Annotated in this window: 42 protein-coding genes and 1 pseudogene (1 of these 43 running past the window's edge); 10 read left to right on the forward strand and 33 right to left on the reverse strand. The window is 71.3% G+C overall.

The window, feature by feature from the left end; all coding sequences use genetic code 11:
• The first annotated feature begins 595 nt into the window (after positions 1 to 595).
• On the forward strand, positions 596 to 1,198 hold the full coding sequence (locus ACZ4SW_RS30115) for a YceI family protein (protein WP_468251854.1): 603 nt from the start codon (positions 596 to 598) through the stop codon (positions 1,196 to 1,198).
• A gap of 129 nt (positions 1,199 to 1,327) precedes the next feature.
• Here the strand turns inward: ACZ4SW_RS30115 and ACZ4SW_RS30120 are convergent, their stop codons facing one another.
• Both ACZ4SW_RS30120 and ACZ4SW_RS30125 read right to left on the reverse strand, forming a co-directional pair.
• Positions 1,328 to 2,695, reverse strand: coding sequence for a hypothetical protein (locus tag ACZ4SW_RS30120; protein WP_468251856.1), 1,368 nt, complete (start codon positions 2,693 to 2,695; stop codon positions 1,328 to 1,330).
• 86 nt (positions 2,696 to 2,781) lie between these two features.
• Complete coding sequence (locus ACZ4SW_RS30125) at positions 2,782 to 5,808, reverse strand: glycoside hydrolase family 3 protein (RefSeq protein ID WP_468251857.1); 3,027 nt, start codon at positions 5,806 to 5,808, stop codon at positions 2,782 to 2,784.
• 249 nt (positions 5,809 to 6,057) lie between these two features.
• Here ACZ4SW_RS30125 and ACZ4SW_RS30130 point away from each other — a divergent pair, with 249 nt between their 5' ends.
• A complete protein-coding gene (locus ACZ4SW_RS30130) occupies positions 6,058 to 7,920 on the forward strand; it encodes a ricin-type beta-trefoil lectin domain protein (RefSeq protein WP_468251858.1) in 1,863 nt (620 codons plus the stop codon).
• Between the two features lie 60 nt (positions 7,921 to 7,980).
• Here the strand turns inward: ACZ4SW_RS30130 and cimA are convergent, their stop codons facing one another.
• From cimA to ACZ4SW_RS30165, 7 genes are all read right to left on the reverse strand, one after another.
• Positions 7,981 to 9,591 carry a citramalate synthase gene (cimA, locus tag ACZ4SW_RS30135; protein ID WP_468251860.1) on the reverse strand — a complete coding sequence of 537 codons (1,611 nt, stop codon included), beginning with the start codon at positions 9,589 to 9,591 and terminating at the stop codon, positions 7,981 to 7,983.
• Positions 9,592 to 9,872: 281 nt separating this feature from the next.
• Positions 9,873 to 11,174 carry an MFS transporter gene (locus ACZ4SW_RS30140; protein WP_468251861.1) on the reverse strand — a complete coding sequence of 434 codons (1,302 nt, stop codon included), beginning with the start codon at positions 11,172 to 11,174 and terminating at the stop codon, positions 9,873 to 9,875.
• Positions 11,175 to 11,266: 92 nt separating this feature from the next.
• Positions 11,267 to 11,413, reverse strand: a complete 147-nt coding sequence (locus ACZ4SW_RS30145; protein ID WP_468251862.1) for a hypothetical protein — start codon at positions 11,411 to 11,413, stop codon at positions 11,267 to 11,269.
• Positions 11,414 to 11,501: 88 nt separating this feature from the next.
• Positions 11,502 to 12,590, reverse strand: coding sequence for a branched-chain amino acid aminotransferase (locus ACZ4SW_RS30150; protein WP_200422561.1), 1,089 nt, complete (start codon positions 12,588 to 12,590; stop codon positions 11,502 to 11,504).
• Between the two features lie 297 nt (positions 12,591 to 12,887).
• Positions 12,888 to 13,931, reverse strand: coding sequence for a 3-isopropylmalate dehydrogenase (locus ACZ4SW_RS30155; protein ID WP_200422560.1), 1,044 nt, complete (start codon positions 13,929 to 13,931; stop codon positions 12,888 to 12,890).
• Positions 13,932 to 14,135: 204 nt separating this feature from the next.
• Positions 14,136 to 14,267, reverse strand: coding sequence for a hypothetical protein (locus ACZ4SW_RS30160; RefSeq protein WP_103838047.1), 132 nt, complete (start codon positions 14,265 to 14,267; stop codon positions 14,136 to 14,138).
• Positions 14,268 to 14,555: 288 nt separating this feature from the next.
• A complete protein-coding gene (locus ACZ4SW_RS30165) occupies positions 14,556 to 15,095 on the reverse strand; it encodes a GNAT family N-acetyltransferase (RefSeq protein WP_468251864.1) in 540 nt (179 codons plus the stop codon).
• Positions 15,096 to 15,259: 164 nt separating this feature from the next.
• On the opposite strand from ACZ4SW_RS30165, the gene ACZ4SW_RS30170 reads away from it, so the two are divergent.
• Entirely contained in the window at positions 15,260 to 17,173 is a 1,914-nt protein-coding gene (locus ACZ4SW_RS30170) for a glycoside hydrolase family 97 protein (protein WP_468251865.1), read from the forward strand.
• A 63-nt stretch (positions 17,174 to 17,236) separates the two neighbouring features.
• On the opposite strand, the gene pruA is transcribed toward ACZ4SW_RS30170, so the two are convergent.
• Together pruA and ACZ4SW_RS30180 are read right to left on the reverse strand one after the other, a co-directional pair.
• Positions 17,237 to 18,868, reverse strand: coding sequence for an L-glutamate gamma-semialdehyde dehydrogenase (pruA, locus tag ACZ4SW_RS30175; RefSeq protein WP_468251866.1), 1,632 nt, complete (start codon positions 18,866 to 18,868; stop codon positions 17,237 to 17,239).
• A gap of 50 nt (positions 18,869 to 18,918) precedes the next feature.
• The gene (locus tag ACZ4SW_RS30180; protein ID WP_468251867.1) at positions 18,919 to 19,845 is read right to left on the reverse strand and encodes a proline dehydrogenase family protein; all 927 of its coding nucleotides are present in this window, start codon (positions 19,843 to 19,845) and stop codon (positions 18,919 to 18,921) included.
• Between the two features lie 140 nt (positions 19,846 to 19,985).
• Here ACZ4SW_RS30180 and ACZ4SW_RS30185 point away from each other — a divergent pair, with 140 nt between their 5' ends.
• The 3 genes from ACZ4SW_RS30185 to ACZ4SW_RS30195 all read left to right on the forward strand — a co-directional run bounded on the left by ACZ4SW_RS30185 (position 19,986) and on the right by ACZ4SW_RS30195 (position 25,444).
• A complete protein-coding gene (locus tag ACZ4SW_RS30185; RefSeq protein WP_468251869.1) occupies positions 19,986 to 21,215 on the forward strand; it encodes a PucR family transcriptional regulator in 1,230 nt (409 codons plus the stop codon).
• Positions 21,216 to 21,316: 101 nt separating this feature from the next.
• Positions 21,317 to 22,504, forward strand: coding sequence for an FHA domain-containing protein (locus tag ACZ4SW_RS30190; protein ID WP_468251870.1), 1,188 nt, complete (start codon positions 21,317 to 21,319; stop codon positions 22,502 to 22,504).
• Between the two features lie 72 nt (positions 22,505 to 22,576).
• A complete protein-coding gene (locus ACZ4SW_RS30195) occupies positions 22,577 to 25,444 on the forward strand; it encodes a protein kinase domain-containing protein (RefSeq protein ID WP_468251871.1) in 2,868 nt (955 codons plus the stop codon).
• 4 nt (positions 25,445 to 25,448) lie between these two features.
• Here the strand turns inward: ACZ4SW_RS30195 and ACZ4SW_RS30200 are convergent, their stop codons facing one another.
• Positions 25,449 to 26,027: a TetR/AcrR family transcriptional regulator gene (locus ACZ4SW_RS30200; RefSeq protein WP_468251873.1), complete on the reverse strand. Its 579-nt coding sequence runs from the start codon at positions 26,025 to 26,027 to the stop codon at positions 25,449 to 25,451.
• A 97-nt stretch (positions 26,028 to 26,124) separates the two neighbouring features.
• Between ACZ4SW_RS30200 and ACZ4SW_RS30205 the strand changes: the two genes are divergently transcribed.
• Complete coding sequence (locus ACZ4SW_RS30205) at positions 26,125 to 27,657, forward strand: MFS transporter (protein ID WP_468251874.1); 1,533 nt, start codon at positions 26,125 to 26,127, stop codon at positions 27,655 to 27,657.
• 70 nt (positions 27,658 to 27,727) lie between these two features.
• Here the strand turns inward: ACZ4SW_RS30205 and serA are convergent, their stop codons facing one another.
• The 6 genes from serA to ACZ4SW_RS30235 all read right to left on the reverse strand — a co-directional run bounded on the left by serA (position 27,728) and on the right by ACZ4SW_RS30235 (position 37,913).
• Complete coding sequence (gene serA / locus ACZ4SW_RS30210; RefSeq protein ID WP_468251876.1) at positions 27,728 to 29,317, reverse strand: phosphoglycerate dehydrogenase; 1,590 nt, start codon at positions 29,315 to 29,317, stop codon at positions 27,728 to 27,730.
• Positions 29,318 to 29,557: 240 nt separating this feature from the next.
• Entirely contained in the window at positions 29,558 to 30,556 is a 999-nt protein-coding gene (gene ilvC / locus ACZ4SW_RS30215) for a ketol-acid reductoisomerase (RefSeq protein WP_468251877.1), read from the reverse strand.
• Positions 30,557 to 30,674: 118 nt separating this feature from the next.
• Entirely contained in the window at positions 30,675 to 31,202 is a 528-nt protein-coding gene (gene ilvN / locus ACZ4SW_RS30220; protein WP_468251878.1) for an acetolactate synthase small subunit, read from the reverse strand.
• 21 nt (positions 31,203 to 31,223) lie between these two features.
• The gene (locus tag ACZ4SW_RS30225) at positions 31,224 to 33,071 is read right to left on the reverse strand and encodes an acetolactate synthase large subunit (RefSeq protein ID WP_468251880.1); all 1,848 of its coding nucleotides are present in this window, start codon (positions 33,069 to 33,071) and stop codon (positions 31,224 to 31,226) included.
• 341 nt (positions 33,072 to 33,412) lie between these two features.
• Positions 33,413 to 36,436 (reverse strand): EAL domain-containing protein, encoded by a 3,024-nt coding sequence (locus tag ACZ4SW_RS30230; RefSeq protein ID WP_468251881.1) that lies wholly within the window; start codon positions 36,434 to 36,436, stop codon positions 33,413 to 33,415.
• A gap of 538 nt (positions 36,437 to 36,974) precedes the next feature.
• Positions 36,975 to 37,913, reverse strand: a complete 939-nt coding sequence (locus tag ACZ4SW_RS30235; RefSeq protein WP_468251882.1) for a 2-hydroxyacid dehydrogenase — start codon at positions 37,911 to 37,913, stop codon at positions 36,975 to 36,977.
• 74 nt (positions 37,914 to 37,987) lie between these two features.
• On the opposite strand from ACZ4SW_RS30235, the gene ACZ4SW_RS30240 reads away from it, so the two are divergent.
• Together ACZ4SW_RS30240 and ACZ4SW_RS30245 are read left to right on the forward strand one after the other, a co-directional pair.
• Positions 37,988 to 38,986 carry an aldo/keto reductase gene (locus ACZ4SW_RS30240; RefSeq protein WP_468251884.1) on the forward strand — a complete coding sequence of 333 codons (999 nt, stop codon included), beginning with the start codon at positions 37,988 to 37,990 and terminating at the stop codon, positions 38,984 to 38,986.
• A 122-nt stretch (positions 38,987 to 39,108) separates the two neighbouring features.
• Positions 39,109 to 40,266: a PQQ-dependent sugar dehydrogenase gene (locus tag ACZ4SW_RS30245; protein WP_468251885.1), complete on the forward strand. Its 1,158-nt coding sequence runs from the start codon at positions 39,109 to 39,111 to the stop codon at positions 40,264 to 40,266.
• A 14-nt stretch (positions 40,267 to 40,280) separates the two neighbouring features.
• On the opposite strand, the gene ACZ4SW_RS30250 is transcribed toward ACZ4SW_RS30245, so the two are convergent.
• From ACZ4SW_RS30250 to ACZ4SW_RS30305, 12 genes and pseudogenes are all read right to left on the reverse strand, one after another.
• Positions 40,281 to 40,481, reverse strand: coding sequence for a DUF6191 domain-containing protein (locus ACZ4SW_RS30250; protein ID WP_468251886.1), 201 nt, complete (start codon positions 40,479 to 40,481; stop codon positions 40,281 to 40,283).
• Between the two features lie 36 nt (positions 40,482 to 40,517).
• Positions 40,518 to 43,562, reverse strand: a complete 3,045-nt coding sequence (locus ACZ4SW_RS30255) for a helix-turn-helix transcriptional regulator (RefSeq protein WP_468251887.1) — start codon at positions 43,560 to 43,562, stop codon at positions 40,518 to 40,520.
• Between the two features lie 158 nt (positions 43,563 to 43,720).
• Complete coding sequence (locus ACZ4SW_RS30260) at positions 43,721 to 43,891, reverse strand: hypothetical protein (RefSeq protein WP_468251888.1); 171 nt, start codon at positions 43,889 to 43,891, stop codon at positions 43,721 to 43,723.
• 192 nt (positions 43,892 to 44,083) lie between these two features.
• Positions 44,084 to 44,629 (reverse strand): hypothetical protein, encoded by a 546-nt coding sequence (locus ACZ4SW_RS30265; RefSeq protein ID WP_468251890.1) that lies wholly within the window; start codon positions 44,627 to 44,629, stop codon positions 44,084 to 44,086.
• 83 nt (positions 44,630 to 44,712) lie between these two features.
• Positions 44,713 to 44,829, reverse strand: a pseudogene (locus ACZ4SW_RS30270) (GNAT family N-acetyltransferase); the annotation flags it as partial.
• Positions 44,830 to 44,849: 20 nt separating this feature from the next.
• Positions 44,850 to 47,114, reverse strand: a complete 2,265-nt coding sequence (locus tag ACZ4SW_RS30275; protein ID WP_468251891.1) for an MMPL family transporter — start codon at positions 47,112 to 47,114, stop codon at positions 44,850 to 44,852.
• A gap of 270 nt (positions 47,115 to 47,384) precedes the next feature.
• Positions 47,385 to 48,899, reverse strand: coding sequence for an Asp-tRNA(Asn)/Glu-tRNA(Gln) amidotransferase subunit GatB (gene gatB / locus ACZ4SW_RS30280; RefSeq protein WP_468251892.1), 1,515 nt, complete (start codon positions 48,897 to 48,899; stop codon positions 47,385 to 47,387).
• 16 nt (positions 48,900 to 48,915) lie between these two features.
• A complete protein-coding gene (locus tag ACZ4SW_RS30285) occupies positions 48,916 to 49,158 on the reverse strand; it encodes a hypothetical protein (RefSeq protein WP_103838024.1) in 243 nt (80 codons plus the stop codon).
• Positions 49,155 to 50,657, reverse strand: coding sequence for an Asp-tRNA(Asn)/Glu-tRNA(Gln) amidotransferase subunit GatA (gene gatA, locus ACZ4SW_RS30290; RefSeq protein ID WP_468251894.1), 1,503 nt, complete (start codon positions 50,655 to 50,657; stop codon positions 49,155 to 49,157). The genes ACZ4SW_RS30285 and gatA overlap by 4 nt, the downstream gene beginning before the upstream one ends.
• 6 nt (positions 50,658 to 50,663) lie before the next feature.
• Positions 50,664 to 50,960, reverse strand: coding sequence for an Asp-tRNA(Asn)/Glu-tRNA(Gln) amidotransferase subunit GatC (gene gatC, locus ACZ4SW_RS30295; RefSeq protein WP_004925108.1), 297 nt, complete (start codon positions 50,958 to 50,960; stop codon positions 50,664 to 50,666).
• A gap of 130 nt (positions 50,961 to 51,090) precedes the next feature.
• Positions 51,091 to 51,585 carry a cupin domain-containing protein gene (locus ACZ4SW_RS30300; protein ID WP_468251895.1) on the reverse strand — a complete coding sequence of 165 codons (495 nt, stop codon included), beginning with the start codon at positions 51,583 to 51,585 and terminating at the stop codon, positions 51,091 to 51,093.
• Between the two features lie 31 nt (positions 51,586 to 51,616).
• A complete protein-coding gene (locus ACZ4SW_RS30305; protein WP_468251896.1) occupies positions 51,617 to 51,988 on the reverse strand; it encodes a DUF4267 domain-containing protein in 372 nt (123 codons plus the stop codon).
• Positions 51,989 to 52,084: 96 nt separating this feature from the next.
• Between ACZ4SW_RS30305 and ACZ4SW_RS30310 the strand changes: the two genes are divergently transcribed.
• Positions 52,085 to 52,669 (forward strand): TetR/AcrR family transcriptional regulator, encoded by a 585-nt coding sequence (locus ACZ4SW_RS30310; protein ID WP_468251898.1) that lies wholly within the window; start codon positions 52,085 to 52,087, stop codon positions 52,667 to 52,669.
• Between the two features lie 18 nt (positions 52,670 to 52,687).
• On the opposite strand, the gene ACZ4SW_RS30315 is transcribed toward ACZ4SW_RS30310, so the two are convergent.
• From ACZ4SW_RS30315 to ACZ4SW_RS30325, 3 genes are all read right to left on the reverse strand, one after another.
• Positions 52,688 to 55,021 (reverse strand): putative bifunctional diguanylate cyclase/phosphodiesterase, encoded by a 2,334-nt coding sequence (locus tag ACZ4SW_RS30315; protein ID WP_468251899.1) that lies wholly within the window; start codon positions 55,019 to 55,021, stop codon positions 52,688 to 52,690.
• 224 nt (positions 55,022 to 55,245) lie between these two features.
• Positions 55,246 to 57,441 carry an NAD-dependent DNA ligase LigA gene (gene ligA / locus ACZ4SW_RS30320; protein ID WP_468251901.1) on the reverse strand — a complete coding sequence of 732 codons (2,196 nt, stop codon included), beginning with the start codon at positions 57,439 to 57,441 and terminating at the stop codon, positions 55,246 to 55,248.
• A gap of 15 nt (positions 57,442 to 57,456) precedes the next feature.
• Positions 57,457 to 57,671 carry the end of a methionine synthase gene (locus ACZ4SW_RS30325; protein ID WP_468251902.1) on the reverse strand. 793 nt of this gene lie beyond the right edge of the window, so 215 of the gene's 1,008 nt are visible here — the last part of the coding sequence; its start codon lies beyond the right edge, outside the window; it ends in the stop codon at positions 57,457 to 57,459.

The following is a 57,671-nucleotide window of genomic DNA, read 5'->3' on the forward strand; positions in this document are numbered from 1 at the left end:
CCCGGGCCGTCAGCTTGCCCTTGGCGTGCTGCGCCTCGGTCGCCTTCTCACTCGGACCCGCAAGGGCCTGCTCGCGGATCTCGTGCAGCTCGGCGACCCGCCCGCGCGCATCGGCGGGCTCGCTCCCGGAATCCACAGCCTCGTCCAAAACGGTCATGTAGCGACCTTACGAAAGCCACCAAGGAAAGCTCGCCGTCGACTCCGTACAGTCTCCGGCCCGTTTTCCTGGTAACCCTTCACAGAAGACGGCCCGAATGCAGCCATTCTGACTGTCCGGAGGGCCTCAGCGTTGTCGAGCCCCGACAAAGCGGTCCACGGAGAGTGATCACACCTTGGGAGCTCGCCCATGCCATCCCCGGAGTGACGGGGGACCTCGAACGGCCGCAGGCGGGATCTCACGGTACCCGTCACCCCGGGCACCCCCGGGAACCCCGTGACCGGTTCCGGGCGCCCTCCGCCGACACGTACGCCAATGATGTTGAAACTCGTACGGAATAGGTCTAGCGTCGGTCTCGTTGTATCAGTTGAATCTTAAACAGACTCCGAGCCGCGGCCTCCCTCCGGGACCGCGATCCCGTCCCCCAAGGAGCACCTCATGAGCATCTTCAGCCGCAAGGACAGCGCCGAGACCGCACCGGCCACCGGCGTGAACCCGGACCTCGCCGCACTGACCGGCGAGTACACGCTCGACCCGGCGCACAGCACCATCGGGTTCGTGGCCCGGCACGCGATGGTCACCAACGTCAAGGGCAGCTTCAAGGACTTCACCGGCACGCTGCACCTGGACGGCTCGGACCCGTCCAGGTCCACGGCGTCCATCGACGTCAAGATGGACAGCGTCGAGACGGGCTCGGCCGACCGCGACAACCACCTCAAGGCCTCCGACTTCTTCAAGGTCGACGAGCACCCGACGATGACGTTCCGCTCCACCCGCGCGGAGGCGCTCGGCGGCGACGAGTACCGGATCACCGGCGACCTCACGATCCTCGGCACGACCAGGCCGCTCACCATCGACCTGGAGTTCAACGGCGCGGCCAAGGACCCGTTCGGCAACGAGCGCGTCGGCTTCGAGGGCAAGGCGGAGATCCTGCGCTCCGACTGGGGCCTGACCTGGAACGCGGCCCTCGAGACGGGCGGCGTGCTGGTCTCCGACAAGATCAAGCTGGTCTTCGACATCTCGGCCATCAAGCAGGCGTAACCCCGCCCGCACCGACGTGAGCGCCTGCCCTCCCGGCCCGGGAGGGCAGGCGTTCGCGTCCTCAGGGAACGTGCACGGGCCGCTCCGGCCCACCACAAGCACGCACCCCGGCACCGGGTGGGGCGGCGGTCAGAACCCTCCGCCGAAGTCGCCGCCGCCTCCGCCGAAGTCCCCGCCGCCGCCGAAGTCCCCTCCCCCGCCGTCGCCGAAGCCGCCGCCGAAGTCCCCGGAGTCGAAGTCGGCACCGGAGACGTCGCCGCCCTGGTATCCGCCGAAGTCGCCGTAGCCGGTGCCGTAGTCGGCGGCGTACGAGGGGGTGGCCATCATGCTGCCGAGCAGTGTGCCGACGAGCAGGCCGGGCAGGAGGCCGCCGCCGTAGTAGCCGCCCGCCCAGGGGCCGTAGGCGGGACCGGCGTCCCAGTAGGGACGGCGGCCGTACTCCGTGTCCACCTCGCGGACCATCGGGTCGCGGCCGTCGGCCAGATGCGCCCCGTCGGCCGCGCAGACCGGGACCTGACGCGGAGTGCCGCCCGGGGGTGTCCAGGTCGCGTCGGCGACGGACGGGCCGTGCCGGGGGTCGAAGAAGCAGGGCGCCCGGCGCTCGGGCAGCGGCCGCCCCTCGCGGCGGGCGGCGAGCGTCGCCAGCGCGAAGCGGCCGTCCTCCAAGGACTGGGTCACCGCCTTCACGTCCTCGGGGCGCCGCGCCGCCGCCATGGCCGACTTCGCCTCCTCGTAGGCGTCCAGCGCGCGTGCGTAGTCCGAGCGCATCGCGTCGTCGGCGCCCGGCTCCCCCGGCTGGAAGTCGAGGCGGTCGAGTTCCTCGCCGAAGGCGGTGATGTCCTCGTCCACCACGACCCGCAGCTTCTCCAGCGCGGCCTGCTGCTCCTCCTCGCGCCGGCGCCGGCTGCGTCGTACGAGCACATAGGCGCCCGTGCCGCCGAGCACCAGGACCACGGCGAGCGTGATCAGCGCGGTGGCCGACACCTGGTGGCGGCTGCCGGAGGTGCCCCAGCTCGACGGGGCGTGGCCGCCGACGTTGGCGAGGGCGCGGTCGGTGAAGTCGTTGAGCTGGGCCTTGGCGGTCTCGCCCTGGACGCTGGTGACCAGGTTCCGCACGGCGCTGTGCCCGAGGACCGAGGAGTCGGCGCGGGCGTCGAAGCGGTCGCCGAGGCGGACGCCGTACAGGCCGGTGACGCCGGTGGCGGTGCGCAGGTCGACGAAGAGGTTCCGGGTCGGGTAGTCGGCGGGGAGGACCACGACGAAGACCGGCTTGTCCGCGTTCTCGATCTTCTTCGCGAGCGCGTCGGCGTCCGCGGCGGAGAGCTGCCCGGAGGCCGCCGGATCGACGTACACGGGCCCGCTGCGGAGCGCCTGTGCGATGGCGGAGACGTCCGTGGCGGCCTGGGCACGGGACGCACCGGCGGACAGTACCGTCAGCGCGGCCATGAGCAGGGCGACCAGCGGGATGACGAGTCCTCGGCGGAGCGCGGCCTTCATACTTCGAACGTACCGGAAGCCGCCCGAACCCGGACGTCGGTCCGGGGCGGGCGGCCCGCACCGCCCGCCCCGGACCGCTGACGGCGTCAGTCCACGGCCCGGTAGGCCTGCGTCAGCTCGGCCACCGCCGCCGCGTAGCTGCCCGTCAGCAGCAGGTGGTCGGCCTCGGCGAACGGTTTCGCGATCGCCGGCGTCATCCCGGAGCCCGCCTTCTGCTGGACGAGCAGCCGGGCCTTGGTGACGATCTCGCGTCCGGCACGGTCGGAGTGCGTCCTGTCGGCCGCGGCGGCGGCGAGCGCGAGCGCCTTCAGGGTCGCGGTGCCCCCCTCCGGGATGCTGGTCAGCGTGGTGAGCCCCCAGCCGTACGGGAACTGCGGGTCGTACGCGGCGTCGCCGACGTTGATCGGCAGTTGGTTCTCGGACCTCGGCCAGGTCACGGGGAGCTGTCCGGTGAAGGGCCGCCTGCCGTAGAGGACGTCCGCCACGCCGTCGCCCTCGGTGCCGGGCAGCCAGGACGCCACCAGCGCGTCGATCTCGCCGAGCCGGTCGCCGACGAGCTGCGGGCGTCCGGAGACGATCAGTACCGCGCACTTCATGGCCTCGCACACCTTGTCGACGGCGGCCTGGTCGGCGGCGGAGAGCCGCAGGTCGTGGCCGTTGCCGACGTCGCCGACGCCCTCCGCGTACGGGGTCTCGCCGACGACGACCACGCCGACGTCGTAGCCGGCCGTCGGCGCCGAGGCGTCCTTGGAGTAGGTGATGGCCGCGTCCGGCGCGGCCTTCCGCATGCCCTGGAGGATGGTCGTGCCCTGGGTGTGGGTGCCGGAGGAGCCCTGCCAGGTGATGGTCCAGCCGCCGGTCTGGTTGCCGAGGTCGTCGGCGTTGGAGCCGGCGACGTACACCTTCTGGTTCTTCTTCAGCGGCAGCACACCGTGCGCGTTCTTCAGCAGCACCTGGGACTCGGCGGCCGCCTGCCGGGCCACGGCGCGGTGCGCGGCGGAGCCGATCCGCGCGGCTCCGGCCGTGTCGGCGTACGGGTGCTCGAAGAGACCCAGCCTGAACTTCTGCGTGAGGATGCGGGAGACGGCGTCGTCGATGCGGCGCTCGCTGACGCGCCCGGCCTTCACCTCCTCGACGAGCGTCGTACGGAAGTCCTTGTACGTGTAGGGGACCATCATCATGTCGACGCCCGCGTTCACCGAGGTGCGGACGTGGGCCGCGTAGTCGCCGGGGAGCTGGTCGATGGCGTTCCAGTCGCTGATCACGAAGCCGTCGAAGCCCATGCGGCCCTTGAGCACACCGTTGATCATGTCGCCGCGCGCGTGCATCTTCACGGGGCCCCGGCCGTCGCCGAGGATGTCGAGCGAGGAGTACGACGGCATGACCGAGCCGATGCCTCGCTCCACCGCCGTCCCGTACGGCGCCAGGTGGATCGCCTCCAGTTGCCGCCGGGTGACCTTGGTGACGCCCTGGTCGATGGTGTACGAGCCGGTGGTGGAGGAGCCGTAGCCGGTGCCGCCGTCGCCGACGAAGTGCTTGGCGGTGGCCAGCACCTTGTCGTTGCGGCTCAGGTCGCGGCCGTCCGCCCGTCCCTGGAGGCCTTGGATGATCGTCTCCATGGACTGCACGAGGGCCGGGTCCTCGCCGAAGGACTCGTACGAGCGGCCCCAGCGTTCGTCACGGCTCACGCACAGGCAGGGCGCGAAGTCCCAGGGGACGCCGGTGGCGCGGACCTCGGAGGCGGTCACCGCACCGGTCTTCTCGGCCAGCCGGGGATCCCTGGTCGCCCCGATGCCGATGTTGTGCGGCATGATTGTGGCGCCGGCCAGGTTGTTGTGACCGTGCACCGCGTCCACGCCGTAGATCAGCGGGATCTGGAAGCGGGTGGCCTGCGCCCGGAGCTGGAAGCCGTCGATCATCCTCGCCCACGCCTCGGGAGTGTTGGGCGTCGGGGTGGAGCCGCCGCCCGAGAGGAGCGAGCCGAGGGCGTAGCCGGCGATGTCGCCCTGGTCGGTGAGGGCGGCGCGCTCCGCCTGGGTCATCTGCCCGGCCTTCTCCTCCAGGCTCATGCGGGAGAGGAGGTCCGCGACGCGCTTCCTGATGGGCAACCTGCTGTCCAGGTACGGCAGTCCGTGGGCGTCGACGACCACCTGGGGTGTCTCGGCCGGGGCCTTGGCTCCGGTGACCGTGAGCTTGACGGGGATGGTCTCGGCGGGCTCGGCGGACCTGTCCTTCAGGGTGGGGACCTGGATGGTCCGGGAGGCGCCGGAGGCCGTGCCCGCGGGGAAGGTGAGGGTGCCGGAGACCGGGGTGTAGTCCTTGCCGGGCTCGGCGCTGCCGCCGCCGGTCTCGTACCGCACGGTCACGGGCTCGTCGATCGGGGCCGATCCGGTGGTGGCGACGGTGACCCTGACGGTCGCCGTTCCGCCCTCCTTCACCGGGTGGACGGGGGCGTCGGTGGTGACGGAGGCGCGCAGCGACTGGTCGGGCCTGCCGTACAGCTCCACGTCGTCCATGGCGAAGTGGCCCTGGACGCCGACCGGGAGGGTGACGGCGTAGCCCCACATCCGTGTCAGGCCGAGGACGTGGTCGATACCGCCGACCGGCTGGTAGTCCGTGCGATAGGTGAAGTCGGTGAAGGGGATCTCGATCTGTTTCCAGCCGGCGAAGTCGTCGGTGAAGGAGGTCGTCCACAGTTCGGAGGCCTCGCCGTTCGCGCCGCCGTCCTTGATCTCGAAGGCGATCTTCTTGCCGTTGTTCTGGCCGTCCCACCAGAAGCGGATCCCCTTGTGGGCGGACCAGTCGTGGGCCGGCCGGTCGGCGGCGAAGTCGTGGGTGAAGCCGCCGTAGCCGCTGATGTCGTAGGTGCCGGAGAGGACCTTGGCGCCCTCGGGGGCGTCGGCGCGGTCGGCCAGTCGGAGCGTGGGCGGGTCGTCGCTGTCGCCGCCCCAGGTGAAGATGCCCTCGGCGGGCTGGCCGGCGAAGGGCACCTCGCCCTCGAAGCGGTCGACGGGTACGGGGGCGGGGGCGGGGTCGTCGGCCGCGCGCGCCGACGCCAGGGGGATCAGAGCGGTGAGCAGGGTGGCGGAGGCGAGCAGGGCGGTTCTTCGCATGGACGGACCTTCCCTCGACTCATCAAGTCGTCCTGTTAACTCATGACTTAGATCACGCCGTGAGTTAACTAGGGGGCGGCAGCGCCGTCAAGACTTCACGTCAGAGCCGGTACAGACGCAACTCACGTCCGGATCTGTGCCGTTGCCGCTTCGGAATCTGAACGCGCACCCCCTTGACGCGTATACGAAGCCGTCATTTACTCACGCCTCGCACGCCCCCATCCCCCACCTCCAGAAGGGCGGCGCTCCATGAGGAGACACAGGCGCACGATCCGGCTGCTGCTCGCCGGGCTGCTCACCACCGCCGGGTTCGCCGCGGCCACGCCCGCGCACGCGGCCGGCGAACAGGTCACCGCCTGGCTCACCACGACCGACGACTCGGGCGGGCGCCATGTGGTGCGCGGTCTGCAGCCGCAGACACCGTTCGCGTTCCAGTCCGGGACGGGTGGCGGCGGCGAGAACATCACCGTCGACGAGAACACGCGGTACCAGACCTTCACCGGCGGCGGAGCGTCCTTCACGGACACCGCGGCCTGGCTGATGAACAGCAGCGGCGCGCTCACGCAGGCGACGCGGGACGCGACGATGCGGAAGCTGTTCTCGCCGACGGACGGGATCGGGCTGTCGTTCCTGCGCAATCCGATGGGCGCTTCCGACCTGGCGCGCTACGGGTACACGTACGACGACGTGCCCGCCGGTCAGACCGACCCGTCACTGGCGAGGTTCTCCATCGCGCACGACCTGGCGGACGTGGTCCCGCTGACCAGGCAGGCGCTCCAGCTCAACCCGCAGCTTACGGTGATGGCCACCCCGTGGACGGCGCCCGCCTGGATGAAGGACAGCGGGCAGCTCAACGGGGGCTGGCTCAAGGCGGAGGACTACGGGGCCTACGCCTCGTACTTCGTGAAGTACCTCCAGGCCTATCGGGACCAGGGCATCCCGGTCTCGTACGTCACGGCCCAGAACGAGCCGACGTGCTGCTCGGGCTATCCGTCGATGAGCTGGAACGCCTCCGGGCTCGCCTACTTCACGAAGAACGAGCTGCTGCCGAAGCTCCAGGCGGCCGGCCTGACGACGAAGGTGCTGGCGCACGACTGGAACTGGGACACGTACGACTCCTACGCCGCCCAGACGGTGGACGACGCGACCGTCCGCTCGCACCCGAACTTCGGCGGGATCGCCTGGCACGGGTACGGCGGTGACGTGACGAAGCAGACGGCCGTCCACAACCAGTACCCGGAGCTGGACGCGTTCGGCACGGAGCACTCGGGCGGCACCTGGATCGCGAACCAGCAGCGCGAGGACATGCTCAACATCGTGGACTACACCCGCAACTGGGCGAAGTCCGTGACGAAGTGGTCGCTGGCCGTCGACCAGAACATGGGGCCGCACAACGGCGGCTGCGGGACCTGCACCGGACTGGTCACGGTCCACAACGGGGACGGGGAGAGCGGGACGGTCGACTACACGATCGAGTACTACACGATGGGGCATCTGACGAAGTTCGTACGGCCGGGCGCGCAGCGCATCGCCTCCACGGCGTCGTCCGCGGTGCCGAACGTGGCGTGGCGGAACCCGGACGGGTCCAAGGCGCTGATCGCGTACAACGACGCCACGTCGGCGAAGACGGTGACGATCGACTGGGGCGGGCAGCACGCGACGTACTCGCTGCCCGGGAAGACGTCCGCGACGTTCACCTGGTCGGGTGCGCAGTCGGGCGGCGGTGACCGGTCGGGGGCGTTCGTGGGCCTCGCGGGCAAGTGCCTGGACGTGGCGGGGGCGTCGAACGCCAACGGGACCGCCGTGCAGCTCTACGACTGCAACGGGACGGCCGCGCAGCAGTGGACGGTGAAGGCGGACGGATCGGTCCAGGCGCTGGGGAAGTGCCTCGACGTGACGTCCGGGTCGACGGCTGACGGGGCGAAGGTGCAGCTCTACGACTGCAACGGGACCGGGGCACAGCAGTGGTCGTACAACGCCTCGACGGGTGACGTGGTCAACCTCGCGGCGGACAAGTGTCTGGACGTGACGGACAACTCGTCGGCGAACGGGGCGCGGGCACAGATCTGGTCGTGCACGGGCGCGGCGAACCAGAAGTGGCGGTTGCAGTAGTGCACCCTCACCGAGGGCTGTGCCCCTGGGGGCGCAGCCCTCGGTGAGGGCCTCGGTCGGCTACTCCGCCGGTTCCACCCCCGCGCGCAGCAGGCCGTACGTGTACGCGTCCTCCAGGGCCTGCCACGACGCCGCGATCACGTTGTCCGCGACGCCCACGGTGGACCATTCGCCCTTGCCGTCCGACGTGGAGATCAGGACGCGGGTCGTGGACTGCGTGCCGTGCTTGCCCTCCAGGATGCGGACCTTGTAGTCGACCAGGTCCAGGGCGGCCAGGTTGGGGTAGATCTTCTCCAGAGCCACACGCAGGGCCCGGTCCAGTGCGTTGACCGGGCCGTTGCCCTCCGCCGTCGCCACGATCCGCTCGCTCTTCGCCCACAGCTTCACCGTGGCCTCGTTGGCGTGCGTGCCGTCCGGGCGGTCCTCGACGATCGCCCGCCAGGACTCCGTGCGGAAGTAGCGCAGCGGCTTGCCCGCCACCTCCTCGCGCAGGAGGAGTTCGAAGCTCGCGTCCGCCGCCTCGTACGTGTAGCCCTTGAGCTCCCGCTCCTTGACGCGCTCGACCACCCGGCCCACCAGCTCGCGGTCGCCGCCCAGGTCGATGCCCAGTTCCTTGCCCTTGAGCTCCACCGAGGCCCGGCCCGCCATGTCGGAGACCAGCATCCGCATGGTGTTGCCGACCAGCTCGGGGTCGATGTGCTGGTACAGGTCCGGGTCCACCTTGATGGCCGAGGCGTGCAGGCCCGCCTTGTGGGCGAAGGCCGAGACGCCCACGTACGGCTGGTGCGTCGACGGCGTGAGGTTCACGACCTCCGCGATCGCGTGGCTGATGCGCGTCATCTCGCGCAGCCGGCCCTGAGGCAGCACCTTCTTGCCGTACTTCAGCTCCAGGGCCGCGACCACCGGGAACAGGTTGGCGTTGCCGACCCGCTCGCCGTACCCGTTCGCCGTGCACTGCACATGCGTGGCGCCCGCGTCCACCGCCGCGAGGGTGTTCGCGACCGCGCAGCCCGTGTCGTCCTGGGCGTGGATGCCGAGCCGGGCACCCGTGTCCGCCAGCACCGTCGAGACCACCGCGTGGACCTGCGCCGGCAGCATGCCGCCGTTGGTGTCGCAGAGGATGACCACGTCCGCGCCCGCCTCGGCCGCCGTACGCACCACCGACTTGGCGTACGCGGCGTTCGCCCGGTAGCCGTCGAAGAAGTGCTCGCAGTCGACGAAGACCCGCCGGCCCTGCTCCCGCAAGTGGGACACCGTGTCGCGGATCATCTCCAGGTTCTCGTCGAGCGTCGTGCGCAGCGCCAGTTCGACATGGCGGTCGTGGGACTTCGCGACCAGTGTGATCACCGGGGCCCCCGAGTCCAGCAGCGCCTTGACCTGCGGGTCGTCCGCGGCCTTGCCGCCCGCCCGGCGCGTCGCGCCGAAGGCCACCAGCCGGGCGTGCCGGAAGTCGATCTCCTGCCGGGCACGCGCGAAGAACTCGGTGTCGCGCGGGTTCGCGCCGGGCCAGCCGCCCTCGATGAAGCCCACACCGAAGTCGTCCAGGTGCCGTGCGATGGCCAGCTTGTCCGCGACCGTGAGGTTGATCCCCTCGCGCTGTGCGCCGTCGCGCAGCGTCGTGTCGAAGACGTGGAACGAGTCGTCGAGCTCGCTGGTTGCCGTCTCGGTCATGGTCTCAAGGCTCCTGTTGTGGATTCGGTCTTCCCGGAATGACCGGTTCCACCGTCCCCCCATACTCCCTCGCGCTGCGCCCCCGGCTGAAGGTGGGCCAGGAAACGAAAAAACCTCTCGCGGGTGCGAGAGGTCTGCGCGCGGGTCGAGGACGACGGTGGCCACCCGTACCTGGTCGTACGTGGCGGTCACTGCGGACCGGCGCGCCTGCTGCCAATAATCGTGGCGAACGAGAGCACGGGGGCAGTCTGGCACAATCCGCCCCCGCGCTCACCGCCGTCTCAGGATGCGGTCGTCACGCGGGCGGACTCCGAGTCCTTCATCCGGGTGAGGTCCAGGTCCCTGGTCTCCCGCATGGTGACGTACACCACGAGCGAGACGGCCGCGCAGGCCGCTACGTACCAGGAGAAGCCGGACTCCACGCCCGCGTCCTTGAACCACAGGGCGACGTATTCCGCCGTTCCGCCGAACAGGGCGTTGGCCACCGCGTAGGGCAGCGCCACGCCCAGCGCGCGGACGCCCGTCGGGAACAGCTCCGCCTTCACACAGGCGTTGATCGAGGTGTAGCCGGTGACCACCACCAGGGCCAGCAGGGACAGGCCGAGCGCCGGCCAGAAGCTGTCCGCGTGCCTCAGCATCGCCATGATCGGGACCGTCAGGAAGGTCGAGCCCACCGCGAAGGTGATCAGCAGCGGGCGGCGGCCGATCCGGTCGGAGAGCCGGCCGGCGAGCGGCTGGAGGCAGGCGAAGACGATCAGCGCGGTGAAGGAGACCAGGGTCGCGGTCTCCTTGGGCAGACCGACGGAGTTCGACAGGTACTTCGTCAGGTACGTGGTGTACGTGTAGTACGCGACCGTGCCTCCCATGGTCAGCGCGATCACCAGGAAGGCCTCACGCTTGTGCCGCCACAGCGCGCGCAGCGTGCCCCGCTCCTCGCCCCCGCTCTCGTCGGCCTCGTAGACGTCCGTCTCCAGCATGTTCCGGCGCAGGTAGAAGACCACTGCCGCGCCGAGGGCGCCCAGCACGAACGGGATGCGCCAGCCGTAGTCGTGCAGCGCGCCGTCGGACAGGGTGCGCTGGAGGACGATCTGCAGGCCGAGCCCGACGATCTGGCCGGCGGTCATCGAGACGTACTGGAAGCTGGAGGCGAAGCCGCGCCGGCGTGGGTCGGACGCCTCGGTGAGGTAGGTGGCGCTCGCCGCGTACTCGCCGCCCACCGACAGCCCCTGCAGCAGCCGGGCGACGAGCAGTACCACCGCGCCGCCGTACCCGGCGACGCCGTACGTCGGCGCGATCGCGATGAGGATCGCAGAGGCGGACATCAGTGTGACCGTGAGGGTCAGCGCGGCCTTGCGGCCCCTGCGGTCACCGACCCGGCCGAGCAGCCAGCCGCCGACGGGGCGCATGAAGAAACCGACCGCGAAGATGCCGGCGGTGTTCATGAGCTGGGCCGTGGGGTTGTCGTCGGGGAAGAACGCCCCCGCGAAGTAGGTGGCGAAGCTGGCGTAGACGAACCAGTCGTACCACTCCACCATGTTCCCGGCCGAGCCGATCCAGATCCTCTTCCAGTGCTCTCGTCCCATGGGCCGTAACGTGCCGGGCGTTCGCGGATGCGACAAGAGCGCCTCGCATTGTGTTCATTGCGTTCATGGCGCACCCGCAGGTCGGCGGCCGGTCAGCGGATGTGGTCGATGAACACGTCCGACACCCCGTTGCTGTCGTCGGGCACCAGGTCGGCGGCCGCACATGCCGGAGCGCGCCGTCGCACGCAGGCGGCGGTGGTGCCGTCGGCCGCCGCGGTGTCGAGCACCGTCGGCTCCACGGACTCCTCCGGTGGACTCCGTACGCGGACGACGAGGGCCGCCCCGGACCCGAGGTCCGAGGCGGCCCCTGCGCAGGTGCGGCGGGTGTCAGCCCAGCTTGTGCATCCAGCCGTGCGTGTCCTCGCGCGTGCCGCGCTGGATGTCCAGCAGTGCCTCGCGAAGCTTGAGGGTGACCTCGCCGGGCTCGCCGCCCGACTGCTTCCACTCGGCGGTGGCGCGCTTGACCGTGCCCACGGGGGTGATGACCGCGGCGGTGCCGCAGGCGAAGACCTCGGTGAGGGTGCCGTTCTCGGAGTCGGCCTGCCACTGGTCGATGGAGATCCGGCCCTCCTCGGCCTCGTAGCCGAGGTCGCGGGCGACCGTCAGCAGGGAGTCACGGGTGACGCCCTCCAGGATGGATCCGGTCAGCTTCGGGGTGACGATCTTGTTGCCGTACACGAAGTACAGGTTCATGCCGCCGAGCTCCTCGACCCACTTGTGCTCCACGGCGTCGAGGTAGCAGACCTGGTCGCAGCCCTTGGCCGCGGCCTCGGCCTGGGCGAGCAGGGAGGCCGCGTAGTTGCCGCCGGTCTTGGCGTCGCCCATGCCGCCGGGGACGGCGCGGACGCGGTCCTCGGACGCCCAGATGGAGACGGGCTTCACGCCGCCCGGGAAGTAGGCGCCGGCCGGGGAGGCGATGACCAGGAAGAGGTACTCGTTGGCGGGCTTGACGCCGAGGCCGACCTCGGTGGCGATCATGAAGGGACGCAGGTAGAGGGACTCCTCGCCGCCGTGCGCCGGCACCCACGCCTTGTCCTGCTGGACGAGGAGGTCACACGCCTCGATGAAGGTCTCCACCGGCAGCTCGGGCATCGCCAGGCGCTTGGCGGAACGCTGGAAGCGCAGCGCGTTCATCTCCGGGCGGAAGGTGGCGACGGAGCCGTCGGGCCGGCGGTAGGCCTTGAGGCCCTCGAAGATCTCCTGCGCGTAGTGCAGCACGTTGGTGGCCGGGTCGAGGGAGATCGGCGCGTACGGGACGAGCTGGCCGTCGTGCCAGCCCCGCCCTTCGGTCCACTTGATCGTCACCATGTGGTCGGTGAAGTGGCGGCCGAACCCGGGGTTGGCCAGGATCGCCTCGCGCTCCGCGTCGGAGAGCGGGTTGGAGGAGGGCTTGAGCTCGATCGTGGGCGTCGTCATGGATGGTTGTCCTTCACCGGTTGTCGTGACGGGCCGCGCTCACGCCCGTTCCGCCAGTGGCGATGGTAGGACGTCCGAGCATTCCCTCAATCCGCGGCTCCGCGTTCGATTATGGCAAGCGGGTGAGGGATGGGGGCACCCCCACGCCTTTCGGGCTGCGGGGGAGGAACGGTGTGAATACGGCCCTCGGGGTGGCACAGGGGTCGGTCGATGGTGACACCCGGCGGGGGCATGGGAAAGCCGCCGGGTGCGATGCGACCCGGCGGCTTTACTCAGGGGTGTGAGCAGGGCGGCGGGTCAGCCGGCTACTCGTACGGCGAGCGCGTCGCCGATCTCGTCGGTCGTGCGGGCGGGCTTGCCCACGCGCTCGGCGAGGTCGGCGGAGACGGCCTCCTCGATGCGGGCGGCCTCGGCCTCGTAGCCGAGGTGACGCAGCAGGAGGGCGACCGACAGGACGGTGGCCGAGGGGTCGGCCTTGCCCTGGCCCGCGATGTCGGGCGCCGAGCCGTGCACGGGCTCGAACATCGACGGGAACTCGCCGGACGGGTTGATGTTGCCGGAGGCGGCGACCCCGATGCCGCCGGAGATGGCGGCGGCGAGGTCGGTGATGATGTCGCCGAAGAGGTTGTCGGTGACGATCACGTCGAAGCGCTCGGGCTGGGTGACCAGGTAGATCGTCGCCGCGTCGACGTGCATGTACTCGGTGGTGACCTCGGGGAACTCCTCGGCCACCTTGTTGAAGATGTTCGTCCACAGGTGACCCGCGAACGTGAGCACGTTGTTCTTGTGGACCAGGGCCAGCTTCTTGCGCGGGCGCGCCTGGGCGCGGGCGAAGGCGTCCCGGACCACGCGCTCGACGCCGAAGGCCGTGTTCACGGACACCTCGGTGGCGACCTCGTGCGGGGTGCCCTTGCGGATGGTGCCGCCGTTGCCCGTGTACGGGCCCTCGGTGCCCTCGCGGACCACGACGAAGTCGATCTCGGGCTGGCCCGCGAGCGGGGTGGCGACGCCCGGCAGCAGCTTGGAGGGCCGCAGGTTGACGTGGTGGTCGAAGGCGAAGCGGAGCTTGAGCAGGAAGCCGCGCTCCAGCACGCCGGACGGCACGGACGGGTCGCCGATCGCGCCGAGCAGGATCGCGTCGTGCTGCTTGAGCTGCTCGAGGTCGGCGTCGGTGAGGGTCTCGCCGGTGGCGTGGTAGCGCCGGGCGCCGAAGTCGTACTCCTTGGTCTCCAGCTTCACATCCTGCGGAAGGACGGCGGAGAGGACCTTCAGCCCCTGGGCCACGACCTCCTGGCCGATGCCGTCACCGGGAATCACTGCGAGATTGATGCTGCGAGACATGACGGCACCGTACTCCTTGTCCCACGCAATGACACGGGGCGTCCGCGATGCGGACACCGCCCGACATCGAAGTGCGGCGCGGCGGATGGCGCGGACGCCCGCCGCGCCGCACCTCGTGCGGGTGCGGCTCCCGGCTTATGGGTGCAGCCTCGTGGGTGAGGGTGCGGGCCGTACGAGTGAGGGCCCGGGAGGAGGAGGCCCGGCTCAGTGGCCGGTCGCGCCGCCGTTGTCCCTGCGGTCGAGGGCGCGCTGGAGCGCCGCGGCGGCGTTCTTCCGGTCGGACTCGCTCGTACGGGAAACGTGACGGACTCGGCGGCGGGCGGTCGTCTCGGCCATGGGAAATCGACTCCTTCGACATCCGGGAGTGCGGAAAGGGGGGTTACGAGACTCCCCCACTGCTTGACGCGTGGGAGGTGCCCCCAGCCGAGGCGGGGAGCGGTGCCGCAGGGGTTGCCTGCACGGGGCCCGGCTCACGACCGCCATTCGCTTGATCCAGCGAGACGTTCGGCTTCTACAAAAGTAAGTGAGGACCGGGCATCTGTCTCCACAATTACTCGGACTTCCTACTATCTGAGACGGCACGGCGGCCACCCCGCCCCGACCTGCGACAACCGTCGGCGACGGTCAGAGCACGTCCCCGTCACGCCAGTCGAAGACCAGCTTGCGCCGGAAGTCGAGGGCGCCCGCGGCGGCAGGGCGTACATACGTGCAGCCCTCCTCGTCACGCAGACGGACGACGCCGCGGGGACCGAGGCCGCAGAGCCGGCCGCGCCAGAGCCGCCAGCCGCGGGCGGCGTAGAGACGGGCGCCGTCGTCGCTCGCGGAGAGCGCACCGAGGTCGTAGGCGCCGTCGATGATCCGCTCGGCCTCGGCCATGACGCGCCCGCCGAGCCCCTGGCGCCGCACGTCGGCACGGACGCCCACGCCCTCGACGTACCCGACGCGCAGCCAGCGCTTGCGGTAGCGGGCGCGGCGCTGGATGACGGCCCCGTGCGCCACGAGCCCCCGCTCGTCGCCGACGAGCACATGCATCCCGCCGAGCGTGTGCTCCCAGTCGTCGTCGTCATAGTCCCCGTCGAACGCGGCATCGAGCAGCGCGCGCACAGCCCGGAGATCGGCGGCGTCGAGGTCGGCGGTATGGGCGGTACGGACTCCGGCTGTCACGTGGCCAGTATCACCCACTTCCCCCGATGACGTTCGCATACATGACCATGTGTCATCGCGCTGACCTCCAATCCGATGTATGAGAGCGTCAAACACCTTGACATGGACATATAGCACCACCACTCTCACAGTCATCGGATGACTGCGACAGGGAGAGGTTCTGTATGACCGCCCGACCACGGGTCCGCACCATCGTCCTGGCCCTCTGCTCCGCACTGCTCGCCACCACCGCGTCGGCACTGCCCGCCCGGGCCGGCACCGCCGCGCCGGCGACCGCCTGGGAGGTGCGCGGCCCGCACGGCTCACCGACGGCCGTCGTCGCGCTCGACCCGTCCGACGGGCACCCGACGCTCACCGTCCGACGCGCCGGCCACACCGTCCTGGAACCCTCGCCGGTCGGCCTGGTCACCGGACAGGCCGACCTCTCCAAGGGGCTGAGCCTGATCGGCCGCAGCGACCGCGCGGTCTTCGAGCGGTACACCGGCAGCGCGGGCAAGTCCCGCGTACGGGACGTCCGGATGACCGAGACCCGCTTCCGCTTCCGTACGGCGTCGGGCGCCCGGCTCGACCTGGTGACCCGCGTCGCCCCGGACGGTGTCGCCTACCGCTACGTGCTGCCGCAGAACCAGGGTGACGTGCTGCGCGAGACCTCCGCCTTCACCCTCCCCGCCGGCGCGAGCGCCGTCCTGGGCGCCTACCGCGCCGACAACGAACTGCCCTTCAAGCGCTACGACTCGGCCGCCTCGGCACCGGCGGGCGCGTACATGATGCAGTCCCTCTTCCACACCGACGGCGGCTGGGCGCTGATCGCCGAGTCCGACGTCACCGGCACCTACGCGGGTGCCCACCTGACGCACGAGGCGGGCTCGGCGACCTACGGCGTGAGCCTCTACGACGACGCCCCGATCCACACCGCCGGCGCCCTGACGACCCCTTGGCGGGCGGTCATCACCGGTGACCTGGCCACCGTCACCGAGTCGACCTTCGTGGACGACCTCGCCCCCGCCTCCCGTGTCCGCGACACCTCCTGGATCAAGCCGGGCCCGGCGCTGTGGACCTGGCTGGCCGGCGGCAAGGAGGCCGGGCAGAGCCTGGCAGCGCAGGAGAAGTACGTGGACTACGCGGCCGAACGCGGCTGGCCGTACGAGGTCGTCGACGCCGGCTGGTACTTCAGGACCGACGCCTGGGACGTCGTCGACCCCGACTGGCAGACGGACAGCTGGATGCCCGAACTGGTGCGCTACGCGGCGTCGAAGGGCGTCGGCATCCACGTCTGGCTGCACTACACGCTCCTCACCGACCCCGCCGAGCGCGAGAAGTGGCTCGGCACGCTGGAGCGGTGGGGCGTCAAGGGAGTGAAGATCGACTTCATGGACTCGGAGTCCCAGGAGCGGATGCGCTGGTACGACGACGTCCTGGAGTCGACGGCCCGGCACCACCTCATGGTGAACTTCCACGGCGCCACGCTCCCGAAGGGCATCCAGCGCACCTGGCCGCAGGTCATGACGATGGAGGCCGTCGGCGGCGAGGAGAAGCGCAACAACACGGCGGAGCACCTGGCCTCCCTGCCGTTCACCCGCAACGTCATCGGCTCCATGGACTTCACCCCGGGCGCCTTCCAGCGTCCGTACCGGCCCGACGCGGGCTCGGACGCGGGCGAGTTGGGGCTGACGGTCCTGTACGAGTCGGGCGTCCAGAACCTGTCCGGAACCCCGGAGTCGTACGACGCCCGCCCCGAGGCCCGGCGCTTCCTGGAGCAGCTCCCGGCCCGCTGGGAGGAGACACGCCTGCTGAGCGGCGACCCGGGCCGCTCGGCGGTGCTGGCCCGACGCGCCGCGGACGGCCGCTGGTTCATCGGGGGCACGTTCGCCGGCGCCGCGCGGACGGTCGACGTGCCGCTCCGGCTGGGAGCGGGCCCCTGGCTGGTGGAGGCCCTCACGGACGGCCCGTCGGGCCTGGTCCGCTCGGCGCGCACGGTGCGGGGCGGGGACACCTTCGCGGTGTCCGTGGCGGCGGACGGCGGGTTCGCGGCACTGGCCTGCCCCTGGCGGCCGGGCCGGACGACCTGCGAGCGCTGAGACGAGAACCGCCCCCGCCCCGGTTCGCGGAGAACCGGGGCGGGGGCGGTGCCGGGAAGGGCGTCAGCCCATGTGCGGGTAGGTGTAGTCCGTCGGCGGGACCAGCGTCTCCTTGATCGCGCGGGTCAGGGTCCAGCGCAGCAGGTTCTGCGGGGCGCCCGCCTTGTCGTTGGTGCCGGAGGCGCGGCCGCCGCCGAAGGGCTGCTGGCCGACCACGGCGCCGGTCGACTTGTCGTTGATGTAGAAGTTGCCGGCCGCGTAACGCAGCTTCTGAGCCGTGTAGGCGGCCGCCGCGCGGTCGTTCGCGATGACCGATCCCGTCAGCGCGTAGTCCGACACCGACTCCATCTGGGTCAGCATCTCGTCGTACTTGTCGTCCTCGTAGACGTGGACCGCGAGGATCGGGCCGAAGTACTCGGTGCGGAACACCTCGTTCTCCGGGTCGCTGCACTCGATGACGGTCGGACGCACGAAGTAGCCGACGGAGTCGTCGTAGGAGCCGCCCGCGACGATCGTGCAGGACGGGTCCTCCTTCGCGCGGTCGATCGCGGCCTTGTTCTTCGCGAAGGCGCGCTCGTCGATGACGGCGCCGAGGAAGTTCGACAGGTCGGTGACGTCACCCATGGTGATGCCGTCGACCTCGGCCGCGAACTGCTCCTTGAACCCGTCGTTCCAGATCGACGCCGGGATGTACGCGCGGGAGGTGGCGGAGCACTTCTGGCCCTGGTACTCGAAGGCGCCGCGGGTCAGCGCCGTCTTCAGCACCGCGCGGTCCGCCGACGGGTGGGCGACGAGGAAGTCCTTGCCGCCGGTCTCGCCGACCAGGCGCGGGTAGGAGCGGTACTTCTCGATGTTGTTGCCGACCGTCTTCCACAGGTACTGGAAGGTCTTCGTGGAACCGGTGAAGTGGATGCCCGCGAGGTCCCGGTGCTCCAGGGCGACCTTGGAGACCTCGATGCCGTCGCCGGTGAGCAGGTTGATGACGCCCTTGGGCAGGCCCGCCTCCTCCAGGAGCCGCATGAGGAGGACGGCGGCGTGGGTCTGGGTCGGGGACGGCTTCCACACCACCACGTTGCCCATCAGCGCGGGGGCGGTGGGCAGGTTGCCCGCGATGGCGCTGAAGTTGAAGGGCGTGATCGCGTAGACGAAGCCCTCCAGCGGCCGGTGGTCGAGGCGGTTCCACACGCCCGGCGAGTTGGCCGGGGGCTGCTCGGCGAGGATCTGGCGGGCGTAGTGCACGTTGAAGCGCCAGAAGTCGACGAGCTCGCAGGGGGTGTCGATCTCGGCCTGCTGGGCGGTCTTGGACTGGCCGAGCATGGTGGAGGCGGCCAGCGTCTCGCGCCAGGGGCCGGCCAGCAGCTCGGCGGCGCGCAGGATGATCGCGGCGCGGTCGTCGAAGGACATCGCGCGCCAGGCGGGCGCGGCGGCGAGCGCCGCGTCGATGGCGTCCTGCGCGTCCGCCTGCGTGGCGTTGCGGTAGGTGCCGAGGACGGCCTTGTGGTTGTGCGGCTGCACGACCTGGAAGGCCTCGCCGCCGCCCATGCGCTGGACGCCGCCGATGGTGCAGGGCAGGTCGATGGGGTTCTCGGCCAGTTCCTTGAGCTTGGCCTCCAGGCGGGTGCGCTCGGGCGAGCCGGGGGCGTAGCCGTGCACCGGCTCGTTGACGGGGGTGGGGACCTGGGTCACAGCGTCCATGGGTTCCGTAACTCCTTGACGTGAGCGGTGTTGCGAGCGGGGGTGCGGGCTCAGCCCTTGCCGACCATCGAGCGGGCGAAGAAGCGCAGGTTCGCCGGCTTCTCGGCCAGACGACGCATGAAGTAGCCGTACCAGTCGGTGCCGTACGCGGTGTAGACGCGCATGCGGTGGCCCTCGGCGGCCAGGCGCAGGTGCTCCTCGCTGCGGATGCCGTACAGCATCTGGAACTCGTACTCGTCGAGCTTGCGCCCGGCGCGCCGGGCGAGTTCCTGGGCGATGGAGATCAGGCGCGGGTCGTGGGAGCCGATCATCGGGTATCCGTCGCCCTCCATGAGGGTCCTCAGGACGCGGACGTACGCCTTGTCGATCTCGTGCCTGGTCTGGTACGCGACCGACGCGGGCTCCTTGTACGCCCCCTTCACGATACGTACGCGGCTGCCGCTCGCGGCGAGGCGGCGGGCGTCGGCCTCGGTGCGGAAGAGGTAGGCCTGGATGACGCAGCCCGTCTGCGGGAAGTCCTTCCGCAGCTCCTCGTGGATGGCGAACATCGAGTCGAGGGTGGTGTGGTCCTCGGCGTCCAGCGTGACCGTCGTACCGATCGCGGCGGCCGCCTCGACGACCGGGCGGACGTTCTTGAGGGCGAGCTGGTGGCCGTCCTCCAGCGCTTGGCCGAACATCGACAGCTTCACCGACATCTCGGCGCGGGTGCCCAGTTCCAGGGGCCTGAGCCGGTCGATCAGCTCCAGGTAGGCGTCGCGCGCGGCCGTGGCCTGTTCCGGGGTCGTGATGTCCTCGCCGACGACGTCCATGGTCAGCTCGAGGCCCCTGCCGGTGAGGTCCGTGACGATCGGCACGATGTCGTCGACCGTCTCGCCCGGGATGAAGCGGTCGACGACCTGCTTGGTCACCGGGGCCGCCGAGATCAGGCGTCGCATCCGGTCGCTGCGCGACGCGGCGAGAATCACGGGACCCAGCACGGGGCACCTCCACAGAACAGGCAAGAGGCCGCAACCCGACCATTCGGGTACGGCACGGAGAACCACCGTGAAACCTAAGGATCCCTTCGATCGTCGGCCATCGACAGCTGTCACGCATCCGTGCCCTGGATCTCAGACAGATGTATGAGCCGGGTGGGAAATTGAAGGAGAATGGCCGGGTGGCGGACGTTTTCAAGGCAGGGCGCGGTGACTACCAGGAGCTCGTCGACGAGATCTCCGCGCTGCTCGGCGCCCCGGCGACCCTGGAGAACCGGGACTTCGAGCTGATCGCCTTCGCCGCGTACGACAGCGAGGGCGACTTCGACGAGGCCTCCCTCGATCCCGTGCGCACCCGCTCGATCCTCACGCGCCGCTCCACGGCGGCGGTGCGGAAGTGGTTCGAGGGCTTCGGCATCGCGCGCGCCACCGGGCCGGTGCGTATTCCGCCCACCCCGGAGGCGGGCGTGTACCGGGGAAGGATCTGTCTGCCGGTACGCCATCGGGGTGTCGTCCTCGGCTATGTGTGGCTGCTGGCCGACGAGCCGGGCCCGGCCGAGGCGCAGTTGTCCGCCGCGATGGAGATCGCGGCGCGGATCGGCGACCTGCTCGCGGAGGAGGCGCAGGCGGGCGCGGAGGTGACGCGTGAGCTGCGCGCGGTGCTGACGGCGGAGCGCGGCTGGCCGCAGGACATGGCGGTGGCCGAGCTGCGGACGGCGCTGGGCGCGCGCGGCGAGGGCCTGCACACGGTGGTCTGTGTGGCGCCCTGGCCCTCGGCCGACCCGGACGACGCGCCGTCGGCCCGGACGATCCCTGCGGCGACCGCGCTGTGCACGGTGCCGTGGGGTGCCACCGGCCAGAGCCTGGCGCTGCTGGTGCGGCTGCGCTCGGCGGATGTGCTGACCCCGGCGCTGACGGCGGCCACGCGGCTGCTGCGGGAGGCCGGTGAGGTGGGCGAGGGGTTCGCGGCCGGGGTGGCCGGCGCCCGGCACGGCCTCGCCGAGCTGGGTGCGGCCTGGCAGGAGGCGTCGGCGGCGGCCCGCGCGGCCCTCGCGGAACCCCGGCTCGGCCCGGTCGCCCAGTGGTCGGCCATCGGCCCGTACCGGCTGCTGACGTCGCTCCCCCCGCAGGCAGCGCACGACCCGGCCGTGAGCGCCCTGCTGACCCCCGCCCACCGTGAACTGGCCCGCACCGCCGAGGTGTTCCTGGACTGCGCGGGCCAGGCGGGACGTACGGCCGCGGCCCTCGGCATCCACCGGCAGACGCTGTACTACCGCCTGTCCCGCGTCGAGCAGCTCACCGGCCTCGACCTGGACGACGGGGAGGACCGGCTGTTGCTGCACATGGCACTGAAGGGGGCGCGGCTGGCCTGAACGGCATCGGGCGGGAAAGCCGGACATCGCCACATACGGGCCTGCGGAGCGCTAGCCTCTCGACACGGGGCGTGCGGCCCGGAAGTCGGGGGACGAGGTGCGTGACGAACGACATGGCGGCGCTGCGCCGCATGGAACGCCATCTGCTGGGCACGGCGCAGGAGGCCAACTACCTGGTCGACCTGTCCAACGTGGTGCGGGACCGGGCGCTGGGCGGCGGATCGGCCCGGGAGCTGCGCAGGTTGCGGCTGGTCCTGCGGGCCCTGCGTGAATCCACCGGCGACCGGGACGTCACCGTCCACGCCATCGCGGACAACAGCCTGCTGCACCCGCGGCACGACGGGGAGTTCCCCGATCCGGCAGAGGGCGCGCTGCTGCGCGAGTGGCGGGACCGCGGTCTGATCGCCGCCATCGACAAGGCGGACCCCGATCTCCTGGACCATGCCAGGGAGCTCGGCACCAGAGTGATCAGCAGCGACAACTTCACCGGCCACCGGAGCGAGCACCCTTGGATCCAGGGCGACCGCGAACACTTCCTCAGGCCCGAACGCGAGGAGGGCGGTCGGGTCCGACTGGTCCTGCGGGACATGCGGGTCTTCGCGGACCGGGAGATCTCACGCGAGGGCGAGCGCGACACGCTCAAGGCCCGGAACCTGCTGGACTTCCAGGGCCGGCCCCGCTCGAACGTGCTGGGGCGCTCCTGGCGGTGCCCGCACCCGGACTGCCGCCCCAGCCCCGCGATCCAGCGGGGCAAGGTGGTGTGCCGCACCCACCGGATGCTGCTGACGGACACCGGCCCACGCCGCCGCCGGATCCAGCTGAAGATCTTCGTGGACGGCACGTGCCACGCCTGGGAGAACATCACCGAGGGCCCCGAAGGGCAGGACCGGGAGTTCGTGCTCGGGCGCGGTCACTTCGTCCGGATCGATGAGTGCCATCTGTCCGGGGAGCGGCGGCGCCGGATCAGCAGGGAGCATCTCCGGCTGATCTGCGGCCGGGGCGCGCTGTGGGTCCTCGACACCAGCACGGCGGGCAGCAGGATGCGCACCGTCCGCCCGGGCGGGGAACCCACCGCATGGCGCGCCCTGCCGCGCCGCGGCACCGGGGCCGCCGCAGTGCCCGGCGAGCGGGCGCCCCGTGGCTTCGGTCCGGACGACGAGATCGAACTGGTCCCGGGGGTCGTGCTGCGCCGCAGCGGCCAGCGGTGGCCGGAGGAGCGCGCGGAGGGAGTCCGTGCCAAGCCGCCGAGGAGGCCGGCGGGCGGCGAGGAGTTGACGAGTCTGGGCTGAGCGAAAGCGGCGGCCGGGGGGGCGTACGGGCGGAGTCGGGACGGGCCACGGGTGAACCGGTTGGGGGGTCGAGTGGAACCGCTGCGGGAGGGCGATCCCGAACGGATCGGCGGCCACGAGTTGTTCGCGAGGCTGGGCGAGGGCGGTTGGGGGACCGTCTACTTCGCCCGGACGAGCAGGGGCCGTTCGATCGCGCTGAAGACGATCAGGCCCGCGTGCCTGGAGGAGGACCCGGAGCGGTTCCGTAAGCGTTTCGCCAGGGAGGTCGAGGCGGCCAAGGCGGTCGACCCCCGGCACACCGCGGAGGTCGTCGACTCCGACACGCGCGCGGCAGAACCGTGGTTCGCCTCCCGCTACATCCCGGGAGTCAACCTGGCCGAGGCCCTCGACCACTGCGGGAACCCGCTGCCGCAGCGCACCTGGCGGGTACTGGCGGCCGGCCTGGTCGACGCCCTGCGCAGCGTCCACCGCGCCGGCCTCGTCCACCGCGACCTCAAACTCGCCAATGTCCTGCTGGGTGCCGACGGCGCCTACGTCATCGACTTCGGTATCGCCCGGCACCTCTCCCCCACCGACGGTACGACGCTGACCAGGACCGGCACCAGCCCCCGGACCACCAGCTTCGCCTCGCCCGAGCAGCTTCGGGACGAGCGCGTGGGATGGGCCGGCGACATCTTCGCCCTGGGGCTGGTGCTGGCCTACACCGCCCTGAACCGGCACCCTTTCGGGACCGGCTCACCCATGGAGATCGCCGCGAACATCGTGATCGGCAGGCCGTCGCTGGACGGGTTGCCGCCCGCGGTGGAGAAGGTGGTCCGCCCGTGTCTGGAGCCGGAGCCGGGCAACCGGCCCGGCCCGGCTGAGATCGCCGACCTGCTGGCGGCCGAGGCGTCGCCGACGGCGCAGGACTGGCTGCCGCCGGGCCTGCGCGCCAGGATCGACCAGCGGTCCCGTTTCGCCATCGACATCGACCGGCCGCTGCGTCCCGGCCGGAGCAGCCCCAGAGCAGCGGGGCCCACGCCCGCACCGGCCGCCCGGTCCTCCTCGGGACTCACGACCGACCCGACCCCGCCGGAGGCGAGGTCCGCGCCGAACGCCCGGCTGCTGCGGGAGAGGGACCTGGAGCCGGCACCGGCTGGGCAGACGGAGACGGAGAAGACCACACGACCGGCCGCGGCCGCTCCCGGCAAGAAGGACACCGCCGGCCCCGGCGACACGGAGGCCAGGTTCCGGGCCTCCGCCCAGGCGGGCAACGCCGAAGCCATGCGCTGGGTCGCGGCCCACTGCAAGAACACCGGCGACCTGGAGGCGGCACTGCTCTGGTACAGGCGCGCGGCCAACGCCGGCAACGCCACCGCCGCCCGCGAGGCAGGTCAACTGCTCGAAAAGCACTTCCCGAAGCGACGGGCGGAAGTCCTGGCCCTTTACCAGAGGGCCTCGGACGCCGGTGAGCTGTTCGCACGCACGCGGCTGACCCGGCTGCTGGCCCAGGAGCAGGACAAGCCGGGCCTGGCCCCGAAGGCGGAGCCCACGACTCCGCCCAAGGCGGCCGCTGCGGCGGGTGGGAAGAACGCCAAGGCCCCGGGTGGTGACGGAACGGCGCAGAGCGGCGGCGCCGCGGGCGTCCCGGCCCCGGTCTCCGCGGCCGAACAGGCGCTGCTCCGCCAGCACCGGACCGCCGCCATGAACGGGCAGATCAACTCCGTGCTGGCGCTGGCAAACTGGTACCGGCAGCAGAATCGCGACCAGGACGCGCTCGTCTGGTACTGGCGAGGCGCCGAGGGCGGGCATCCTCACTGCATGTTCGTGACCTCGGCGCTGCTCGCCAAGGATCGGCAACGGGAGGGCGAGTCGCTCCGGTGGTTGCGGGCGGCGGCCGATGCGGGCAACACGGCGGCGCTGCACCGCCTGGGGCAACGCATGGAGAAGGATCGGCGCCCGGCGGACGCGCTCCGTTTCTTCCGCTCCGCCGCCGAGAAGGGACATGCGCCGTCCATGCTCGAGACGGCGCGCCTTCTGGAGCAGTCGGCACAGCCGGCCCAGGCACTGGAGTGGTTCGTCCGCGCCGCTGCGAAGGGCAGCGCTGCGGCAGCCGAGGAGGCCGACCGCATCCGTGCCGAACTGCGGCGCAACGCCTCGTCACCGCCCCCTTCGGGGGAACAGTCTCCCAAGGCCGCACCGCCCCGGAAGAAGACCTCGTCCAAGGCCGCCCCCGCCTCCGGCACCACGAATCCCACCGGTGCCAAGACCCGCACCGCGACGACCGCCACCGCCACGAAGACCACTCGGCCGAACGCGTCCGTGCTGCGCAGGGAGGCCGAGCGGCACGAGCGGGAGGGCCGGCTCCACAAGGCCCTGGACAGCTATGCCCAGGCGGCGGAACAACTGGGCGACACGGCCTTCAAGCGGGATGTCGCCCGGCTGTGCCTGAGCCTGAGCGGCAGTGCCGAGAGCCCGGAGGAGCGCAGACGCTTCCGGAAGCGGGCCGTCCGGCTCTATCGGAAGCTGGCTCAGGACGGAGACCCGCAGTCGATCCGGGCGCTCGCGGAGCTCGGGTTGACCGTCGACAGCCGGGAACAGAACACCAAGCAGTTGCAGACCCAGTTGGAGGCGCAGCTGCAGGCGGCCGGCGAGGGCAGTTCGAAGGCCATGCGCCAAGTGGCCCGCACGTACCTGAGGCTGGGCTCCGAGGAGCACGTCCAGGCGGCGCTGGCCTGGCTGCGCCGGGCCGGCGAGATGAACAACATCGGCGCCATGCTGGACGCGGCCCGCGTGTGCGAGGAGCGCGGGCAGCACCGCGAGGCCCTGGAGTGGTACTGCTGGGCCCGGGACAGCGGTGATGGGGCGGCCGTGGCGCATATCGAACGCCTGGCAGCCGACCACCCGGGTGCCGCCCTGATGACCCGCCTGTCCAGGCGACTGCGCCGCGCCTGGACCTGACGGGTCACCTCCGGGTGGCGGCCTCGATCACCTGGCGCAGCCCCTCGGTGAGCCGGTCGGCGTCGGGGGCGCTCTTCGGGTCGAAGGTCCACTGCGTGATGAGCCCGAGCATCAGGGTCGTGTAGAAGGTGCCGAGCGTGTCCACGGTCTCCTCGGGGACGTCCTCCTCGCGCACGCCCGTGAAGAAGGCCACGAAGCCGCGCGAGCCCTCCCGCTGGGCGCGCGCCAGGTGGTCGCGCAGCTCGGGCATCTGATCGCCCATCGCCACGATCTCCACGCTCAGCCGCCACAGGGAACCGGGCTCCCGCATGGTCGCGATGATGTTGGACCACACCTCCCGGAACCGTTCCAGCGAGCCGGGCTCGCCACGGATCTCCTCACTCCCCTCGAAGGTGTCGGACATCTCCTCGACCAGCGCCACATAGGCCTGTGCGAGCAGCGCGTCCTTCGACCCGTAGTGGTAGCCGATCGAGGCCAGGTTGGTCCCGGACTCCTTGACGATGTCCCGCGCCGTCGTCCGCACGAACCCCTTCTCCAGGAGGCAGCGCTTGGCGCCCTCCAGCAAATCCTCACGGTGTCCCATGCCCACCGACCCTACCGCGATTCAGACGCTCGTCCTAGACAAGCGATTTATACAGTCGTACTAGACAAGCGTTTAAGACGCCCGTACAGTCCCTGGCATGACGAACCCGACGAGCACGACCACGACCGCGCCCCCCGACGGCACCCGAGCCGGCCGCCGTGAATGGACCGCCCTGGGCGTCCTGATGCTTCCGCTGCTGCTGGTCTCGATGGACGTCTCGGTGCTGTACTTCGCCATCCCGGCGATCAGTGCGGATCTGGAGCCGAGCAGCACCCAGCAGCTGTGGATCTTCGACATCTACGCCTTCGTCCTCGCCGGGCTGCTGATGACGATGGGCTCGCTCGGCGACCGCATCGGCCGCCGCAGGCTGCTGCTGCTCGGAGCCGCCGCCTTCGGGGCCGCCTCGCTGCTGGCGGCGTACGCCGACAGCGCCGAGACCCTGATCGCGGCCCGCGCGGTGCTCGGCATCGGCGGCGCCACCCTGATGCCGTCGACGATGGCGCTGATCCGCACGATGTTCACCGACCCCGGGCAGCGCGCGAAGGCCATCGGCCTGTGGTCGGGTGTGATGACGGCCGGTATCGCGCTCGGCTCGGTGATGAGCGGGGTTCTCGTCGAGTACTTCTGGTGGGGCTCGGTGTTCCTGGTCAACCTGCCGGCGATGGGCCTGCTGCTGGTCCTGGGCCCGTTCCTGCTCCCCGAGTCGAAGAACCCCGAACCCGGCCGCTTCGACCTGCTGAGCGTCCCGCTGTCGATGGCGGCGGTGCTGCCGGTGATCTACGGCCTGAAGGAGATCCCGGCCGAGGGCTGGCACGTCCAGTACGTGCTGGCGGTGACGGTGGGCCTGCTGTTCGCGGCACTGTTCGTGTACCGCCAGCGCACCGCGGCCTCGCCGATGATCTCCCCCGCACTGTTCCGCGGCCGGGGCTTCGCACCCGCGGTGGTACTCAACCTGATCTCGTCGTTCGGGATGATGGGCTCGGCCTTCTTCACCACGCAGTACCTGCAGTCGGTGCTCGGCAAGAGCGCGTTGGAGGCCGCGCTGTGGGCGCTGCTCCCCTCCGTGCCGATCGGCATGGCGGCCCCCGTCGCCACGCAACTGGTCCAGAAGGGTGTCAACCGTGCCTATGTCGTCACCGCGGGCTTCACGATCGCGGCGGCCGGCTACGGAATGCTCGTCCTCGCCGGTACCGACTCCCTCTGGCTGGTCCTGGCGGCCTGCGGTGTCCTCGCCTCCGGGATCGTCATCGCCATCTCGCAGATGACGGACCTCGCGATGAGCGCGGCCCCGGTCGAGCGGGCCGGCTCCGCCTCCTCCCTCCTGGAGACCGGCGCGGAGTTCGGCGGCGCGCTGGGGATGGCGGTCCTCGGCTCGGTCGGTACGGCGGTCTACCGCCACGAGATCCCGGCCTCGGCCCCGTCCCCGGCCCGCGAAACGCTGGGCGGCGCGCTCGCGGCGGCCCGGGGGATGCCGGGCCGGGCGGGAGCGGAACTGCTGGCCGCGGCGCGGGAGGCGTTCACCACGGGCATGCACGGGGCGGCGATCGCCGGGGCGGTGGTCCTGGCGGGGGCGGCGACCCTGGCGGCGACGAGCCTGCGCCGGATCCACGTACGCGACACCGAGGAGTGATGCGGCCGGAAAAGAGCCGGGGCCCGGCCACCCTGAGGTGGCCGGGCCCCGGCTGTCGTGCGTACCGCCGTCAGACCAGGTTCACCGAGCGGGCGGACGTCGCGCCGATCTCCTCCGCGACCTCCGTCAGCACGTTCTGCGGCACCGTGTCGTCGACCGTGAGGACCGCCAGGGCCTCGCCGCCGGCGATGTCGCGGGCCACCTGCATGCCCGCGATGTTGATCCCGGCCTCGCCGAGGATGCGGCCGACGGTGCCGACCACACCGGGACGGTCGGTGTAGCGGAGCACGATCATGTGGTCGGCGAGCGACAGGTCCACGTCGTAGTCGCCCACCGCCACGATCTTCTGGTGGTGCTTCGGGCCGGCCAGCGTGCCGGACACCGAGACCTCCTCGCCGTCGGCGAGCGTGCCGCGCACGGTGACCACGTTGCGGTGGTCCGTGGCCTCGGAGCTGGTGGTCAGGCGCACCTCGACACCGCGCTCCTGGGCGAAGAGCGGGGCGTTCACGTACGACACCGTCTCGTCCACGACGTCCTCGAACACGCCCTTGAGCGCGGACAGTTCGAGCACCTTGACGTCGTGCTGGGTGATCTCGCCGTACACCTCGACGTCGAGCCGGACCGCGACCTCGCCCGCGAGCGCGGTGAAGATGCGGCCGAGCTTCTCGGCGAGCGGCAGCCCGGGCTTGACGTCCTCGGCGATCACGCCGCCCTGCACGTTGACCGCGTCCGGCACCAGCTCGCCGGCGAGCGCGAGGCGCACCGACTTGGCGACGGCGATGCCCGCCTTCTCCTGCGCCTCGTCGGTGGAGGCGCCGAGGTGCGGGGTGCAGACCACCTGGTCGAGCTCGAACAGCGGGGAGTCCGTGCACGGCTCCTTCGCGTACACGTCCAGGCCCGCGCCCGCGACGCGGCCCTCCTTGAGCGCCGAGTACAGCGCCTCCTCGTCCACGATCCCGCCGCGCGCGGCGTTGATAATGCGGACGCTCGGCTTGACCTTGTGCAGCGCCTCGGCGCCGATCAGGCCGAGGGTCTCGGGGGTCTTCGGCAGGTGGACGGTGATGAAGTCGGAGACCTCGAGCAGCTCGTCCAGGGACAGCACCTTCACGCCCATCTGCGCGGCCCGCGCGGGCTGGACGTAGGGGTCGTAGGCGACGACCTTCATGCCGAACGCGGACATGCGCTGCGCGACCAGCGCGCCGATACGGCCGAGGCCGACGACGCCGAGGGTCTTCTCGGCGAGCTCGACGCCGGTGTACTTGCTGCGCTTCCACTCGCCGTTCTTGAGCGCGGCGTTGGCCTGCGGGATGTTGCGGGCGGTGGAAATGATCAGACCGCAGGCCAGTTCGGCTGCGGTCACGATGTTCGCGGTGGGGGCGTTGACGACCATCACACCGGCCTTGGTGGCGGCGGAGACGTCCACGTTGTCCAGGCCGACGCCGGCTCGCGCGACGACCTTCAGCTTCTTCGCGGCGGCGATGGCCTCGGCGTCGACCTTCGTCGCGGAGCGGATCAGGACGGCGTCGACATCGGCGATCGCGGGCAGCAGCTCCGCGCGGTCGGCGCCGTTGCAGTGGCGGATCTCGAAGTCGGGGCCGAGGGCGTCGACGGTCGCGGGCGACAGCTCTTCAGCGATGAGTACGACGGGTTTCGAGCTCACGTGAGTCCTCACATGTCCAATGCGGACGGCCGTCCCGACGGCCGCTGGCGGTGGAGGGGTGCTTGCCGCGTGGAAGACGCACGACGCTGTGGGCCTGACGCGATTGTTGTGCAGCAGTCTAGTGGCGCGGCCGCGGGCGTACTGCGCCTCCGCGGAAGGATCACCCGGACGTGGCCTGCCGGTGTGGACAACAAGAATAATGCGGCGGTGCCCCGGCCGAGGGCACCGCCGCAGCGAAGGTCAGGCCTCCTCGTTGACCCACGACATGAGCTTGCGGAGCTGCTTGCCGGTGGTCTCCAGCAGGTGCTCGGAGTCCTGCTGCTTGTACTCGTTGTACTTCTTCAGACCGCCGTGGTACTCGTCCATCCAGGCCTGGGCGAAGGAGCCGTCCTGGATCTCGGCGAGGACCTTCTTCATCTCGGCCTTGGTGGCGTCGGTGATGATGCGCGGGCCGGTGACGTAGTCGCCCCACTCGGCGGTCTCGGAGATCGACCAGCGCATCTTCTCCAGGCCGCCCTCGTACATGAGGTCGACGATGAGCTTCAGCTCGTGCAGGCACTCGAAGTAGGCGATCTCCGGCTGGTAGCCGGCCTCGGTCAGCGTCTCGAAGCCCGCCTTCACCAGCGCCGCGGTGCCACCGCACAGGACGGCCTGCTCGCCGAAGAGGTCGGTCTCGGTCTCCTCGGTGAAGGTCGTCTTGATGACGCCGGCGCGGGTGCCGCCGATGCCCTTCGCGTACGACAGGGCCAGCGCGAAGGCGTTGCCGGAGGCGTCCTGCTCGACGGCGGCGATGCAGGGAACGCCGCGGCCCTCCTCGTACTGGCGGCGCACCAGGTGGCCCGGGCCCTTCGGGGCGACCATGCAGACGTCCACGCCGGCCGGGGGCTTGATGAAGCCGAAGCGGATGTTGAAGCCGTGGCCGAAGAACAGCGCGTCGCCGTCCTTCAGGTTCGGGGCGATGGACTCCTCGTAGACCTGGGCCTGGATCGGGTCCGGCACCAGGATCATGATGACGTCGGCCTCGGCGGCGGCCTCCGACGGGGTCACCACGCGCAGGCCCTGCTCCTCGGCCTTCGCCTTGGACTTCGAGCCCTCGTGCAGACCGACACGCACGTCGACACCGGAGTCGCGCAGCGACAGGGCGTGGGCGTGGCCCTGGCTGCCGTAGCCGATGACCGCGACCTTGCGGCCCTGGATGATGGACAGGTCGGCGTCAGCGTCGTAGAACAGCTCGGCCACTTTGGGTTCTCTCCTTGAGTGCAGGTGTTGCGTCCCACCGTATGACGGCGGGCGGAAGGGAAGTTTCGCGGTCTCGGAATACGGGCGGCCGGTTCTCCCCGGCCGCCCGGACACCGTCTTACGCCGACCGGTCGAGGGCCCGCAGGGACCGGTCCGTGATCGAACGGGCGCCGCGGCCGATCGCGATCGTGCCGGACTGCACCAGCTCCTTGATGCCGAACGGCTCCAGCATCTTCAGCATGGCCGACAGCTTGTCGCTGGACCCGGTGGCCTCGATGGTGACGGCCTCCGGGGAGACGTCGACCGTCTTCGCGCGGAACAGCTGGACGATCTCGACGATCTGGGAGCGCGTCTCGTTGTCGGCGCGCACCTTCACCAGAACGAGTTCACGCTGAACGGCCTGTGTGGGCTCCAGCTCGACGATCTTCAGCACGTTGACGAGCTTGTTGAGCTGCTTGGTGACCTGCTCCAGCGGCAGGTCCTCGACGTTCACCACGATGGTGATGCGGGAGATGTCGGGGTGCTCGGTGACACCGACCGCGAGGGAGTCGATGTTGAAGCCGCGGCGGGAGAACAGGGCGGCGATCCGGGCGAGGATGCCGGGGGTGTTCTCGACCAGGACGGAGAGGGTGTGCTTGGTGGACATGGTTCTCGACTCAGCTCTCTCTCAGTCGTCCTCGTTGTCGCCGAAGTCGGGGCGGACGTCCCGGGCGGCCATGATCTCGTCGTTGGAGGTGCCGGCGGCGACCATCGGCCACACCATCGCGTCCTCGTGGACGATGAAGTCGACGACGACGGGGCGGTCGTTGACGGAGTTCGCCTCTTCGATGACCTTGTCCAGGTCGTCCGGGGACTCGCAGCGGATCGCGTAGCAGCCCATGGCCTCCGACAGCTTCACGAAGTCGGGGACGCGGGTTCCCCTGGCCGCCGGGTCGACGTCCTCGGGGCCGGAGTGCAGCACCGTGTTGGAGTACCGCTGGTTGTAGAAGAGGGTCTGCCACTGGCGGACCATCCCGAGGGCGCCGTTGTTGATGATGGCGACCTTGATCGGGATGTTGTTCAGGGCGCAGGTGGTCAGCTCCTGATTGGTCATCTGGAAGCAGCCGTCGCCGTCGATCGCCCAGACCGTGCGGTCGGGGGCGCCGGCCTTCGCGCCCATCGCGGCCGGGACCGCGTAGCCCATGGTTCCGGCGCCGCCGGAGTTCAGCCAGGTCGCGGGCTTCTCGTACTGGATGAAGTGTGCGGCCCACATCTGGTGCTGGCCGACGCCCGCGGCGAAGATCGTGCCCTGCGGGGCGAGCTGCCCGATGCGCTCGATGACCTGCTGCGGGGAGAGCGTGCCGTTCTCGGGCAGGTCGTAGCCGAGCGGGTAGGTCTCGCGCCAGCGGTTCAGGTCGTTCCACCAGGCGGTGTAGTCGCCCTGGTGGCCCTCGCTGTGCTCCTTCTGCACGGCCTGGATCAGGTCGGCGATGACCTCGCGGGCGTCGCCCACGATCGGCACGTCGGCGGCGCGGTTCTTGCCGATCTCCGCCGGGTCGATGTCGGCGTGGACGATCTTGGCGTAGGGGGCGAAGCTGTCCAGCTTGCCGGTGACGCGGTCGTCGAAGCGGGCGCCGAGGGCGACGATCAGGTCGGCCTTCTGCAGCGCGGTGACGGCGGCCACCGAGCCGTGCATACCGGGCATGCCCAGGTGCTGCGGGTGGCTGTCGGGGAACGCGCCGAGCGCCATCAGCGTGGTGGTGACGGGCGCCCCGGTGAGCTCCGCGAGGACCTTCAGCTCGGCGGTGGCCCGCGCCTTGAGGACGCCGCCGCCGACGTAGAGGACGGGCCGCCTGGCGGAGGTGATCAGCTTGGCGGCCTCGCGGATCTGCTTGGCGTGCGGCTTGGTCACCGGGCGGTAGCCGGGCAGGTCCATCACGGGCGGCCAGGAGAACGTGGTCTTCGCCTGGAGGGCGTCCTTGGCGATGTCGACCAGGACCGGGCCCGGGCGGCCGGTGGAGGCGATGTGGAACGCCTGCGCGATCACCCGCGGGATGTCCTCGGCCTTGGTGACGAGGAAGTTGTGCTTGGTGATCGGCATGGTGATGCCGACGATGTCCGCCTCCTGGAAGGCGTCGGTGCCGATCGCCTTGGAGGCGACCTGACCGGTGATCGCGACCAGCGGCACCGAGTCCATGTGGGCGTCGGCGATCGGGGTCACCAGGTTGGTGGCGCCGGGGCCCGAGGTCGCCATGCAGACGCCGACCTTGCCGGTGGCCTGGGCGTAGCCGGTGGCCGCGTGGCCCGCGCCCTGCTCGTGCCGCACCAGCACGTGACGCACCCGCGTGGAGTCCATCAGCGGGTCGTACGCCGGAAGGATGGCACCACCCGGAATGCCGAATACCGTGTCGGCGCCGACCTCCTCGAGAGAGCGGATGAGGGACTGCGCACCCGTGACGTGCTCGGGCGCGGACTGCTGTCCTCCGGATCGGGGCCGCGGCTGCGGGTGATGGGCCCCGGTGGCCTGCTCGGTCATCGGCATTCTCTTCTCGATGCTGAGGGTTTTGGCGAGGTTCGGGCGTTGTTCGGCTGGTGCCTGTGCAACAAAAAACCCCTCGTGCCGTGAGGCAAGCGAGGGGAGCGCGCCGGGTGTGGTCGCTGGGTTTTCCGGTTCATGTCCGGTGGGTCCCAGCTCAGCCGACGCGCTGTCCAAGTACGAGAATTCGGGTGCGCATGGCTCAGACCCTCCCCCCGGCACGCCGTTACTGTCAAGTGGGTGGGACGGGAGTCTCATTATGTGAGCGTAGGGCCGTTCCGCCTCCGGAAACGGCAGGCACGCCACTGCCGTACACCCCCGTGACCCTCCCCATGACACGTTCACCTCCGAGGCGCAGCGGTCGGTGTGGAGGCCACGACCGTGCTCAGCCCTTCGGGCCGCCGCCCGGTCGCACCCTCGACGCCGACGCGCCCCTTCGACTCCCTCGCACTCCCCGCGAAGACCGGCTCCGCCGGGCCGTGCGGCACCGGGTAGTGGCCGGAAGCGAGCGCCCGGCGCAGCCGGTACTCGTCCAGTGGCCCCGAGAATGCCATGCCCTGACCGTGCGTGCAGCCCATGGCGCGCAGTGCGACGACCTGTTCGGGCAGGTCCACCCCCTCCGCGACGGAGGAGAGGCCCAGGTCGCCGGCGATGCGGAGCAACCCGCTCGTGATCTTGTGCAGCCGGGCCGACTCCACGACCCCCTCGACGAGGCCCCGGTCCAGCCTCAGCACATCGATGGGGAGCCGGCGCAGCGCGGTGATGGCCGCGGAGCCGCTGCCGAGGCCGTCCAGGGCGACGCGGACGCCGATCCGGCGCAGGCTGCCGAGTCTGCGCTCCAGCTCGTCCAGGGAGATGCGCGGGTCGATGCCGGAGAGCTCGATCATCAGGGCGCCGGAGGCCAGACCGTGCCGGGTGAGCAGGGCCTCGATGGAGCCGAGGGGCAGGGAGCGGTCGAGCAGCCGCCGGGCGCTCACCCGGACGGCGACGGGTACGGCGAGTCCGTCGGCGGCGCGCTCGGCGGCCTGCCGTACGGCCTCCTCGAGGATCCAGCGGCCCAGCTCGGCGGCCTTGTCGCTGTCCTCCGAGACGCGCAGGAACTCGTCGGGCGTGAAGAGCACGCCCTGGGAGGACCGCCAGCGGGCGCGGGCGCCGACGCAGGCGATCCGGCCGTCCTCGAGTGACACCACGGGCTGGTGCAGCAGGGTGAACTCGCCCTCGTTGAGCGCGGCCCGCAGCCGGGTGGCCAGCTCGGCCTTGCGGACGACGTCCTGCTGCATCTGAGGCCTGTACAGCTCGACGCGGCCCTTGCCGGCGGCCTTGGCGCGGTACATGGCGAGGTCCGCGTTGCGCAGCAGCTCACCTGCGCCGAGGCCCGGCTCGGCGAAGGCGACGCCGATGGAAGCGGCCACCCGGACATCGTTGCCGTCGATGTCGTACGGCTGGGAGAGGGTGACCCTGAGCCGGTCCGCGAGCTCGAGGATGTGCCGTTCGCGCGCGGTGCGGTCCCGGGTGCCGTCGCCGACGATGAGGGCCGCGAACTCGTCGCCGCCGAGGCGCGCGGCGGTGTCGCCCTGCCGCACCGACTCCTGGAGCCTGCGGGCGGCCTGGACGAGCAGTTCGTCACCGGCCTGGTGGCCGATGGTGTCGTTGACGGCCTTGAAGCCGTCGAGGTCGATGAACAGGACGGCGGTGCCGCGGTCGGAGGAGCGGCGGCCGGAGAGACCCTGCTGGACGCGCTTGGTGAACAGGGCGCGGTTGGGCAGGTCGGTGAGCGGATCGTGCTCGGCGCTGTGCTGGAGCTGGGCCTGCAGGCGCACCCGCTCGGTCACGTCGCGGCTGTTGAAGATCAGCCCGCCCTGGTGGCGGTTGACGGTGGACTCCACGTTGAGCCAGCCGCCGTCGCCGGAGCGGAAACGGCACTCGATGCGGGTGGTGGGTTCCTCGATGTGGCTCGCGGCGAGGAAGCGCCGCACCTCGTGCACCACACAGCCCAGGTCGTCGGGGTGGATGAGCGCGGCGAGCTCGGTGCCGACGAGTTCCTCGGCGGGCCGGCCGTAGACCCCGGCGGCGGCCGGGGAGACGTACTGCAGGGTGCCGTCGGGAGCGGCGATCATGATGACGTCGCTGGAACCCTGCACCAGGGAGCGGAAGTGGTTCTCCTGCTGCGCCAGTTCCCGGGTGAGGGTGATGTTGTCGAGCAGCATGATGCCCTGGCGCACCACGAGTGCGAGGACGACGGCGCCCGCGGTGATGAGCACCACGCGGTCGACGCTGTGGCCGTTGAGGATGTTGTAGAGGATCCCCAGCGTGCAGACGGCGGCGGCCAGGTAGGGCGTGAGCGCGGCCAGCGACCCGGAGATCGGGCGCGTGACCGGGTACCGGTCGGGGGCGGCGTCCGGCGGGGGTGCGGCCGGGTACCGGTCGCGGGCCGGACCCTGCGGGAGCCCGGGGGCCGGGTCATGGTCCGGATGCCCCTGCTCGTGGCCGGTGGCCAGGGGCTCGGTCTGCCGCTGCTCGGGGACGTGTTCGTGCACCACGCGCGTGTGCGCGTCGTCCGGCCTCCGGCCGGGCCGGGCGCCGACCCAGGGGGCGTAGGCCAGGAGCAGTGAGCCGGAGAACCAGCCCGCGTCCAGCAGTTGTCCCGAGTGGTAGCTGCTGTGCAGCAGCGGCGAGGTGAACAGGGCGTCGCACAGCACGGTCAGGGCCAGTGCGCCGATGGCGGTGTTGACCGCGGAGCGGTTCACCGCCGAGCGCCTGAGGTGCAGTGCGACCACCATGCTGATCAGGGCGATGTCCAGCAGCGGGTACGCGAGCGACAGCGCGGTGTGCGCAACGCTCGGCCCGTCGAACTTGGCCGCCTGCGCGAGCGCGAGGCTCCACGACAGCGTCAGCAGCGAGCCGCCGATCAGCCACGCGTCGAGCGCCAGGCATACCCAACCCGCCTTGTTGGCGGGCCTTTTGGCGAGCACGAGCAGTCCTACGATGGCGGGTGGGGCGAAGCAGAGGAAGAACAGGTCGGCACAGCTCGGCGAGGGGACGGGGCGGTCCAGGACGACCTCGTACCAGCCCCACACGCCGTTGCCGAGCGCGGCCATGGCGGAGGAGAGCGCGAACAGCAGCCAGGCGGATCGAAAGCGGCTGCGGCGGCTGCGGGCGTACAGCAGGCAGGAGACCGACGCGGTGCCGGCCGCCGCGCTGAGCCCGAAGTCGCCCATGAACAGCGCCAGGCTGTGGGAGCCCCAGTCGACCGCGGAACCGACGGCGTATCCCGCGCACACCAGGGCCAGGGTGAGTTGCGGAACCGGGTTCGTCCGGCCGCCCGGTGCCGGACGGCGGGCCGGCAGCACTCCCGGGGACCTCACCGGTCCCTCCCGGTCCGGGGCGCCGGGTCCCGCTGGGTCCGATGCGCCGGGCGGGCGTGCCTCTTGCGGCCGGTGTGGCCCGGGTGGTGACAGTGGCCGCCCTGGTGGCGACGGCTGCCGTGAGCGCTGTGACCGCGTCTGTGCGTCGCGGTCCGCCAGGGTCGTCGTCCGCGGCCGCGCCGCGTCGGATCGTTCGTCCATAGGCCGTGCATCGCCCGTCGCCCCCCTCGTGTCTGTGAAAGTTCCGTCCCCGGCGCCGAACGGTGCGCGGCGCAGCCCCTGTCGGGGACGATACACCAGTCTCGTCACTCAGGGACATAGTCCCTCTACTCTCCGTGACGACTAGGCGGAATGGGCATACGTACCGCGTTCGGGGGACTGCGGAGCGTACCGGAAGCGGATCGGGGGTGCGCGGACGCGGTGTGCGCGCCGGGGGTGCGGCGGCCGGGGGGCGCGTGCGCGGGCGGCGGGGACGGCCCGCTCCGCGCGCCGCACCGGCCGTGCCCGGAGCCCGTCCGCCCCCGCGTACCGCGCCGCTTCAGGCGCCGGTCGTCAGGACGACGTGCTCGAGCGGTTGCCCCTGCGCGAAACGGTTCAGCTGGGAACTGAGGAGACGCCTGGCGCGGGGTCCGAACGCGGAGGTCGGCCCACCGACGTGAGGACTGATCAGCACGCCCGGCGCATGCCACAGGGGGTGCCCCTGGGGCAGGGGCTCGGGGTCGGTGACGTCCAGGGCAGCGGTGATCCGGCCGGCCTCGAGCTCGGTCAGCAGGGCCTTGGTGTCGACGACTCCGCCGCGCGCCACGTTGACGAGCAGCGCCCCGTCCTTCATCCGCGCCAGGAAGCCGGCGTTGACCAGGCCTTTCGTCTCCTCGGTGAGCGGGGTGACCAGGACGACGACATCGGCGTCGGGCAGAAGTTCCGACAATCGGGAGAGAGGATGCACAAGGCCGCGCGCTGTGTCGCGTTCGCGGCGCGCGACGCGCACCACCCGCGCGACTTCAAAGGGCACGAGCCGGTCCTCGATGGCGGCGCCGATCGCGCCGTAGCCGACGATCAGGACGGACTTGTCGGCGAGCGCGGGATGGAATCCGCTCTGCCAGCGTTCCTCCTGCTGGGCCCGTACGAAGCCGGGGATACCGCGCAGCGAGGCGAGGATCAGGGCGAGCGCCAGCTCGGCCGTGCTCGCCTCGTGCACTCCGCGCGCATTGCACAGCCGCACCCCCGGCACGACGGAGGACAGGTGGGCGGTGATGTCGTCGACCCCGGCGGTCAGCGTCTGAATGACCCGCAGGTTCCGCATCTGCTCCAGCGGCCGGACCTTGACCTCCTGGCGCTTCATGTACGGCACGGCGTAGAACGCGCAGTCGGCGGGATCGGCGGGGAAGTCCTGCCCGCCGTCCCAGAAGTGGTAGTTCAGGCCCGCGGGCAGGCCCTCTATCTCGTCGGTGCGGAACGGAAGCCAAACGTCGCTCATGGTCAGGAGGCTATGCGAAGGATCCGGTCCCGCATTGGTTAGTTTGGGGTGCCAGCAAAGGAGGACACGGCCAGGTGGAGCGCAGGACGATCGGCGCGGCGACGCTCGAAGTGGGGGCCGTGGGGCTCGGGTGCATGCCGATGAGCTGGGGATACTCCACCTCCCGGCAGCGGGGCGACGAGTCGCTGCGGACGGTGCACCGGGCGCTCGACCTGGGAATGACACTGCTGGACACGGCCGACATGTACGGGCCGTTCACCAACGAGCTGCTGGTGGGCCGGGTGCTCAAGGAGCGGCGCGCCGAGGCGTTCGTGTCGACCAAGGTGGGGCTGCTGGTGGGAGAGCAGCACATCGTGGCCAACGGGCGCCCGGGTTATGTGAAACGGGCCTGCGACGCGTCGCTGCGCCGGCTGCAGACGGACGTCATCGATCTCTACCAGCTGCACCGCGGGGACCCCGAGGTCCCCGTCGAGGAGACCTGGGGCGCGATGGCGGACCTGGTGCGGGCGGGCAAGGTACGGGCGCTGGGGCTGTGCGCGGTGGGGGTGCGCGCCGGACGGCGCACCGGCAGGCGGCTGTACGACGGAACGATCCGGCAGCTCGAACGGGTCCAACAGGTGTTCCCGGTGAGCGCGGTGGAGGCGGAGCTGTCGGTGTGGTCGCCTCAGGCACTGGACGCGCTGCTGCCGTGGTGCGCGGCGCGCGGGGTGGGCTTCCTGGCGGCGATGCCGCTCGGCAACGGCTACCTCACCGGCACGCTGACACCTGGTGAGGGCTTCGAACGGGACGACCTGCGGGCCCGGCACCCCCGCTTCACGGCGGAGATGATGGCGGCGAACCAGCCGATCGTGGCGGGCCTGCGCCGGGTGGCACAGCGCCACGGCGACGGGGTCACCCCGGCCCAGGTGGCCCTGGCCTGGGTGCTGTCCCGGGGCCCTCAGGTGATCCCGGTCCCGGGTACCAAGCAGCGGCGTTGGGTGACGGAGAACGCGTCGGCCGCCGCGCTGCGGCTGACCTCCGAGGACCTGACCGAACTGGCGCGGTTGCCCGCGGCGCAGGGATCGTGGGACTGAACGGACCCGCTACCGTGCGTGGCCGGGACGTGACGGTCGGTGGAGCGAGGACCGGCGGGCGGGAACTCCCCGGACGTCCTGGGCGTAGGTAAGGGAGGAAGGCCCGTGGCGGAGGGACCCGGATGGTGCGACGTCGAGTGGTGACGGCCGTGGTGGCCGCGACCGCGCTGCTGGCGGTCGGATGCTCCTCCGGTGGCGGAGGCACGCCGGCGGGAGGCCGGAGCTCCCCGGCCGGCTCCGCCCCGCCGTCGTCCTCCGGACGGACGGCCGAAGCGACACCGCCGGCGAAGGGGTCGGTCCGGGTGGTGCGCACGGTCGCCGATCATCTCAAGACGCCCTGGGGCCTGGCTGCGCTGCCCGGCGGCGGGCTCCTGGTCTCCTCCCGGGACGACGGGACGATCACCCGGGTCGACGACAGGACCGGCGGGAAGACCCTCCTGGGCAAGGTGCCCGGGGTCGCCGCCGCGGGCGAGGGCGGTCTGCTGGGCATCGCGCTCTCCCCGGACCACGCCTCGGACCACCTGGTCTACGCCTACCTGACGACCGACTCCGACAACCGCATCGTCCGCATGCTCTACGACCCCGAGAAGCCGGCCGGTGAGCAACTGGGCGCACCGGACACCGTCTTCAGGGGCATCCCCAAGGGCGCCGTCCACAACGGCGGCCGCATCGCGTTCGGCCCCGACGGCATGCTGTACGCGGGCACGGGCGAGTCGGGCGACCGGGGCCTGGCCCAGGACCGGCACTCGCTGGGCGGCAAGATCCTGCGCATGACCCCGGACGGCGAGCCCGCCCCCGGCAACCCCTTCGGCGGCTCGGTGGTCTACTCGTACGGCCACCGCAATGTGCAGGGGCTGGCGTGGGACGACAGGCAGCGGCTGTACGCCTCCGAGTTCGGCCAGGACACCTGGGACGAGCTGAACGCGATCAAGCCGGGCGGCAACTACGGCTGGCCGGACGCCGAGGGCAGGTCGAGCGACCCCGAGTACCAGAACCCGGTCGCCCAGTGGCACACCGACGAGGCCTCCCCCAGCGGCATCGCCTACGCCGAGGGTTCGATCTGGATGGCGGGTCTGCGCGGGCAGCGGCTGTGGCGCATCCCGCTGAAGGGCACGGAGACCTCGGCGCCTCCGCAGGCGTTCCTCACCGGCGCCTACGGCCGGCTGCGCACCGTGGTCGCGGCAGGCGGCGGCAGGCTGTGGCTGACGACGAGCAACACGGACGGCCGGGGCAAGCCGTCGCCGTCGGACGACCGGATCCTGGAAGTGCAGGTGTCGTAGGCGGGCGAGCCGGTTCAGCCCCCGTCGGGCTCGGGCTCGCGGTCGGCGGGAGCGGGCCGCGGCAGGCGTATCACCACCGTGCCCGACGCCAGGTCGATCGGGCCACGGCCCGGATCGCCGTCCGTGATGTCCACCCGGGTCAGCTCCAGACGCTTCTGCTCGTCATGGGTGTGTTTGCGGCCCGGTGCGAACAGTTCCTCGAACATGTTGAACACGGTGCCTCCCTCGGCCCGGGCCCCCCAGCCTAGGCCTCAGCCCGCGGCCTGCACAGGGGGCGCCTCCGCGGGGAACAACCGCAGGCGGTGTGCCACCGCCGCCGCCTCGCCCCGGCCCGAGACGCCCATCTTGGCCAGGATGTTCGAGACGTGGACGCTGGCGGTCTTCGGGGAGATGAACAGCTCCTCGGCTATCTGCCGGTTGCTGCGGCCGATCGCGACCAGGCGGAGCACGTCGCGCTCCCGGTTGGTCAGCCCCAAGGACTCGGCGGGGTCGAGCGCGGCCGGTTCCGGGGTGTGGGCGACGGCGAGGCGGGCGCGCCGGGCGAGGAGGGCGACCGAGTCGGCGAGCGGCCGGGCACCGAGGTGGCCGGCCACCGCTCCGGCCAGCCGCAGCAGTTCGGCGGCCCGCTCGCGGGCGTCCTCGTCGGCCCCCGGGGCGAGCAGGGACTCGGCGAGCCGGTGCCGGACCCGGGCCAGGTCGTACGGGCGGTCCAGGGCCTCGAAGGCGGTCACGGCCTCCGCCCAGGCATCCGGCGTGCCACGGCCCTCGGCGCGCTCCAGTTCGGCGCGGACCCAGCATGCGTACGCCTGCCACACCGGCACGTTCGCGGGGAGCCCCTTGGCGGTGCGGCGGATCCGCTCCAGCGTCTCGGCGCGGCCCGGTTCGGCGGCGGGCAGCCCGTGCGCGTCGGCCTCGGCGGTGGCGGCGGCGAGCAGCACCGGCCAGCCGTAGCGCTGGGTGCCGGGCGGGAACCCTCGGGCCAGGGCGGTGGCGAACGCGGCGCGGGCCTCGGGCAGGCGCCCCTCGCCGGCGGCGATCCCGATCGCGACGTGCTCCAGCCTCAACTCGTGCTGCGGCATGGTGTCGTGCGTGCCCAGGTACGCGCGGGCGGCCGCCAGTTGCCGTCCTGCTTCCGCCAGGTCGCCGCGGGCGAGCGCGAGGTGCGCGTGGATCGTGGCGCGGAAGGCGCGGGGCTTGGCGCTCTGGCCGACCCGCTCGGCGTTGGTCGCGGCCTCGGCGGCCTCGTCCCAGCGGCCCAGGGAGTAGAGGGATTCGCCGAGGTTGCCCCACACCCAGGCCTCGGAGTCCGTCAGCCCCAGCTTCCGGGTGATCTCCAGGCCCTCGCGCAGCACCTCGACGGCCTCCCGGGAACGGCCGATGCCTTCCAGGTGGGACGGCAGGTTCACATGCAGGCGGCCCCTCACATAGGCCTCGCCGAGGGCGGCCGCCCGCTCCTTGACCTCGTAGATCTCCGCGAGCCCGGTGTCGATGTCACCCGCGTCGACGAGGAGGCCGCCCAGGGTGAGGCGGGCGTTGAGCTCGATGTCGCGGGCGCCCACCATGCGCGCGTACTCGACGGCGCGCTCGGCGGCGGAAAAGGCGTCGGGGCCGGGTTCATGCAGCATCGACCAGCCGGCGACCGTGGCGAGCACCTCGGCGTGGACCTCCGAGGGCGGCAGTCCCCGTACCAGTTCCTGCGCGGTGGTGAGCTCCTTCCAGCCGTCGCCGCGGCCCGTGTGCTGCACGAGCCGGGAGCGCTGCACCCAGAACCAGGCGGCGCGCAGCGGATCGGGGTCCTCCTCCAGCAGACGCAGGGCCCGCTTGGTGATCTTCAGGGCACGTTCCCGTTCCCCGCACAACCGGCCGGCCACGGCCGCCTCCGCCATCAGGTCCAGATAGCGCAGGGGTGTCGTCGCCGGGTCGCCGCCGCAGGGCGGGTAGACCTCGGCGTGGTCCACGGGCCGTAGGGCCGCCCGTACGTCGTCGGGGGCGTGGTCCCACAGCTCCATCGCCCGCTCCAGGAGCCGCAGTTGTTCGGAGTGGGCGTGCCGGCGGCGGGCCTCGACCGCGGCGTCGAGCACGGCGGGCAGGGCCTTGGCGGCGTCGTGCGCGTGGTACCAGTAGCTGGCCAGGCGGGTGGCCCGCTGGTCGGCTGGAACGAGCGTGGGGTCGGCCTCCAGGGCCTCGGCGTAGCGCCGGTTGAGGCGGGAGCGCTCGCCGGGGAGCAGGTCGTCGCTGACGGCTTCGCGGACCAGGGAGTGGCGGAAGCGGTAGCCGTCGCCGTCCGGGGTGGCGATGAGGATGTTGGCGCCGACGGCGGAGCGCAGCGCCTCGATGAGGTCGTCCTCGGCGAGTGAGGCGACGGCCGCGAGGAGGCGGTACTCCACGGTGGAGCCGCCCTCGGCGACGGTCCGGACGATCCGCTGGGCGGCCTCGGGCAGTGCCTCGACGCGGACGAGGAGGAGGTCGCGCAGGGAGTCGGTGAGGCCGGTGCAGCAGCCGTCCTGGGCGGCCACCGCCAGTTCCTCCACGAAGAACGCGTTGCCGTCGGAGCGGGCGAAGATGTCGTCGACCTGGGCGGGATCGGGGTCGGCGGCGAGGATGCCGGCGATCTGGCGCTCGACCTCGGTGCGGTTGAAGCGGCCCAGCTCGATGCGGCGGACGGTGCGCAGGCGGTCGAGTTCGGCGAGGAGCGGGCGCAGCGGGTGGCGGCGGTGGATGTCGTCGGAGCGGTAGGTGGCGACGACGACCAGGCGGCCGCTGCGCAGGGTGCGCAGGAGGTAGGCGAGCAGGTGCCGGGTGGAGGCGTCCGCCCAGTGCAGGTCCTCCAGGGCGAGGACGACGGTGCGGCGGGCGGCGATCCGCTCGAGCAGGCGGGCGGTGAGTTCGAAGAGGCGGGCCATGCCTTCCTCGTCGTCCCGCGGGCCGCGGCGGGCCTCGCCGAGTTCGGGCAGCAGCCGCGCCAGTTCCTCCTCCTGGCCTGCGGCGGCCTCGGCGAGTTCCTCGGGGAGCTGTCGGCGCAGGGCGCGCAGGGCGGTGGAGAACGGCGCGAAGGGCAGACCGTCGGCGCCGATCTCGACGCAGCCGCCGAGCGCGACGATCGTGTCCCGGCGGGCCGCGGCCGCCGTGAACTCCTCCAGCAGCCGGGTCTTGCCGACACCCGCCTCGCCCCCGACGAGCAGCGCCTGGGGTTCCCCGTCCGCGGCGCGGGCGAGCGCGTCGTGCAACGCGCCCAACTCCTCGCCGCGGCCGACGAATACGGGGCTTACGGACCTGGTCTCCACGCTCCCGAGCATGTCACGAGCCACTGACGGTGCGGCACCGATTATCCGCACCGGTGACGCCGAAGCGGCCGCCCCCGGTGATTCCGGGGCGGCCGCTGTGGTGAGCCGGCCGGGGTCGGCGTGCGCCGGGCGCATGGGGCCCGGGTCGCCGTACTCCCGTGGTTCCGCGTTCACGCCGCGCGGGCGAACCCGGTCCGGCCCCGGCCGGAACTATGGGACCGGGCCTGGCGGGCGGCGTCGGACTCCTGACGGCGGCGCCGGGCCGCACGGGCGAGGCGGTGGTTGTCGGCCTCGCGGATCAGCTCGGCGGAACGGATCTTGTAGAGCTCGTACGCGAACATGCGCGTCCCCCTCGGTGGTTGTGGTGCCGCTTCGCTTGCTGCGGTGCCTCAACCTTCGTTTCCGAGGGGCCTCACGCGCATCGGGAAAGTTCCGCATCTTCCTTGGCCTCGGGGGCCTTAGATGCGAAGAAGGGCCTTAGAGCCCCGGCGAGCATGCCGGAGACGTCTAAGGCCCCTCGGAAGATGCGGTCCTCAGCCTGCGGAGGGCAGGCCGAGCAGGACGTCCGTGTACTTCAGCACGGCCAGGAGCAGGCCGACGACACCCAGGGCGACACCGCCCCACGCGACCGACTTCAGCCACGCGGGCTGCGGCTTTCCGGGCACCCCGAACGCCGGCCGGGCCAGCACCACGACGCCCACGATCAGCGCGGCCAGCGCGAACAGGCCCGCCCACAGCGCGGTGGCGTGCCAGGCGTCGCCGTAGACCGCCTTGATCTGCTTGGCGACGCTCGCCTGGGACGAGGTCCGCAACTGGCCGACCAGTTGCTGGCGCGCCCCGGCCACGGTGCCGAGCCAGCTCCCGCTGAGCGAGACCAGGCCGAGCGCGGCCGACACCACGGCCCCGGCGCCCTGGCCGACCCCGGAGGGACCCTCCGCCTCGGCCGTCGCCTCCGCCGCCTCAGTGGCCTCGGCGGCCTCCGCCGCCTCGTCGGCCTGGGTGACCTCCGCCTTCTCCTCGTCGTTCGTCGCCTCGACGCCGCTCACGGCCCCGGCCTCGTCCACTGTCTTGGTTCCCATGCCTCGCACCGTACGGACGCTGTCTGAGAGGTCTCTTAATGATCGTCTACGACTGATCGTCGCCGTCGGCACGCGTGCGTGCCGGACGACGCGTACCACTCCACACGGTGCATGCCGCGCTCGTCAAACGCCCGGTCGACGAGCACCCGCGCCCCGCGCGTGACCAGCCCCCGCCCGGCCCCCGCGGTCTCCAGCCGGCAGTCGCGGTTCGGCTCGGTCGTCACCCGGGGATGTCGCGTACATCCTTCTCCCGCCCCTGCTCCTGCTCCTGCTCCTGCTCCTTCAGCAGTACGTCGACCAGGGCGTCCTCTTCGGGACGCCGCCCCGGAATCACCGCACGGCACTCCGGCGGTTCGATGCTGATCCGCGGCAGCCTGCGCTCCAGCCAGGAGGGAAGCCACCAGTTGGCGGCGCCGAGGAGGTGCATCAGGGCGGGGACGAGAAGGGTGCGCAGGACGAAGGCGTCCAGGGCGACGGCGGAGGCGAGCGCGATGCCGAACATCGCGATCACCCGGTCACCGTCGAGCACGAAGGACAGGAAGACGGAGATCATGATGACGGCGGCCGAGTTGATCACCCGGCCGGTCTCGGCGAGCCCGATGCGCACGGCACGGCGGTTGTCACCGGTCTCCAGCCATTCCTCGTACATGCGGCTGACCAGGAACACCTGGTAGTCCATGGAGAGCCCGAACAGCACCGAGACCATGATCACCGGGAGGAAGGGCTCGATCGGCCCGGCGCTGCCGAGGCCCAGCAAATCGCTCCCCCAGCCCCACTGGAAGATCGCGACGACCACTCCGAAGGCGGCGGCGACGGCGGCGAGGTTCATCGCGGCGGCCTTCAGCGGGATACCGAAGGACCGGAAGGCCAGCAGGAGCAGCACGCAGCCCAGGCCGATCACCACGCTCACGAACAGGGGCAGCTTGCCGACGATCACGCTCGCGAAGTCGTCGTAGCCGGCCGTCACCCCACCCACGTACAGGTCCAGCGTGGTGCCCCGCTCGGCGCGCGGCAGCACGTCGGAGCGCAGCCGTTTGACCAGGTCGCTGGTCTGCTGGGACTGCGGGGCGGAGTCCGGTACGACGGTGAGGTACGCCGTGGTGCCGCTGCTGTCGTACGTCACCGGCGTCACGGCGGCGACGCCCCGGGTGGCGGCGAGCGTGGAGTCGAGGTTGTCGAGGGCGAGCTTGTCCTCGGCGCCGCCGACCTTGCCGACCAGGGTGAGCGGGCCGTTGACGCCGGGGCCGAAGCCCTCGGCGATCAGGTCGTAGGCCTGCCGGGTGGTCGACGACTTCGGGTCGTTGCCCTGGTCGGAGGTGCCCAGGTGAAGGGAGAGCGTGGGCAGCGCGAGCAGGGCCATGACGGCGAGGGCGACGGCGCCCAGCTTCTTGGGGTGGCGTTCGACGAACGCGGACCAACGGGCGGACAGCCCGGTCGGCATCTCGGGTTCGGGCCCGTGCTCGTAGAGCTTGCGCCGCTCGCGCCTGCTCAGGGCGCGCGGGCCGATGAACGACAGCAGCGCGGGCAGCAGGGTCACCGAGGCCGCGACGGTGAGCAGCACGGTCAGGCAGGCGGCGACCGCGACGCCGTTGAGGAAGCCGAGCCGCAGGATCAGCATGCCGAGCAGCGCGATGCACACGGTGGCGCCCGCGAAGACGACGGCCCGTCCGGTGGTGGCGACGGCGTTCACGGCGGCCTCGGCCACCGGGACGCCGCGCTTGAGGCTGCGGCGGTGCCTGGTCACGATGAACAGCGCGTAGTCGATGCCGACGCCGAGCCCGATCAGCAGGCCGAGCATGGGCGCGAAGTCGGCGACGGTCATCGCGTGCCCGAGCAGGCCGATGCCGAAGTAGGCGGTGCCCACACCGATCAGCGCGGTCGCGATGGGCAGCAGGGAGGCGGCGAGGGAGCCGAAGGCGAGGAAGAGGACCACGGCGGCGACGGCCACGCCGATGGCCTCGGCGAGGTGCCCGCCCTGCGCCTCGGTGAGCGAGACGGCGCTGCCGCCGAGTTCCACCTCGAGCCCACGGGTCTGGGCGGCCTTGGCGGCGCTGACGACGGCCTGGGCCTGGCCCTTCTTGATGTCCTGGGCCTCGTGGGCGAAGGTGACCGTGGCGTACGCGGTGTGGCCGTCGCGGCTGATCGCGTCGCCGCGGTCCCCTTCGTAGGGGTTGGTGACGGAGGCCACGCCGGGCAGGTCCGCGATGCGGTCCAGGGTGCGGGTCATCGTCTGCTCGACGTCGGTGTCGCGCACGCCGCCGGTGGAGGTGTGCCAGACGACGGTGTCGCTGTCGCCGCTGAGGTGCGGGAAACTCTTCTGGATCAGTCGGTAGGCGCGGTCGGACTCGGTGCCGGGGGCGCCGTAGTTGTTCGAGTACGCGGAGCCCGCGACGGCTGCCGCGGAGGTGACGCCGGCGAAGGCGATCAGCCACAGCAGGACCGTGAGAAGGCGGTGGCGGACACACCAACGTGCAAGGGCTGCCACGGACGTGCTCCCTGGGGTATTTCGTGGATCTTTGCCCGGGGACAGCCGCTAATGGAACTGAACAGCCCGCAAAGAACACATGAGCAATCCACAACACTTTCGCAGCCCATGAAGATCCTTTGTCGCTTTCGTGGGTTTCCTCACAGGAGTGGGACCTAAGTCACAGGACAATCCCAGCAACTCTGTCGCCTCATAAGGTTTTTGTAAGCGAAGAAGGGGCAGTACACCAGGTTCGGTGTACTGCCCCAGGGGACCGTTCCGCGAAGCCGGTCAGCCCTCGCTGACGCCGAGCTTCTGAAGGATCAGCTCCTTGACGCGGGCGGCGTCGGCCTGGCCGCGGGTGGCCTTCATGACGGCGCCGACCAGGGCGCCGGCCGCGGCCACCTTGCCGCCGCGGATCTTGTCCGCGATGGCCGGGTTGCCGGCGATGGCCTCGTCGACGGCGGCGGTCAGCGCGCCCTCGTCGGAGACGACCTTCAGACCGCGCTTGTCGACGACCTCGTCCGGGGTGCCCTCGCCCGCGAGGACGCCCTCGATGACCTGGCGGGCCAGCTTGTCGTTCAGGTCGCCCGACTCCACCAGCTTGGTCACGCGCGCGACCTGCTCCGGCGTGATGGGCAGCTCGTCGAGGGCCTTGCCCGACTCGTTGGCGTTGCGGGCCAGTTCGCCCATCCACCACTTGCGCGCGGCGGCCGCGTCGGCCCCCGCGTCGATGGTGGCGACGATCAGGTCCAGGGCACCGGCGTTGAGGATCGCCTGCATGTCGGTCGCGGAGACGCCCCACTCCTCGCGCAGCCGGTTGCGGCGCACCAGCGGCAGCTCGGGCAGCGAGGCGCGCAGCTCCTCGACCCACTCGCGCGGGGGCGCGACCGGCACCAGGTCCGGCTCGGGGAAGTACCGGTAGTCCTCGGCCTCCTCCTTGGTGCGGCCCGAGGTGGTGGTGCCGGTGTCCTCGTGGAAGTGGCGGGTCTCCTGGATCACCGTGCCGCCGCTGTCGAGGACGGCGGCGTGGCGCTGGATCTCGTAGCGGCAGGCACGCTCGACCGAGCGCAGCGAGTTGACGTTCTTGGTCTCGCTGCGGGTGCCGAACTTCTCGGCGCCCTTCGGCATCAGCGACAGGTTCACATCACAGCGCATCTGGCCCATCTCCATCCGGGCCTCGGAGACGCCGAGCGCCCGGATGAGCTCGCGCAGCTCACGGACGTACGCCTTCGCCACCTCGGGGGCGCGCTCCCCGGCGCCGACGATCGGCTTGGTGACGATCTCGATCAGCGGGATGCCGGCACGGTTGTAGTCCAGCAGCGAGTGCTGGGCGCCGTGGATACGGCCGGTGGCGCCGCCGACGTGCGTCGACTTGCCGGTGTCCTCCTCCATGTGGGCGCGCTCGATCTCCACGCGGAAGGTGGTGCCGTCCTCGAGCTGCACGTCGAGGTAGCCGTTGAAGGCGATCGGCTCGTCGTACTGGGAGGTCTGGAAGTTCTTCGGCATGTCCGGATAGAAGTAGTTCTTCCGGGCGAAGCGGCACCACTCGGCGATCTCGCAGTTCAGCGCGAGACCGATCCGGATCGCGGACTCCACCCCGGTCGCGTTGACGACCGGGAGGGAGCCTGGCAGGCCGAGGCAGGTCGGGCAGGTCTGCGAGTTGGGCTCGGCGCCGAGCGCCGTGGAGCAGCCGCAGAACATCTTGGTCCTGGTGCCGAGTTCGACATGGACCTCGAGGCCCATGACGGGGTCGTACGACGCCAGCGCGTCCTCGTACGACACCAGGTCGGTCATGGTGGTCACGGTGAAACTTTCCCTCTCAGCCCAGCAGGACGTCGTCGTCGCCCAGGCGCTTCAGCTCCCGCACGAGCAGGGCGAGACCGGTGACGATGGCGGCGGCGGACACGGCGGCGTCGATCAGGCGCAGCGTGTCGTGTTCGAGGCGGGCCTTCTTGACCTGCTTCGCGACACTGATCGCGCCGAACGCGGTGGTGGCCATGGACAGGTACGTACCGGACTTGGACTTCTTGAAGCCCTTGGCCTTGGACAGTGCCTTACTCACAGCGACGGAGCCTCCTCGAGAAGCGGGTGCCCCCACTTTTCCACGAAGGCGGCCTCGACGGCGGCGCCGACCTTGTACAGCCGGTCGTCCTTCATCGCCGGGGCGATGATCTGCAGGCCGACGGGGAGGTTGTCCTCGGGTGCGAGGCCGCAGGGCAGCGACATGGCGGCGTTGCCGGCCAGGTTGACCGGGATGGTGCACAGGTCCGCCAGGTACATGGCCATCGGGTCGTCGGCGCGCTCGCCGATCGGGAAGGCCGTGGTGGGCGTCGTGGGCGACACGATCACATCCACCTTCTCGAACGACTTCTCGAAGTCGCGGGTGATGAGCGTGCGGACCTTCTGGGCGGAGCCGTAGTACGCGTCGTAGTAGCCGCTCGACAGCGCGTAGGTGCCGAGCATGATGCGGCGCTTGACCTCGGGGCCGAAGCCCTCCGCGCGGGTCAGCGAGGTGACCTCCTCGGCGGAGTGCGCGCCGTCGTCGCCGGAGCGCAGACCGTAACGCAGGCCGTCGAAGCGGGCGAGGTTGCTGGAGCACTCGCTCGGCGCGATCAGGTAGTACGCGGCCAGCGCCAGGTCGAAGGACGGGCAGTCCAGCTCGACGATCTCGGCGCCGAGCTCCTTCAGGAGCGCGACCGACTCGTCGAAGCGCTGCAGGACGCCCGCCTGGTAGCCCTCGCCGCGGAACTGCTTGACGACACCGACGCGCATGCCCTCCACGGAGCCGCTGCGGGCGGCCTCGACGACCGGCGGCACCGGGGCGTCGATGGAGGTGGAGTCCAGCGGGTCGTGCCCGGCGATGACCTCGTGCAGCAGGGCCGCGTCCAGGACCGTGCGGGCGCAGGGGCCGCCCTGGTCGAGGGAGCTGGAGAAGGCGACCATGCCGTAGCGGGAGACGCCGCCGTACGTCGGCTTGACGCCGACCGTGCCGGTGACGGCCGCGGGCTGGCGGATGGAGCCGCCGGTGTCGGTGCCGATGGCCAGGGGCGCCTGGAAGGAGGCGAGCGCGGCGCTCGACCCGCCGCCGGAACCGCCGGGGATGCGGGTGAGGTCCCACGGGTTGCCGGTCGGCCCGAACGCGCTGTTCTCCGTCGACGACCCCATGGCGAACTCGTCCATGTTGGTCTTGCCGAGGATGACGACGTCGGCTGCCTTCAGCTTCTTGGTGAGGGTGGCGTCGTACGGCGGGATCCAGCCCTCGAGGATCTTGGAGCCGACGGTCGTCGGGATGCCCTCGGTGGTGAAGATGTCCTTCAGCGCGAGGGGCACACCGGCGAGCGGGCCGAGCGTCTCGCCGCGCTCCCGCTTCTCGTCGACGGCACGGGCCTGGGCGAGCGCGCCCTCGCGGTCGACGTGCAGGAAGGCGTGCACCTTCTCGTCGACGGCCTCGATCCGGGCGAGGTGGGCCTCGGTGACCTCGACCGCGGTCAGCTCGCCGGAGGCGATCTTCGCCGCGGTCTCGGCGGCGGTGAGCCGGATGATGCTGTTCTTGTCCGTCATGGCGGGCTACTCCTCCCCCAGGATCTGCGGCACCTTGAAACGCTGCTGCTCCTGGGCCGGGGCGCCGGACAGCGCCTGCTCGGGGGTGAGCGACGGACGGACCTCGTCCGGGCGCATGACATTCGTCAGCGGCAGCGGGTGAGAGGTCGGCGGTACGTCTTGGTCGGCGACCTCGCTGACGCGGGCGACCGCGCCGATGATGTCGTCGAGCTGGCCTGCGAAGTGGTCGAGCTCTTCGGGCTTCAGCTCCAGACGCGCCAGCCGGGCGAGGTGGGCGACCTCCTCGCGCGTGATGCCAGGCATGCAGCGATCCTCTGGGGTGAGTGTGTGTGCTTTGGCCCAATCCTATGGGGCGGGGGCCACTCGCCGTGAAACGGTTTGCCGGGCCCGCCCCCGCCCCGGCCTCGTCGCGTCCGGGAAGGGCGCCCGCCCTTCAGCTTCGGCGCCCTTCCCAGGCGTCGCTGCGCAGGAAGTGGTTGTCGTAGAGGTCCTGTACCTCCAGCAGGCTCTCCGGGGTGGCCTCGCCGAGCGCGATGCGCTGGAGGTGGCGGAAGTACTCGAAGCGTTCGACGCCCGGCGTGATGACGATGAGCAGGTCGGCGTCCGCGCCGGGTACGGCCGCGAAGGCGTGCGGCTTGCCGGGCGGGACGATGACGAGGTCGCCGGGTCCGGCGGTGACGACGTCCTCCCCGGAGAGGATGTCGGCGGCGCCGTCGAGCAGGAAGAACATCTCTGCGGAGTTGTCGTGCCAGTGCGGCTTGGCACCGTCGGCGCCGCCCTTGAGGGTGACGCGCTGGGTGGACAGGGCACCTCCGGTCGCGCTGCTGTCGGCGAGCAGACGGATGGTGGTGGGCGCGCGACCGACGACTTCGGCCTCGGCCTCGCGAACGATTACGGACTCCTCGAACTTCGGTACGAACAGCGACATGTGTGACCCCCTGGTGTCGGTATCGGCGTGATCAGACGGCGAAGAGCAGGCCGGCACTGATGAGGACAACGACCGCGGTGGCGAAGTGGATCCCGAAGGCCACGGCCCTCGCGCCGCCGTGACGCAGGACTATCAGCGTGTCCACGAGCGGGACGAGTGCCACGCAGACCATGAACCAGGCCTCGGCCCGAGCACCGGCGAAGGCCAGCAGCGCGAGACCCACCAGTCCGAGGGCGCCGTCCCTGAGGCCCTTGATCGACAGATAGGCGCCGGCTTCGCCACGGGGGTCGGCCGGGACGCCGTAGCCCGCCGCGGCGGACGCGGGCTGGAACCAGAAGCGGTAGCCGAGGAACAGGCAGAACAGGTCGAGCAGGACGGCCAGGGTGTACGCGGTGACGGTCATGTCTCTTCTCCCCATCGAGTGGACTAGCGATGCTAGCGACAAGAGCGACGCTATCAGAGCATCGACAGATTGGCTAGCGCCGCTAGTCTTTCGAGCATGACGATCCAGACGCGCCGGGAGCGCGAGCGAGCGGAACGCGAGCGGCTGATCGTGACGGCCGCGCGGGAACTGGCGGAGGCCGAGGGCTGGGACGCCGTCACCACCCGGCGGCTCGCCGCCGAGATCGAGTACAGCCAGCCCGTCCTGTACAGCCACTTCAAGGGCAAGGACGCCATCATGGCGGCGGTCGCGGTGCAGGGGTGCGCCGAGTTGGCCGGCGAGTTGCGGGCGGCCCGCACGGCGGCCGACGGCACGCGCGGGGCGCTGGCGGCGGTCGGCGAGGCGTACACCGCCTTCGCGCGGCGGCGGCCCGCGCTGTACGACGCGATCTTCACCCACCCCGTGGACCTGCCGTTCGCCACGCCCGAGGCGCCCGCCGCCCTGCACGAGGCGTTCGGTGAACTGCTCCGGGCCGTGGCGCCCATCGCCCGGGAGGGGGAGGACCCGGGTCTGCTCACGGAGACCTACTGGGCCGCGCTGCACGGGCTGGTCACGCTGATGCGCAGCGGACGCCTGCCGGCCGACGCCCATGACCGCCGGCTCGCCCTGCTGATCGGGCACTTCGCGGCGGGAACGAGCTGATCACGCAGGGGGAATGCGCTAGCCGAGCCGCCCCGGGTCGTCCGCGGTCGCCGCGGGCAGCGCGGCCCTGGGGCGCTGCCACCCCCGCACTCCCCGGGCCCGCAGCCACGCCGTCGTCTCCTCCGCCGGCATCGCCGCCGCGACCAGCCACCCCTGCACCGCGTCGCAGCCCAGGTCCCGCAGCCGCTCCCAGGTCTCGTCGTCCTCCACGCCCTCGGCGACGACGAGCAGGCCCAGCGAATGCGCGAGGTCCACCGTGCAGCGCACGATCTCGGCGTCCTCCGCGTCCACCGCGAGCCGCGCCACGAACGACCGGTCGATCTTCAGCTCGCTCACCGGCAGCCGCCGCAGGTGCACGAGCGAGGAGTAGCCGGTGCCGAAGTCGTCCAGGGACATCTTCACGCCGTGCCCGGCCAGCCCCGCCAGCGTGTCCGCGGCCCGCTGGGGGTCCTCCAGGAGCACGTGCTCCGTGATCTCGAGCTGGAGCGCCCCCGCCGGCACCCCGTGCCGCGCCAGCCGGGCCGCGACCGACCCCGCGAATCCCGGCGTGTGGACGTCCCGCGGCGAGACGTTCACCGCGACCGGAACCGTGAGTCCCTGCGCCCGCCACCGCGCCACCTGTTCGAGCGCCGTCTCCAGCACGTACTCCGTCAGGTGCGGCATCAGACCGGAGGACTCCGCGATCGCGATGAACTCGTCCGGCGGCACCTTCCCGCGCTCGGGGTGCACCCACCGCACGAGCGCCTCGAGCCCGGCGACCTGGCCGTCGAACCGCACCTTCGGCTGGTAGTGCAACTGCACTTCGTGCGCGTCCAGCGCGCGCCGCAGATCACCCAGCAGTCCGAGCCGGTCCGGTGTGTTCGAGTCCCGCTTGGACTCGTAGACCTCCACCCCGGTGCGGTCCCGCTTCGCCTGGTACATCGCGACGTCCGCGCGCCGCAGCAGCCCCTCCGCGTCCAGCGCGTGGTCGGGGAAGACGGCGACCCCGGCGCTGGCCTCCAGGACGAGCGTGAGCCCGTCGAGGTCGAGCGGCGAACTGAGCGCGGCGACCAGGTTGCGGGCCGCCCGTGACGCGGACGTCGTGGAGTCCGCGATCGGCAGTAACACCGCGAACTCGTCACCCCCGAGCCGCGCGGCCTCCGCTCCGCGCGGCAGGGCCATGCGGAGCCGCTCGGCTATCTGGAGCAGCAGCCGGTCGCCGGCGAGGTGGCCGAGCGTGTCGTTCACCGAGCGGAAACGGTCGAGGTCGATCAGCATCAGGGCGGCCCGTGCCCCGATCCGCTCGGCGTCGTCGAGCGCCGTCCAGGTGCGCTCCAGCAGCCACTGGCGGTTGGGCAGCCCGGTCAGCCGGTCGCGCAGCCGCTCCTCGGCGCGGGCCCGGGCTATCCACAGGGTGGAGTCGAGGGCGATGAGCGGGATGGCGAACAGCGGCAACAGGACCGGCACGGCCACGGCGACGACGCAGACCAGCGGGGCGATGCCGAGCAGCGCCACGGCGACGAGGCCCTGCCGGAACAGGGCGGTGCGGGCCACGGTGGGCAGCCCGCCGGTGCGCGGCGCGTGCAGGTACCACAGCAGCAGCCGGGTCACCGCGAGGTAGGCGGTGGCGACGAGGGCGACCTGGGGGGCGGCGTAGAGGGTCCAGGTCTCCGGGTTCCAGGGGGTCTCGACGGTCGGGACGCGCCCGAAGGCGGCCAGTACGAGGGCGCCGGCACCGATGCCGAGGAGGTCGACCGCGCCGTGCAGTATGCCCTGCCGCCAGCGGTCCAGCCGGGCTATGCCGACCAGTACGACGACGGTGAGGCTGACCATTCCGGCGGGCACCCAGCCGTACAGCAGCAGGACGGCGAGGGTGAGGGCGGCGCCCGAGCCCGTGCTGCCCCACCAGCGGGAACGGCCGAGCATGACCAGGTGGCCGACGATGATGCCGGTGAGCACGGCCAGGGACCAGCCGACGGCACCGGAGGGGAACAGCGCGTGGTGTTCGCCGAACGCGCGGTAGAAGCCCGCGCCGAGGACGAACCCGGCGGCCGCGACGACCGCCGCGGGCAGCGCGGGCCACGACATCTGCCGCTCGCCGTCCTGGCCGGGCAGCCCGGAGGAACCGCCGGCGGCGAGCGCGCCGGTGCCGGGCGGCAGGGCCGGCAGCGGGGTCGTGCCCGGAGGGCTCCCCGCCGGTGCTCCGGCGCCGGGGCCGGGGGCCGCGCCCGGCAGGGCCCGTGGCACGGCGCGCAGGCCGCCCGTGACCGCGTGCCCGGACGGCCGTACGATCCGGCGCCCCGCCCGCCAGGCACCGGAGACCCGGCGCAGACGCAGCCGTGAGTCCGGGGCGGCGCTCTTGGTCGGTTCCATTCCCGTCCCTCTCACAGCCGGTGCCCTCGCCACGCGGCCCGATGCCCGACGCACCGTCAACGACACCGCGTCTGAAAACCCACCACGCGTCCGGGCACGGCAGGCGCACAGCTCAACAGTAGGCCGCAGAAGGCTTTCACGGGCAGCGGTCGTCGACGGTTGCCCGAATACGACCCGGCCACCCGTATGCATCTGGTATGCGCCGAACGGGTGACCTTCAACCGCTACTCCCCGGTCGGCAGCGCGACTTCCGCGGCTGCTTCGGGCCCTTGTTCCAACAGGACGGCGAAACCGCTCTCATCCAGCACGGGGACCTTCAACTGCATCGCCTTGTCGTACTTCGACCCGGGGTTCTCACCCACCACGACGAAGGACGTCTTCTTGGAGACAGAACCGGTCACTTTCGCGCCGCGGCTCTGCAGCGCCTCCTTCGCGCCGTCCCGCGTGTACTGCTCGAGCGTTCCGGTGACGACGACCGTCAGCCCCTCCAGCGGACGCGGCCCCTCCTCCTCGCCGGAGCCCTCCTCCTCCATGCGGACGCCCGCGGCCTTCCACTTGCGGAGGATGTCGCGGTGCCAGTCCTCGGCGAACCACTGCTTGAGGGAGGCGGCGATGATCGGGCCGACGCCGTCGGTGGCCGCAAGCTCTTCTTCGCTCGCCTGGTCGATACGGTCGATGGACCGGAACTCCCGGGCCAGCGCCTCCGCCGCCACCGGGCCGACATGACGGATCGACAGGCCCGTCAGGATGCGGGCCAGCGGGCGCTGCTTGGCCGCCGCGATGTTCTCCAGCATCGCGAGGGCGTTCTTCTTCGGCTCGCCCTGCTGGTTGGCGAAGACCGTGGCGATCTTCTCCTGACCGGTCTTCGGGTCGCGCTTGGGCAGACCGCTGTCCTGGTCGAGGACGTACGCCTTGATGGGCAGCAGTTCCTCGACGGTGAGGTCGAACAGGTCGCCCTCGTCCTTCAGCGGCGGTTCGGCCGGCTCGAGCGGCTTGGTCAGGGCGGCGGCGGCCACGTATCCGAAGTGCTCGATGTCCAGCGCCTTGCGGCCGGCGAGGTAGAACAGGCGCTCGCGCAACTGCGCGGGGCACGTCCGCGCGTTCGGGCAGCGGAGGTCCACGTCGCCCTCCTTCATGGGCCGCAGCGGTGTCCCGCACTCGGGGCACTCGGACGGCATTACGAACTCACGTTCGGTTCCGTCGCGCAGATCGACGACCGGGCCGAGGATCTCGGGGATGACGTCGCCGGCCTTGCGCAGCACCACCGTGTCGCCGATGAGCACGCCCTTGGCCTTGACCACGTCCTGGTTGTGCAGGGTGGCGAACTCGACCTCCGAGCCGGCCACCGTGACCGGTTCGACCTGCGCGTACGGAGTGACCCGGCCCGTACGGCCCACGCCCACGCGGATGTTGATGAGCTTGGTGTTGACCTCCTCCGGCGCGTACTTGTACGCGATCGCCCAGCGCGGGGCACGCGAGGTGGAGCCGAGACGGCCCTGGAGCGGGATCTCGTCGAGCTTGACGACGACTCCGTCGATCTCGTGCTCCACGGAGTGGCGGTTCTCTCCGAAGTAGGCGATGAACTGCCGTACGCCGTCGAGGTCGTCGACCACCTTGTTGTGCCGGGCGGTGGGCAGGCCCCAGGAGTGCAGCAGGTCGTAGGCCTCGGAGAGGCGGGTCAGGCCGTCCTTGAAGCCCTTCAGGGCGCCGATGCCGTGCACCACCATGTGCAGCGGGCGGGTGGCCGTGATGCGCGGGTCCTTCTGGCGCAGGGAACCGGCCGCCGCGTTGCGCGGGTTGGCGAAGGGCTTGTCGCCGCCCGCCACCAGGCGGGCGTTCAGCTCCTCGAACTTCTCCATCGGGAAGTAGACCTCGCCGCGGATCTCCACCAGATCCGGGACGCGGTCGCCCTTGAGGCGGTCCGGGATCTCCGCGATCGTGCGGACGTTCGGGGTGATGTCCTCGCCGGTGCGGCCGTCGCCGCGGGTCGCCGCGCGTGTGAGGCGGCCGTGCTCGTACGTGAGATTGACCGCGAGGCCGTCGACCTTCAGCTCGCACAGGAAGTGGTACGCCGAGGTGCCCACCTCCTTGGCGACACGATCGGCCCAGGCGGCGAGTTCCTCGTCGTCGAACGCGTTGTCCAGGGAGAGCATGCGTTCGCGGTGCTGGACGGCCGTGAACTCCGTCTCGTACGCCCCCGCGACCTTCTGGGTGGGCGAGTCGGGCGTGCGCAGCTCCGGGTACTGCTCCTCGAGCGCCTCGAGGGAGCGCAGGAGCCGGTCGAACTCCGCGTCGCTGATGACGGGAGCGTCCTTCACGTAGTAGCGGAAGCGGTGCTCCTCGATCTGCTCGGCGAGCTGCGCGTGCTGCTCCCGGGCCTCGGCGGGCACCGTCGTCTCCGCTTGCTTGTCGCCGGCCACCGTGTTGTCCTCCCGTTACTCTGGGTTGTCCGCGAGGGATCTCGCCGCCCGGACGCAGTGGGCGAGGGCCTTGCGTGCGTAGTCCGGGGAGGCGCCCGCGAGCCCGCACGTCGGCGTGACCGTGACGGTGTCCGCGAGAAGCCCCGGACGCAGCCCCAGCCTGCGCCACAGCGTCCTGACACCCATGACGCTACCGGCAGGGTCTGACAATGGGCCGTCCGCGGACGGCA

Source organism: Streptomyces sp. NPDC028331, assembly GCF_055565775.1.

Excerpts from the sequence above, each read along its gene's own strand:
- ACZ4SW_RS30125 (WP_468251857.1), bottom strand. The coding sequence starts at position 5,808 with ATGCGAAGAACCGCCCTGCTCGCCTCCGCCACCCTGCTCACCGCTCTG.
- ACZ4SW_RS30155 (WP_200422560.1), bottom strand. The coding sequence starts at position 13,931 with ATGTCTCGCAGCATCAATCTCGCAGTGATTCCCGGTGACGGCATCGGC.
- ACZ4SW_RS30245 (WP_468251885.1), top strand. The coding sequence starts at position 39,109 with ATGGTGCGACGTCGAGTGGTGACGGCCGTGGTGGCCGCGACCGCGCTG.
- ilvN (WP_468251878.1), bottom strand. The coding sequence starts at position 31,202 with ATGTCCACCAAGCACACCCTCTCCGTCCTGGTCGAGAACACCCCCGGC.
- ACZ4SW_RS30305 (WP_468251896.1), bottom strand. The coding sequence starts at position 51,988 with ATGACCGTCACCGCGTACACCCTGGCCGTCCTGCTCGACCTGTTCTGC.
- ACZ4SW_RS30315 (WP_468251899.1), bottom strand. The coding sequence starts at position 55,021 with ATGGAACCGACCAAGAGCGCCGCCCCGGACTCACGGCTGCGTCTGCGC.
- ACZ4SW_RS30235 (WP_468251882.1), bottom strand. The coding sequence starts at position 37,913 with ATGAGCGACGTTTGGCTTCCGTTCCGCACCGACGAGATAGAGGGCCTG.
- ACZ4SW_RS30310 (WP_468251898.1), top strand. The coding sequence starts at position 52,085 with ATGACGATCCAGACGCGCCGGGAGCGCGAGCGAGCGGAACGCGAGCGG.
- ACZ4SW_RS30225 (WP_468251880.1), bottom strand. The coding sequence starts at position 33,071 with ATGACCGAGCAGGCCACCGGGGCCCATCACCCGCAGCCGCGGCCCCGA.
- ACZ4SW_RS30205 (WP_468251874.1), top strand. The coding sequence starts at position 26,125 with ATGACGAACCCGACGAGCACGACCACGACCGCGCCCCCCGACGGCACC.
- ACZ4SW_RS30130 (WP_468251858.1), top strand. The coding sequence starts at position 6,058 with ATGAGGAGACACAGGCGCACGATCCGGCTGCTGCTCGCCGGGCTGCTC.
- ACZ4SW_RS30115 (WP_468251854.1), top strand. The coding sequence starts at position 596 with ATGAGCATCTTCAGCCGCAAGGACAGCGCCGAGACCGCACCGGCCACC.
- gatA (WP_468251894.1), bottom strand. The coding sequence starts at position 50,657 with ATGACGGACAAGAACAGCATCATCCGGCTCACCGCCGCCGAGACCGCG.
- ACZ4SW_RS30170 (WP_468251865.1), top strand. The coding sequence starts at position 15,260 with ATGACCGCCCGACCACGGGTCCGCACCATCGTCCTGGCCCTCTGCTCC.
- ACZ4SW_RS30160 (WP_103838047.1), bottom strand. The coding sequence starts at position 14,267 with ATGGCCGAGACGACCGCCCGCCGCCGAGTCCGTCACGTTTCCCGTACG.
- ACZ4SW_RS30140 (WP_468251861.1), bottom strand. The coding sequence starts at position 11,174 with ATGGGACGAGAGCACTGGAAGAGGATCTGGATCGGCTCGGCCGGGAAC.
- gatC (WP_004925108.1), bottom strand. The coding sequence starts at position 50,960 with ATGCCTGGCATCACGCGCGAGGAGGTCGCCCACCTCGCCCGGCTGGCG.
- ACZ4SW_RS30120 (WP_468251856.1), bottom strand. The coding sequence starts at position 2,695 with ATGAAGGCCGCGCTCCGCCGAGGACTCGTCATCCCGCTGGTCGCCCTG.
- ACZ4SW_RS30265 (WP_468251890.1), bottom strand. The coding sequence starts at position 44,629 with ATGGGAACCAAGACAGTGGACGAGGCCGGGGCCGTGAGCGGCGTCGAG.
- ACZ4SW_RS30150 (WP_200422561.1), bottom strand. The coding sequence starts at position 12,590 with ATGACGACGCCCACGATCGAGCTCAAGCCCTCCTCCAACCCGCTCTCC.
- ACZ4SW_RS30255 (WP_468251887.1), bottom strand. The coding sequence starts at position 43,562 with ATGCTCGGGAGCGTGGAGACCAGGTCCGTAAGCCCCGTATTCGTCGGC.
- ACZ4SW_RS30200 (WP_468251873.1), bottom strand. The coding sequence starts at position 26,027 with ATGGGACACCGTGAGGATTTGCTGGAGGGCGCCAAGCGCTGCCTCCTG.
- ACZ4SW_RS30185 (WP_468251869.1), top strand. The coding sequence starts at position 19,986 with ATGTATGAGCCGGGTGGGAAATTGAAGGAGAATGGCCGGGTGGCGGAC.
- pruA (WP_468251866.1), bottom strand. The coding sequence starts at position 18,868 with ATGGACGCTGTGACCCAGGTCCCCACCCCCGTCAACGAGCCGGTGCAC.
- ACZ4SW_RS30260 (WP_468251888.1), bottom strand. The coding sequence starts at position 43,891 with ATGTTCGCGTACGAGCTCTACAAGATCCGTTCCGCCGAGCTGATCCGC.
- cimA (WP_468251860.1), bottom strand. The coding sequence starts at position 9,591 with ATGACCGAGACGGCAACCAGCGAGCTCGACGACTCGTTCCACGTCTTC.
- ACZ4SW_RS30300 (WP_468251895.1), bottom strand. The coding sequence starts at position 51,585 with ATGTCGCTGTTCGTACCGAAGTTCGAGGAGTCCGTAATCGTTCGCGAG.